This window comes from Tateyamaria pelophila (assembly GCF_019966495.1).
Lineage (GTDB): Bacteria > Pseudomonadota > Alphaproteobacteria > Rhodobacterales > Rhodobacteraceae > Tateyamaria > Tateyamaria pelophila.
Genome location: NZ_JAIMIA010000002.1, coordinates 57,106 through 112,821 on the forward strand (window position 1 = coordinate 57,106; position 55,716 = coordinate 112,821).

57 protein-coding genes and 1 pseudogene (1 of these 58 only partly in view) are annotated in these 55,716 nt (G+C 58.9%); 35 read left to right on the top strand and 23 right to left on the bottom strand.

From position 1 onward, the window contains the following. Positions 1-18 precede the first annotated feature (18 nt). A complete protein-coding gene (locus LC354_RS01235) occupies positions 19-810 on the top strand; it encodes an alpha/beta hydrolase (protein WP_223421010.1) in 792 nt (263 codons plus the stop codon). A 148-nt stretch (positions 811-958) separates the two neighbouring features. Then, a complete protein-coding gene (locus LC354_RS27965; protein WP_399202724.1) occupies positions 959-1,282 on the top strand; it encodes an aminopeptidase P family N-terminal domain-containing protein in 324 nt (107 codons plus the stop codon). Positions 1,283-1,284: 2 nt separating this feature from the next. On the opposite strand, the gene LC354_RS27970 is transcribed toward LC354_RS27965, so the two are convergent. Both LC354_RS27970 and LC354_RS01245 read right to left on the bottom strand, forming a co-directional pair. After that, positions 1,285-1,551, bottom strand: a complete 267-nt coding sequence (locus LC354_RS27970; protein WP_399202726.1) for a hypothetical protein — start codon at positions 1,549-1,551, stop codon at positions 1,285-1,287. Positions 1,552-1,976: 425 nt separating this feature from the next. Continuing rightward, positions 1,977-3,080, bottom strand: coding sequence for a Hint domain-containing protein (locus tag LC354_RS01245; protein ID WP_223421011.1), 1,104 nt, complete (start codon positions 3,078-3,080; stop codon positions 1,977-1,979). Between the two features lie 249 nt (positions 3,081-3,329). Between LC354_RS01245 and LC354_RS01250 the strand changes: the two genes are divergently transcribed. The 8 genes from LC354_RS01250 to LC354_RS01285 all read left to right on the top strand — a co-directional run bounded on the left by LC354_RS01250 (position 3,330) and on the right by LC354_RS01285 (position 10,763). Then, a complete protein-coding gene (locus LC354_RS01250; RefSeq protein ID WP_223421012.1) occupies positions 3,330-4,406 on the top strand; it encodes a coiled-coil domain-containing protein in 1,077 nt (358 codons plus the stop codon). A gap of 185 nt (positions 4,407-4,591) precedes the next feature. Beyond that, positions 4,592-4,741, top strand: a complete 150-nt coding sequence (locus tag LC354_RS01255; protein WP_223421013.1) for a hypothetical protein — start codon at positions 4,592-4,594, stop codon at positions 4,739-4,741. Beyond that, complete coding sequence (locus tag LC354_RS01260) at positions 4,742-5,860, top strand: hypothetical protein (RefSeq protein WP_223421014.1); 1,119 nt, start codon at positions 4,742-4,744, stop codon at positions 5,858-5,860. Positions 5,861-5,941: 81 nt separating this feature from the next. Then, entirely contained in the window at positions 5,942-7,876 is a 1,935-nt protein-coding gene (locus tag LC354_RS01265; protein ID WP_223421015.1) for an AAA family ATPase, read from the top strand. Continuing rightward, complete coding sequence (locus LC354_RS01270) at positions 7,876-8,508, top strand: hypothetical protein (RefSeq protein WP_223421016.1); 633 nt, start codon at positions 7,876-7,878, stop codon at positions 8,506-8,508. The genes LC354_RS01265 and LC354_RS01270 overlap by 1 nt, the downstream gene beginning before the upstream one ends. Continuing rightward, a complete protein-coding gene (locus LC354_RS01275) occupies positions 8,505-9,842 on the top strand; it encodes a DUF6638 family protein (RefSeq protein WP_223421017.1) in 1,338 nt (445 codons plus the stop codon). The genes LC354_RS01270 and LC354_RS01275 overlap by 4 nt, the downstream gene beginning before the upstream one ends. Before the next feature lie 10 nt (positions 9,843-9,852). After that, the gene (locus tag LC354_RS01280; protein WP_223421018.1) at positions 9,853-10,107 is read left to right on the top strand and encodes a hypothetical protein; all 255 of its coding nucleotides are present in this window, start codon (positions 9,853-9,855) and stop codon (positions 10,105-10,107) included. An 11-nt stretch (positions 10,108-10,118) separates the two neighbouring features. Next, on the top strand, positions 10,119-10,763 hold the full coding sequence (locus LC354_RS01285) for a DUF1523 family protein (protein WP_223421019.1): 645 nt from the start codon (positions 10,119-10,121) through the stop codon (positions 10,761-10,763). An 86-nt stretch (positions 10,764-10,849) separates the two neighbouring features. Here the strand turns inward: LC354_RS01285 and LC354_RS01290 are convergent, their stop codons facing one another. Further along, positions 10,850-11,668 (bottom strand): sulfotransferase family protein, encoded by an 819-nt coding sequence (locus LC354_RS01290; protein ID WP_223421020.1) that lies wholly within the window; start codon positions 11,666-11,668, stop codon positions 10,850-10,852. Between the two features lie 142 nt (positions 11,669-11,810). On the opposite strand from LC354_RS01290, the gene LC354_RS01295 reads away from it, so the two are divergent. The 5 genes from LC354_RS01295 to LC354_RS01315 all read left to right on the top strand — a co-directional run bounded on the left by LC354_RS01295 (position 11,811) and on the right by LC354_RS01315 (position 17,376). Continuing rightward, a complete protein-coding gene (locus LC354_RS01295) occupies positions 11,811-13,388 on the top strand; it encodes a DUF5928 domain-containing protein (protein ID WP_223421021.1) in 1,578 nt (525 codons plus the stop codon). Between the two features lie 32 nt (positions 13,389-13,420). Further along, positions 13,421-14,539, top strand: coding sequence for a THUMP domain-containing class I SAM-dependent RNA methyltransferase (locus tag LC354_RS01300; RefSeq protein ID WP_223421022.1), 1,119 nt, complete (start codon positions 13,421-13,423; stop codon positions 14,537-14,539). Between the two features lie 190 nt (positions 14,540-14,729). Next, positions 14,730-15,206: an SsrA-binding protein SmpB gene (smpB, locus tag LC354_RS01305; protein WP_223421081.1), complete on the top strand. Its 477-nt coding sequence runs from the start codon at positions 14,730-14,732 to the stop codon at positions 15,204-15,206. Between the two features lie 134 nt (positions 15,207-15,340). Continuing rightward, positions 15,341-16,195 carry a 3-mercaptopyruvate sulfurtransferase gene (gene sseA / locus LC354_RS01310; RefSeq protein WP_223421023.1) on the top strand — a complete coding sequence of 285 codons (855 nt, stop codon included), beginning with the start codon at positions 15,341-15,343 and terminating at the stop codon, positions 16,193-16,195. Then, positions 16,195-17,376 carry an amino acid aminotransferase gene (locus LC354_RS01315; RefSeq protein WP_223421024.1) on the top strand — a complete coding sequence of 394 codons (1,182 nt, stop codon included), beginning with the start codon at positions 16,195-16,197 and terminating at the stop codon, positions 17,374-17,376. The genes sseA and LC354_RS01315 overlap by 1 nt, the downstream gene beginning before the upstream one ends. A 434-nt stretch (positions 17,377-17,810) precedes the next feature. Here LC354_RS01315 and LC354_RS01320 read toward each other — a convergent pair whose 3' ends face one another. Both LC354_RS01320 and LC354_RS01325 read right to left on the bottom strand, forming a co-directional pair. After that, positions 17,811-19,124 carry an ammonium transporter gene (locus LC354_RS01320; protein WP_223421025.1) on the bottom strand — a complete coding sequence of 438 codons (1,314 nt, stop codon included), beginning with the start codon at positions 19,122-19,124 and terminating at the stop codon, positions 17,811-17,813. A gap of 27 nt (positions 19,125-19,151) precedes the next feature. Then, positions 19,152-19,490 (bottom strand): P-II family nitrogen regulator, encoded by a 339-nt coding sequence (locus LC354_RS01325; RefSeq protein ID WP_223421026.1) that lies wholly within the window; start codon positions 19,488-19,490, stop codon positions 19,152-19,154. Between the two features lie 251 nt (positions 19,491-19,741). Here LC354_RS01325 and LC354_RS01330 point away from each other — a divergent pair, with 251 nt between their 5' ends. Beyond that, on the top strand, positions 19,742-21,901 hold the full coding sequence (locus LC354_RS01330) for a transglycosylase domain-containing protein (protein WP_223421027.1): 2,160 nt from the start codon (positions 19,742-19,744) through the stop codon (positions 21,899-21,901). Between the two features lie 32 nt (positions 21,902-21,933). On the opposite strand, the gene LC354_RS01335 is transcribed toward LC354_RS01330, so the two are convergent. Together LC354_RS01335 and LC354_RS01340 are read right to left on the bottom strand one after the other, a co-directional pair. Then, entirely contained in the window at positions 21,934-22,521 is a 588-nt protein-coding gene (locus LC354_RS01335) for an MlaC/ttg2D family ABC transporter substrate-binding protein (RefSeq protein WP_223421028.1), read from the bottom strand. 2 nt (positions 22,522-22,523) lie between these two features. Then, entirely contained in the window at positions 22,524-23,198 is a 675-nt protein-coding gene (locus tag LC354_RS01340; RefSeq protein ID WP_223421029.1) for an MlaA family lipoprotein, read from the bottom strand. Between the two features lie 256 nt (positions 23,199-23,454). Between LC354_RS01340 and LC354_RS01345 the strand changes: the two are divergent. The 6 genes and pseudogenes from LC354_RS01345 (at position 23,455) to LC354_RS01370 (ending at position 29,320) form a co-directional block, all read left to right on the top strand. Continuing rightward, positions 23,455-25,193, top strand: a pseudogene (locus tag LC354_RS01345) (type I secretion system permease/ATPase). Continuing rightward, the gene (locus LC354_RS01350; RefSeq protein ID WP_223421030.1) at positions 25,190-26,491 is read left to right on the top strand and encodes an HlyD family type I secretion periplasmic adaptor subunit; all 1,302 of its coding nucleotides are present in this window, start codon (positions 25,190-25,192) and stop codon (positions 26,489-26,491) included. The pseudogene LC354_RS01345 and the gene LC354_RS01350 overlap by 4 nt, the downstream one beginning before the upstream one ends. A gap of 68 nt (positions 26,492-26,559) precedes the next feature. Beyond that, entirely contained in the window at positions 26,560-27,018 is a 459-nt protein-coding gene (locus LC354_RS01355; RefSeq protein WP_223421031.1) for a RidA family protein, read from the top strand. Continuing rightward, positions 27,015-27,785, top strand: a complete 771-nt coding sequence (locus LC354_RS01360; RefSeq protein WP_223421032.1) for a glycerophosphodiester phosphodiesterase family protein — start codon at positions 27,015-27,017, stop codon at positions 27,783-27,785. Before LC354_RS01355 ends, LC354_RS01360 begins: the two co-directional genes overlap by 4 nt. Before the next feature lie 51 nt (positions 27,786-27,836). Beyond that, positions 27,837-29,024 (top strand): GNAT family N-acetyltransferase, encoded by a 1,188-nt coding sequence (locus LC354_RS01365; protein ID WP_223421033.1) that lies wholly within the window; start codon positions 27,837-27,839, stop codon positions 29,022-29,024. Then, on the top strand, positions 29,021-29,320 hold the full coding sequence (locus LC354_RS01370) for a 4a-hydroxytetrahydrobiopterin dehydratase (RefSeq protein WP_223421034.1): 300 nt from the start codon (positions 29,021-29,023) through the stop codon (positions 29,318-29,320). Before LC354_RS01365 ends, LC354_RS01370 begins: the two co-directional genes overlap by 4 nt. Before the next feature lie 116 nt (positions 29,321-29,436). Here the strand turns inward: LC354_RS01370 and LC354_RS01375 are convergent, their stop codons facing one another. Further along, positions 29,437-29,925: a peroxiredoxin gene (locus LC354_RS01375; RefSeq protein WP_223421035.1), complete on the bottom strand. Its 489-nt coding sequence runs from the start codon at positions 29,923-29,925 to the stop codon at positions 29,437-29,439. A gap of 86 nt (positions 29,926-30,011) precedes the next feature. Here LC354_RS01375 and LC354_RS01380 point away from each other — a divergent pair, with 86 nt between their 5' ends. Further along, the gene (locus tag LC354_RS01380; protein WP_223421036.1) at positions 30,012-31,214 is read left to right on the top strand and encodes an NAD(P)/FAD-dependent oxidoreductase; all 1,203 of its coding nucleotides are present in this window, start codon (positions 30,012-30,014) and stop codon (positions 31,212-31,214) included. Further along, a complete protein-coding gene (gene rsmD / locus LC354_RS01385; protein ID WP_223421037.1) occupies positions 31,211-31,768 on the top strand; it encodes a 16S rRNA (guanine(966)-N(2))-methyltransferase RsmD in 558 nt (185 codons plus the stop codon). The genes LC354_RS01380 and rsmD overlap by 4 nt, the downstream gene beginning before the upstream one ends. Positions 31,769-31,845: 77 nt before the next feature. Here the strand turns inward: rsmD and map are convergent, their stop codons facing one another. Both map and sfsA read right to left on the bottom strand, forming a co-directional pair. Then, positions 31,846-32,688 carry a type I methionyl aminopeptidase gene (gene map / locus LC354_RS01390; protein WP_223421038.1) on the bottom strand — a complete coding sequence of 281 codons (843 nt, stop codon included), beginning with the start codon at positions 32,686-32,688 and terminating at the stop codon, positions 31,846-31,848. Between the two features lie 34 nt (positions 32,689-32,722). Further along, positions 32,723-33,427 (bottom strand): DNA/RNA nuclease SfsA, encoded by a 705-nt coding sequence (sfsA, locus tag LC354_RS01395; RefSeq protein ID WP_223421039.1) that lies wholly within the window; start codon positions 33,425-33,427, stop codon positions 32,723-32,725. 48 nt (positions 33,428-33,475) lie between these two features. Between sfsA and LC354_RS01400 the strand changes: the two genes are divergently transcribed. Genes LC354_RS01400 through LC354_RS01415 form a run of 4 tightly spaced genes read left to right on the top strand, consistent with a single transcriptional unit; the run spans position 33,476 to position 36,433 of the window. Continuing rightward, positions 33,476-34,198, top strand: coding sequence for a competence/damage-inducible protein A (locus LC354_RS01400; protein WP_223421040.1), 723 nt, complete (start codon positions 33,476-33,478; stop codon positions 34,196-34,198). Continuing rightward, complete coding sequence (locus LC354_RS01405; protein ID WP_223421041.1) at positions 34,195-34,917, top strand: GNAT family N-acetyltransferase; 723 nt, start codon at positions 34,195-34,197, stop codon at positions 34,915-34,917. The genes LC354_RS01400 and LC354_RS01405 overlap by 4 nt, the downstream gene beginning before the upstream one ends. Continuing rightward, positions 34,914-35,480: a peroxidase-related enzyme gene (locus LC354_RS01410; protein WP_223421042.1), complete on the top strand. Its 567-nt coding sequence runs from the start codon at positions 34,914-34,916 to the stop codon at positions 35,478-35,480. Before LC354_RS01405 ends, LC354_RS01410 begins: the two co-directional genes overlap by 4 nt. A 2-nt stretch (positions 35,481-35,482) precedes the next feature. Further along, positions 35,483-36,433: an OmpA family protein gene (locus tag LC354_RS01415; protein WP_223421043.1), complete on the top strand. Its 951-nt coding sequence runs from the start codon at positions 35,483-35,485 to the stop codon at positions 36,431-36,433. Between the two features lie 69 nt (positions 36,434-36,502). Here the strand turns inward: LC354_RS01415 and LC354_RS01420 are convergent, their stop codons facing one another. Continuing rightward, the gene (locus tag LC354_RS01420) at positions 36,503-37,408 is read right to left on the bottom strand and encodes a LysR family transcriptional regulator (protein ID WP_223421044.1); all 906 of its coding nucleotides are present in this window, start codon (positions 37,406-37,408) and stop codon (positions 36,503-36,505) included. A 441-nt stretch (positions 37,409-37,849) separates the two neighbouring features. After that, on the bottom strand, positions 37,850-39,877 hold the full coding sequence (locus tag LC354_RS01425; RefSeq protein ID WP_223421045.1) for an NADPH-dependent 2,4-dienoyl-CoA reductase: 2,028 nt from the start codon (positions 39,875-39,877) through the stop codon (positions 37,850-37,852). An 83-nt stretch (positions 39,878-39,960) separates the two neighbouring features. On the opposite strand from LC354_RS01425, the gene LC354_RS01430 reads away from it, so the two are divergent. From LC354_RS01430 to LC354_RS01440, 3 genes are read left to right on the top strand one after another with little or no spacing between them, the layout of a single operon-like run. Next, a complete protein-coding gene (locus tag LC354_RS01430) occupies positions 39,961-40,425 on the top strand; it encodes a GNAT family N-acetyltransferase (RefSeq protein WP_223421046.1) in 465 nt (154 codons plus the stop codon). Continuing rightward, positions 40,422-40,904 carry an RNA pyrophosphohydrolase gene (locus LC354_RS01435; protein ID WP_223421047.1) on the top strand — a complete coding sequence of 161 codons (483 nt, stop codon included), beginning with the start codon at positions 40,422-40,424 and terminating at the stop codon, positions 40,902-40,904. Before LC354_RS01430 ends, LC354_RS01435 begins: the two co-directional genes overlap by 4 nt. Next, complete coding sequence (locus LC354_RS01440) at positions 40,901-41,389, top strand: hypothetical protein (protein WP_223421048.1); 489 nt, start codon at positions 40,901-40,903, stop codon at positions 41,387-41,389. Before LC354_RS01435 ends, LC354_RS01440 begins: the two co-directional genes overlap by 4 nt. Here LC354_RS01440 and LC354_RS01445 read toward each other — a convergent pair. The 7 genes from LC354_RS01445 to LC354_RS01475 form a co-directional block, all read right to left on the bottom strand. After that, positions 41,386-41,982 carry a GNAT family N-acetyltransferase gene (locus LC354_RS01445; RefSeq protein ID WP_223421049.1) on the bottom strand — a complete coding sequence of 199 codons (597 nt, stop codon included), beginning with the start codon at positions 41,980-41,982 and terminating at the stop codon, positions 41,386-41,388. The two genes, LC354_RS01440 and LC354_RS01445, sit on opposite strands and share 4 nt — an antisense overlap. After that, positions 41,982-42,971: an adenosine kinase gene (locus tag LC354_RS01450; protein ID WP_223421050.1), complete on the bottom strand. Its 990-nt coding sequence runs from the start codon at positions 42,969-42,971 to the stop codon at positions 41,982-41,984. The genes LC354_RS01445 and LC354_RS01450 overlap by 1 nt, the downstream gene beginning before the upstream one ends. Continuing rightward, positions 42,968-43,612: an endonuclease III gene (gene nth, locus LC354_RS01455; RefSeq protein ID WP_223421051.1), complete on the bottom strand. Its 645-nt coding sequence runs from the start codon at positions 43,610-43,612 to the stop codon at positions 42,968-42,970. Before nth ends, LC354_RS01450 begins: the two co-directional genes overlap by 4 nt. A gap of 312 nt (positions 43,613-43,924) precedes the next feature. After that, the gene (locus tag LC354_RS01460; RefSeq protein WP_223421052.1) at positions 43,925-44,218 is read right to left on the bottom strand and encodes a hypothetical protein; all 294 of its coding nucleotides are present in this window, start codon (positions 44,216-44,218) and stop codon (positions 43,925-43,927) included. Between the two features lie 994 nt (positions 44,219-45,212). After that, positions 45,213-45,992 (bottom strand): C40 family peptidase, encoded by a 780-nt coding sequence (locus LC354_RS01465; protein WP_223421053.1) that lies wholly within the window; start codon positions 45,990-45,992, stop codon positions 45,213-45,215. Then, positions 45,989-47,371: a leucyl aminopeptidase family protein gene (locus LC354_RS01470; RefSeq protein ID WP_223421054.1), complete on the bottom strand. Its 1,383-nt coding sequence runs from the start codon at positions 47,369-47,371 to the stop codon at positions 45,989-45,991. Before LC354_RS01470 ends, LC354_RS01465 begins: the two co-directional genes overlap by 4 nt. A 74-nt stretch (positions 47,372-47,445) precedes the next feature. Next, complete coding sequence (locus tag LC354_RS01475) at positions 47,446-47,826, bottom strand: hypothetical protein (protein WP_223421082.1); 381 nt, start codon at positions 47,824-47,826, stop codon at positions 47,446-47,448. A gap of 168 nt (positions 47,827-47,994) precedes the next feature. Here LC354_RS01475 and LC354_RS01480 point away from each other — a divergent pair, with 168 nt between their 5' ends. From LC354_RS01480 to LC354_RS01490, 3 genes are all read left to right on the top strand, one after another. Next, complete coding sequence (locus tag LC354_RS01480; RefSeq protein WP_223421055.1) at positions 47,995-48,645, top strand: carbonic anhydrase; 651 nt, start codon at positions 47,995-47,997, stop codon at positions 48,643-48,645. A gap of 61 nt (positions 48,646-48,706) precedes the next feature. After that, on the top strand, positions 48,707-49,687 hold the full coding sequence (locus LC354_RS01485; protein WP_223421056.1) for a sodium-dependent bicarbonate transport family permease: 981 nt from the start codon (positions 48,707-48,709) through the stop codon (positions 49,685-49,687). 3 nt (positions 49,688-49,690) lie between these two features. Beyond that, a complete protein-coding gene (locus LC354_RS01490) occupies positions 49,691-50,002 on the top strand; it encodes a P-II family nitrogen regulator (protein WP_223421057.1) in 312 nt (103 codons plus the stop codon). Positions 50,003-50,658: 656 nt separating this feature from the next. Here the strand turns inward: LC354_RS01490 and LC354_RS01495 are convergent. Together LC354_RS01495 and LC354_RS01500 are read right to left on the bottom strand one after the other, a co-directional pair. Next, a complete protein-coding gene (locus tag LC354_RS01495; protein ID WP_223421083.1) occupies positions 50,659-51,681 on the bottom strand; it encodes an aspartate-semialdehyde dehydrogenase in 1,023 nt (340 codons plus the stop codon). A gap of 65 nt (positions 51,682-51,746) precedes the next feature. Further along, positions 51,747-52,919 carry an MFS transporter gene (locus LC354_RS01500; RefSeq protein WP_223421058.1) on the bottom strand — a complete coding sequence of 391 codons (1,173 nt, stop codon included), beginning with the start codon at positions 52,917-52,919 and terminating at the stop codon, positions 51,747-51,749. A 106-nt stretch (positions 52,920-53,025) separates the two neighbouring features. Between LC354_RS01500 and LC354_RS01505 the strand changes: the two genes are divergently transcribed. Next, the gene (locus LC354_RS01505; protein WP_223421059.1) at positions 53,026-54,153 is read left to right on the top strand and encodes a DUF3095 domain-containing protein; all 1,128 of its coding nucleotides are present in this window, start codon (positions 53,026-53,028) and stop codon (positions 54,151-54,153) included. Between the two features lie 8 nt (positions 54,154-54,161). On the opposite strand, the gene LC354_RS01510 is transcribed toward LC354_RS01505, so the two are convergent. Then, positions 54,162-54,938: an HpcH/HpaI aldolase family protein gene (locus LC354_RS01510; RefSeq protein ID WP_223421060.1), complete on the bottom strand. Its 777-nt coding sequence runs from the start codon at positions 54,936-54,938 to the stop codon at positions 54,162-54,164. A gap of 169 nt (positions 54,939-55,107) precedes the next feature. Beyond that, positions 55,108-55,716 carry the 3' portion of a hypothetical protein gene (locus tag LC354_RS01515; RefSeq protein ID WP_223421061.1) on the bottom strand. 96 nt of this gene lie beyond the right edge of the window, so the window shows 609 of its 705 coding nt (coding positions 97-705); its start codon lies off the right edge, out of view — the gene reads right to left on this strand; its stop codon occupies positions 55,108-55,110.

Consider the following 55,716-nt stretch of genomic DNA (forward strand, 5'->3'; position numbering starts at 1 on the left):
AAACCGGAGAATGCTGCGATGCCAGACATGGATGATGCCTATGCCAATGGGGCCTATATCGCGGATGCTGCGGCGTATCCACCACGCTGGGCAGCCCAGGCGGCGGCCTTTCGCAACAGCCTTGGCGACCGTATACAAAACGGTGTTTCCTATGGCCCCTCGCCGCGTATGGCGTTTGACCTTATGCAGTCCGAAGGCGTGTCCAAAGGCACGGTGATCTTCGTGCATGGCGGCTATTGGCTCAAGTTTGATCGTACGTATTGGTCGCATTTTGCTGCGGGGGCGCTGGCACGGGGCTGGACCGTTGCAATGCCGTCCTATGATCTGTGTCCCGATCTGCGGATTGCCGGGATTACCCAGCAGATCGCACAGGCCGTTATGACGGTGGCGGACATGACCACCGGTCCGATCAGTCTGGCCGGGCATTCGGCGGGTGGGCATCTGGTGGCGCGGATGCTCGCGCCGGGCATGTTGCCTGAGGCGGTGCGGGTGCGGCTGTGCCATGTGATGCCAATCTCGCCCGTGGTAGATCTCGAGCCGCTTTTGAGCACCGTGATGAACGCTGATTTCAGGATGGATACAGCCATGGCACGCGCCGAAAGCCCGGTGCATCAACCTGCACCGACTGTACCGGTAACAGTCTGGGTTGGGGCCGACGAACGTCCGGTTTTCCTCGATCAAGCACGCTGGCTGGCCGAGGCTTGGGGCTGCGATCATGTGATCACCCAAGGCGAACATCATTTCAACGTGATTGACGCATTGGCTGACCCGACCTCTGACATGATCCGTCGCTTGACGATGGCCCCCTAGGTCGGCAACGGGGAATATAGGCTGCGGGCGATGACGTCGTCTGCGTGGCGCGGCACCGTTGTCCTGAACGCCGGGGCCTTTCTGAAAAGGAGGGTCAACGATGCCCGTCCGCCCCGACTTCTATCGGTTTCACAATGGCTAACAAGCCGTGCTGCCCTTTGTAGATGCCGAGTATGCCGCGCGCCTTGAGCAGTTGCGTGAACGGATGGATGCGAGAGGTATCGCTGCGGCCATGTTCACGTCGATGTATAACATCGCCTCGCATTCCGGGTTTCTCTACCGCCCCATTGGCCGAATTTATCGCCTTGTGTTGACCGAGCCTGCTTGCGTCACGGTTTATGCGTGCCCACGCTGCCGCGCGGCATTACGGCGACACAATCACCTGTACCGACTGGCAGCGCGACACCTTCCGGCGCGCCGTGCGGGGGGACGGGCGAGTGGGTTGTGGTTGGGGTGGAACGTGATCATTTGACCCTACCGCAACAATTCAAGGTTCAAGTTGTCCTCCAACCCTTTTTTACGGTGGATTTCTATGAGACGACGATGCGCCAACGGAATGGGAAATCCAAGATCAAGATTGCCCTGATCGGCCACGGCGGGCAGGTCGCCGAGGTGGTCGACTTTACCATCCGCGATGCGTTCCGCGCAGGTGTGCACGAGTTTGACGGGCCATGGCAGGGCGCGACGCGGTGGAGAATGAGATCGCCAGGCGTTCTCCGAGTGCCGAATACCGTGAACCATGGGTCAGGTTCCGGTCTGGAAACAACACGGACTTTGTGCAGAATCCGGTGATGGCCCTTGTCGCGTCGCGTGGTGATATCCTGTCACTGACCGATGATTTCGGTCTATTGCGCGGCGCTGGAGCGGACCTCGTTTGTCAAAAACGGTCGATGCGACCTGTCTCAGGCTGTGGGACGCAAATGTGGGCGCCCATGAACTAGGTATGTCCTTGCTGAAACCGGGGGCAAGCTGCCCCACGTGACCCACGCGGCGAACGTAGTTTTCAAGACCGGGACCTGCTACATTATTGCCGCTGTTGACCATCCCGGATGGCCAGCCGGGTGCTGGCAGAGACCGCGAGCATGACGCCCTGATTATCACCGAAGATTGTGCCGACATGTCACCGTATTGCCCTAAGGCCCGGATCACGATGTGATTGCATAGGCTCAGGATGCGCGGGCCAGCGGTGCCGGTTCCAGCGCTGCGCGCTTGTTCTTGATCATACGATAAACCAGTTGTTTTTGAGCGTGTCCCTTTGGGGTCAGGCGCGCAAGTGTTTGAGGTCTGCTGAGCACATCCGGAAACAGGGTCCGGATTTCGTCCATCGCTTCGTCCGGTAGGCCAAGGCGCGTCATCGCCCCCATATATAACGTCTCGGACGGAGCTCCGTTGGCAAAAATGACCTCGTGCCGGTCGCACAGGATATGCCAATAGGTGACGAAAGCGGCCTCTTCTTCCAAGGTTACACCGGGCAGGTCCGACAGTTTGTGCGCACTCACGAACACTTCCGCTGCGCCGAACATGCGCAGTGCAATCCGGGACGTGACCAGCATGCGATGCTGGCGCGACAAGACCAGCGTGTGGTGCGGCAGGCCCCGACCCAGGGCATGTGCCTGAATGCGGATGGGCTGCAGCGGCCCGCGGCACCGGACCGTGCGGCCGCCGATCCAGCGGATCGTTTGGGGGCCGTGATCTTTGGTCAGGACCTGATCTCCGACCTGCAAGTGATTGATTGGCCGCTCCCCTTGCGGTGTCGCGATCAAAGTGCCCGACGCATAGCACGTCATGAACTCGGTATCTTCCCGGCTGGTCGTCATGCCTGAATAATAATTGCCCGCAACACTATCGAGCGACAAGGACTGGATCGGTTTCGCCCCGAGCGCATCCTGATCCGCGTTTTGCGAAAACTCCGGCGCAAGGTACGTGTTGCCATCGGTGTCCTGAAAAACGACGGCGGTAAAGCTGGCCGTGGTTCCATCGGTATAGGTCAGTGTCGCATTGAAGACTGCGGTGGCGTCAAACGTTTGCGCAGGTGCGCCGTTGATGCTGAATTTGTCGTTGCTGAGATGGTTGTTCATGTCATAAGCCGTTGACGTACCGCGCCCGGCGCTGACCTCGGACAGGGTCTGGACGTTCTGGTGCAACGGGGTGCCCGCGTCCCCAAAGCTTTCGCCCACCAGGTCCGACGCGTTTTCGGCTATGTAGTTGCCCTCGGTGGTGTCCATTTTCGCTTGTCGGCCAAGCGAGATTACTTTGAAAGTTGTGGCCATTGCGCTCGCTTCGATGATGACTGTTTTGGCCAACCCTCGTCTGGATGGATAAAGATGGATTGAATCCCGTCGTGCGATTTGCGCGCGTTTTTAGGAAAATCCCCACCATATTTCCGCGCCATATTTCTGGACGGCTTCCTTATGGGGCGAGGATTTGCAACACTTCGTCAAAATTACTGCGGCGCGGGATGTAAATGTGCGTAACATTCCCTATCTGCTTCTCAACGCATTGTTCCGAGGGAGAATTTAATGGCCGATTTCGCAAGTCAGGTGGAAGAATCTCAGACACAGGTGGCCGAGGCGCAATCCCGGATCGCCGAGTTGACCAGCCGGATCGAAGCGGCGGGAGCCAAGATGAAGTCGGGTGACGACATTTCGATGGACATCGAGAACGCCTCCCTTGAGGACGTGCACGCCCATACTGATGTCATGAATGCCAACATCGCCGAGTTGATCATGGGGCTTGACGATGTGACGGCCGCATTTTCCAAGGACTTTGACGAGATGCGCAACAAGACCGGCTGGGAAAGCTTTGTCGGGGTTTTTGCGAGGGCCAAAGCGGAGTCCATGCGTCAGGAACGGGTACGGTCTGCCTCGATCGATGACAAGTTGCAGGATCTTATTTCCAAGTCCGACGTGATTGTGCAGTTGTTGCAGGGTCAATTGACGATGTTGGAAGACCAGAAGACCAAGGTCGAAACCAACCTGACCGAGACGCTGGATGAACGCGAGTTTACCGTACAGGATCTGGCGGCGTTGAAGGTTGACATCCAAGGCATGGATCCGAAAATCATCACGCTTGAAAACCGGATCGCCTCCGAAACCGATGCAGCGAAACGCACGGCACTGGAAACGGAACTGGCCGGGCTGAACAGCCAGTACAATCAGATGGTGCAGGACGAGCAGGTGAAACTCGCCAAGTCACAAACGCTGGAACGCTATATCGAAAAAGGCAAGACCTGGATCGACAGCCTGCAAAACCAGGCGGCCACCCAGATGGTGCTGATCAACAAGCTACAGACGGATACCAAACAGCGGGTCGTACTCTATGACGCGCTGACGAAATCGCTCAAGACGGCGCAACAACAGGATGTGGCGCACCGGATCAACGAGATCGGCGTCAAAACCGACCAGGAGGCGCAGACTGCCATGGCCGGGATCGGGGCGGCGACGAACAAACGGATGGCCGATATGCTGGAACAGCACGAAGACCACATGGTCTTTGCCCGCGAGGTACTGGAGCAGAAGGCCAAGGCGGATGAGCGATTTGCCCGCCGTTTCGCGAAGATCGTGGAGAAACATGACAGCAATGCCTATGGCGGGTAAGCAACACATGCTGCGCCCGAGATTGCAATGTGAGCCTGACGGTCAGGGTGTACCACGACAAGGACCGGCTCGCTCAGGCGACACTTGATGAGACATATGTCTATGCCGCTGTCGGCAGGGAAATACCCGCACCGAAATATAAGAACCAACTGACAACACAGACAATCAAAGACAGGAACGACAGAATGAAACTCGGACTTGCCGCCATCGCGGTCTCTATCCTCAGCCTCATCGCCTCAATGGCATTTGGCGCGCCCGCTTGGGTCAACGGTGTCGGATTTTTCTGCGGGATCGCAGGGCTCTACTTGCTGACCAAGGCGCGCAAGGGCGGGTGAGTGACCACCAGGACCGAAACAATCGGCCTCACTGACCTCTTCGCCTCGCGCCGGTATTTCCAGAAGTTCGAGACGATCACGTCCAACCTTGGGCGCGTCGCGGGCGTGATGGAGGCCGAAGGCGATCTGAGCCGGGATGAGGTCAAGATCCTCACACGCTATCTGACCCAGCTTGCCTTTACCTTTCGCGCCCTTGGTCAAAAATACCTCTTGGTCGGACGCGATACCGGACGTTTTTTTGGGTCGCTCGCGATCGATGCCCGCGAAAGCGGGTTTCCCGCCGCCGAAGAGATCATCACCATGGCGAGCGACGCGCAGCAAGCCGCCCGCCATCTGGAGGGCACGCAATCGGCGGATGAGCTCAAAAAGCAGATGGTCGAAATGATCATCGGTGACCGCGCGGTGCCAACCAAGCTGCAATTCGCCTTGTCGCAGCGGCTTTATTACGAAGACCTGCAACGCGGGACCCTGTTTTGGCCGCGCAATGATCCTCAGATCGTGTGGACCGGCAACATTGATGACACCCGTCGGATGTTCCGCATTCACTGGGCCGTCTATGACAGCCAGGTCAATTTGCCGATCATATACATGATGGAGGTCGAGGACTCGGGCCGGACGGCGTTGCCGAAAGACCAGCGCCGCTGGCCCGAAGCACAAGCCCATCTGATGGCGCAAGCGCTGGGCGGTCTGAAACTGGTCACGATCGCATCGGGCTTTGACGAGGATTTCGACGATCTGCATCCCAAGCGTCTGCGCAGGTTTCACGTGGGTCCGATGTATTCTTCTGCCTTCACCCGGCAATCGGGGCCGATCACGACCGTATTGGAAGCGGCCCGCGCGCCTGAGGGGCAGGACTGGGCCTTGGTCTGGACGGACGAGGACTTGCAATCCGAACGGGTGGTCGAGGAACGGACGGGCTGGTTTTCCTCGGTTGAGCGCGAGATTTTTGCGCTGGATCCCTTTGCCGGGCGCGGAGCGGAAACGGGTACGACCCGTATGGAGCGCAGCATCGTGCTGCCGCAACGCCCCTATCAGGCGCTGCAAGAGATGAATCCACCGGGCTTTGGCTCTGTGCGCAAGTACGTGGTGAGCCCGGCAGGCCGGGTGCTGAGATATTGACTGCGACGGCCAAGATTTTTCGTACGAAAAATCTCACCTCCGGTGGGAGTTTACTTGGCAAGATGAAGCAGGGGATTTGAAATGAGCCAGACGTCCGATCAAATGGAACTGCGCGAAACGGAGATTGTTGCCCATTATCCGATGGCGCTGGCGATGTTGCAGGGCTTTGATCATGCGCCTCGCATTGGGGCTGCGCGCGCCGCTCCTGCGGTCGAGCGGTCTTCCGGTATTGGGACCCGACGCCGATTTCGCAGTACGACGCCGGGGCTGGCGACCCGTCGTTCTGTGCCAACCGGGGCTGTCCAGTTGATGGCGACCATAAAAGGTGCGGACGAGGGGGATGCGCTGATCTCTGTGGTGCAGGCCACTGTGCTCAATGCGCTGCGCCGGGCTGTGTCCATTGCTTTGGCGGTGGCCGGGAATTACGCATCGAACTCGGGTCTGGGAGATATGAAGCGCGCCAATCTGGAAGGGGCTTTGCCCACGGCGCGCAAGGTCGAATTTGCAGAGTTGCTGGCGGCAGAGGCGTTGATCACCCTCTATGTCTTTGCCAACGCAACTGCCTATCTGTTGTCGTCTCACCAGACAGAGGTGACCGCCGAGGTGGGTGAGGTCAAAGAGGTCCTGATCGACAATGGTCAAACTGCCTTGCATGGTGCGCTGTGGGAATTGGATCAGAACATCGCGGCACTTGCACCAGATGACGTCCATCTCGTGGCGGCTATAACCTCCTATGCCGAGGCGTTGATGGAGACAGTGGCGCTGCGGGCGCAAAACGCGCCGCGTCTGGCCGCATTTACTGGGGCCTCCTGGCACGTCGAGGCCGATGACTTCACCGTGCAGGGCTTCACCCCCGCCACCAAGGCCAAATCCACCACCCTCACCATGACCTTCAAGAAACCGCATGAGGTCGTGGGCAACCATATTGCCAAGTACCAGGCCATGAAGCTGGCCAAGATGCTCGTGGCCTATGACTTTGACCGCCGCCTCAACCCCTTTGCCGAACTGGGCGGGTTCATCTTTACCTTCATGGGCGACGGCAAGCCGGGCACCGGGAAAACCACGCTGATCCAGATGATGGCCGGGCTGCTCAACGATTACTGTCAGGCGGCGGGCTACCCGTTCCGCTACCAGAACCTCTCGACCGACAATATCGACAGCTATCAGGGCAAATCGGGGCAAAACGCCAAGGCGTTCATCAACACTGTGCTCGACCCGTCGGTCATCGGCTTTGGCACCATCGACGACATCGACCAGCTTGCGGGCAAGCGCGGCGACCGGCAATCCTCGGCCGGGCAGCTTGAAATCACTGCCGTGCTGATGGAGAGCTTTGCGGGTGCCAATACGGTCGTGCGCGGCAATTGCACGTTTGGCATGTTCTCCAACTACCCCGAGAATGTGGACGACGCGCTGCGCCAACGGGCAGGCGCGCGGTTCCTCGTGGACGGACCGCAAACGCGCGACGACTATATCGACATCCTCTACCTGCTCATGGGCAAGAACCACGACATCCCGCTGGGCGCGCATGAGGTGTTTTCCGCGCAAGAGATCAAGAAGGCCGTCGCCGCCAGCTTTGAGGGCCACGCCCGCCCGCATGAGCCGGGGCTGATGGAGGTCTTTGATCGCGTGCAGGGACAGATCGGCGACCTCGACACCATCGCGAAACTGGGGACGTACCTGAAAGCGATACAGGAGGCCGACCCGCGCTTTACCGGCCGCGCGATCAAGAACATCACCGACGCGGTCAAGGTGCGGGCCATGGACTTTGAGCTGCCCGACGCATGGATGGAGAGCCCCGATCTTTTCCTCTTCAAGGACTACGAGACCAAGACCGCGATGATCGCGGACCTGCGCGTGCCGATCACGACGGATATGGTGGTGCAGGAAATCAACCGCTATGCGGACAGCGAATTCCGCTACGCGGACAAGTCGGATGAGGTTGCGATCGAGGCGCTGGTGCGCGACTTTGGGCGGCAGGAAGAGGCGAAGAAACGGTGGTTGGAAGGGAAGGGCTGATGGAGACGGGCACAATATCGGCTGCAATAACTGCGTTAGCCACATTGCTGCTAGCAGGCGCAGCAGTTGGTGCAACTGTTGCTGCGTTCGCTGGCCTAAACACATGGAAAAAGCAATCTCTTTGGGACTTGGATCATGAGTTTGCTAGGCGAGCACTTCTGACATTGTATCGGTACAGAGACACACTTTTTGCAGTAAGGCATCCGGCGATGCTGAATTCAGAGATGAGACTAAACGAAGAAGAACGATCTGGGGTTAGAGCGAATAGTGAACAAAGCGCGGGAGTAATCAAAGCCTACGCCCGCCGATGGGAAAAGCACTCCAGTTCTGAGCGTGAACTGGAAGCGGTTCTGTTGGAAGCGGATGCCGTTTGGGGCCTCGAGCTGAGAGTGCTGTGCAAACCGCTTTTTGATCTTCAGAGAGAATTGCGCACCTACATTCGATTACACATTGATGCTAATTTGCGGGGCAATACTGAACTCGCAACTGAATATCGAAAGATACTGCGCACTTACCGGGACATCTTGTATGATTCAATGAACGAGAGCGATGATTTTAGGCGAGAGTATTCGGCTTATCTGGCGGAAGTTGAAAGTTTTCTTCGTCCCAAGCTAGGGCGGCAAAGCAAATGATCCGCCTCATCCAATCCGGCCTCATGTATGGCAACCTCTTCCACGTCGCCTCCCCCGCGCTAGTCGAGCGTTACAACCGGGCGCTCGAACACCTCACCGCCAAGCGGACCCGCCTCACCGATTTCTATATCGACATCTCCGGCTTCTCGCCCGAGGTGGGGGACGACCTGAACGATCCGCTCTACCTCAACCACAACGGGGTGAACCGGCAGTTCATCCTGCTCTCCACCGAACAGCGCAAATGCCCGCTGCTCGATGCCAAATTCTCCACCTCGCGGCCCATCCTGCAACGGTTCATCGCAGAGAATGAGGCGGCCCTTTTTGCGCTCACGGCCCGCGACGCGGTGGCGGGGGAGTTGGTGAACTCGGTCTATGACGTCTCAAGCCCCGCGCGCCTGTTCGATCTGCGCGCCATCACGGTCGAGGCGGACACCACGCAAGGCACCGTGCGCAATGCGCAGGCGCTGGCCGACAAGGTCGACACCTTTCTGGGGGCAGAGGACGCGTGGTTTGACGATGTGCTCATCGCCGAGATGATCGAACTGGCAGGGCAAACAGGCGACGTGACGCGCAATCCGGTCACGCTCAAACCGCTCACGGTCACCAACGGCAATTTCTGGACGGCGCATTTTGGCGGGCTTTATATCTTTCAGACGCTTGACCATCCGGCGGTGATCGGCAGCACAGCCGCCCCGCAGGACGTGCCGATGCCGCAAAGCCTTGATCTGAGCCACCGGAACCGGATTGCGAAGTTTCTGAACGACAACGCGCTGGTTGAACCCATCGTCAAGGCGCGGGGCATCGATGTGGCGGCGATCCTGCGGCAAAAGATGGATTTTGTGCTGGTCTCGGTCGCGACAGAGGCGGGCATTGATCTGGCAGGCAGCACGCGGCGCGATATGCGTTTGCTGGCGCGCAATCATTCGAAGCTTTTGCCCGAGACCTTCCATGCGCTGGGCAAATTGCTGGCCTGGGTCGAACACGGGGGCACGTGGCCGCGCATTGCCTCGGATCATCCGGCCTATTTCTATACTTTGCGGGCGGCGGACACGCCCGATGCGGAGTTGGTCAACATGTTGCTGGCCGAGCTTGGCCCGCTGGATGTGCGCCAGCTTTTCATCTGCCACAAGCAGGCGTTTTATGCGGCCTATGCGGGCTGGCCGGAGGCAAAACAGGAATATGTCGCGCGCTATCTCGAAGCAGAGTATCAAGCCGACAAGGTGGGCGCGCGGACAGCCCTGTTCGGCCACGACGCCCCAATGGAGCCGCCCGAGCCCCCCCGCCAACGCGATCTGATCGCCCGCGTGGGACCCTGGGGCGCTGAGAGAAGATAGGAAACCTGCGATGCATATGCTTTTGATACTTTTTGTGGTGCTGACCGTGGTTTATGTCAGCCTGTCGTTCTATTCGCGTGCCATACGCCGCGACAAGCTCGAGGCGGAATGGGATGCGGGCGGCATTTCGACGCCGCGTGAGCAGTTTGTGAAGGACGGGCTGAAGGCATATGATGGGTCATTGCGTCGCAAACTGATCCTGGGTGTCTATATCATTCCGGTGTGCCTTGTGGCGCTGACCATCTACCTCGTTAATTTCGCCTGAAAGGGTTCCTTATGCGTTACATCGGTTGGACTTTGATGATTGTCTTCTGGGTCAGTGTGGGTGGCTTTCTGCACTACACTCTGCCGGACAGGGACATTGTGCGGGTCGTCAACACATACGAGGAACGGCAGGATCTGAACGACTGGACCCGGATTTTCTGGTCTCGTCCGGATGGTCAGTCCGATCAGCTCGCCGCCCGCGATGTGCAGTTCATCCAGACCGTCCGTTCCGATGGCGATCTGATGGTCTACCGCAACGAGGACACCGGCTGGAGCTGGCCGCCCTACTTCAAGTTCGACACCGCCAACCTCTATACCGAGGCCAATGACGCCGTGTCGGACCGGGCCGCACCCGAATGGTTCGTGATCCGGCACTATGGCTGGCGCAGCGAATTGCTGTCGTCCTTTCCCAACGCCATTTCGATCAAGCCCATCGCGGGCCCCGATACGCCTATGGGGCTGCCTTGGCTGAACATTATCATCCTGACCCTGATTGCCGCGTTCTTTTATACGATCTGGGTCCGCTGGCGACGCTTTCGCCAGGCGCGGATCGACCCGGCGCTTGAGGAAATTCAGGACAATTGGGAATCAGCCGGAGACGCCGTGCAGGAGCGCCGCGGCCGGTTTCGGCGGTGGCTTGCCACGTGGCGTAGCTAAGGCGGAAGACGATTCCGCCTTACGGGGATCTCCCTGCGCGTCATGATCGATGGCAAAGGGGCGCGCCGGTGCAGACACGAAGTGTCTTAATCCCCGAGCTTTTTGTGCACTTCGTCCAGATCAATCTCGCCGATGGGCATCTTGTTGCCCGGATTTTCGAAATCGTATTTGAACAGGTTGAAGTCCCGTTTGTAGATTTCATACATCAGGTGCATCGACAGGTCGTCGAAATAGTCCTCCACCGGATGCGCGCGTTTGGGACCATGCCCTTCACTTTCGTTGAAGCGCGGTATTTGCGCAAGATCGACCGGGTATGGGGCCTCTATGGCCTGCATCACGTCGGCCATGCCTGCGTTGAAGCTTTCGGTCCATATGATCTTGTCGTAGCGCCCGCCGTTCACAATGAAGGTCGAGACGTGACCGGACATGGCGGACCAATGAATGTCGGGGTCCATCGGGCGGCGCCACCGGATTGTGTCACGGACAAAGAGCAGAAACCGGCGGAAGGACTTGACCTGGTCAAAGTCCTGCTTGCCGTCATCCCCACCCACTTCGATCCCGTATTTCTGGATCAACAAGGGCACGAGGTTACCGCGATACCGTTTTCCGTTGCGCTGAATGCCGCAGATCTTGTCGAAAAATGAGCTGAGCACGCGGGTGTAGGGGTTGCGCACGCATGTGAAGGCATAGCTGTCATGGGAGCGCACATTTGCCGTGATCAGGTGTTGGCTGTCCTCCAGCGCCCACTTGTGCAAGCCGCCCTGGGCATCATGGATATCCCCGTCGAAAAAGGTCCCATGGTCGGAGTAATACATGATCTGACCGATCGTCGAACAGGCGCATTTGGGCACCACCCGGTACACCATGCTCTGGCTCTCAGTCATCCATGTTCCCGGAAAGCCCATATTTTCTGCCCCTGATGTGTCGCCGCAATGTCGCGCCGTTTTGATTGAACGACAAAAAAGCAAAGAAATCCTGTTTATTCAATCTCTCCTTAGCTTTATCTGATTAAAGAATTCCGCGTATTGGGGCAGTCTGGTTTCTGAAATGGCAAGAATCGCCTACATTCTGTTGTGCCACAAGGACCCCGTTGCGATCATCAGGCAGGCGGAGCGGTTGACGGCTGTGGGCGATTACATGTCGATCCATTTCGACGCACGCGCCAACCCGGTGCATTTTCACCAGATCCATGACGCCCTCAAGGACAACCCGAATGTCACATTCGCACGCCGTCGCATCCGCTGTGGATGGGGCGAGTGGAGTCTGGTGCGCGCCACTCTATATGCCGTCGAATCCGCTGTGGCGGCTTTCCCACGCGCGACACATTTCTACATGCTTTCGGGCGACTGCATGGCGATCAAGTCGGCTCAATACGTCCACCGTTTTCTGGACGATAACGACGCGGACTTCATTGAAAGCGTCGATTATTTTGAAAACGACTGGATCAAGACCGGCATGAAGGAAGAGCGGTTGATCTACCGCCACTATTTCAACGAACGCACCCAGAAACGCCGTTTCTACGCCAGTTTCAACCTGCAGCGACGCTTTGGTCTGACGCGCGATATCCCGGCGGACATACAGGTGCAGATCGGTAGCCAGTGGTGGTGTCTGCGCCGCGAAACCATCGAGGCGGTGCTTGATTTCACACAGCAGCGGCGCGACGTGATGCGGTTTTTCCGAACCACATGGATCCCGGATGAGACTTTTTTTCAAACGATTGTGCGTCATCTCGTGCCCGAAGCCGAGATACGGAACAGAACGCTGACCTTTTTGATGTTCACAGATTACGGCATGCCCGTGAATTTCTACGATGATCACTACGACCTGCTGCTCAGTCAGGATTATCTGTTCGCCCGCAAGATCAGCCCCGAGGCCAATGACCTCAAACGCCGCCTCGGGCAGCTTTATGCGGCAGAGCAAATGGACTTCCAGATCTCGAATGAGGGCCGCAAACTGTTCCAGTTCCTGACCGGGCGTGGCCGGATCGGGCGCCGCTTTGCAACGCGGTTTTGGGAAACCGAGAGCACCTTGGGCCGGAACCGTGCACTGATGATCATCATTTGCAAGAAATGGCATGTGGCCAAGCGGTTGCTGGAGCGGATCAGGCAGGTGACCAATGTTCCGGCGATGGAATACCTCTTCAATGAAGAACACACGGCTCTGCCGAATTTGGGCGGCATCCAGTCGACGCTTGAAAAACGGACACGCCACCGGCGCTCTTTGACGCGTATGTTGTTCGACTATTACGAAACGGACCAGTTGATCGTGTGCATGGATCCGGGCGCGATCGATCTGTTGCAGGATTTTGAAGGGGACCGATCCATCACCCGCATGCTGGAAGTTCAGTGCGAATTCTCCGACGCGTATCTGATCGGTCATGCCATGCGGGTGGGCCTTGCGGGTGAACACACATCTGCCGAAACGCTTGAACGCTTGTTGCCGACCATCCGCAATGACATAACCTTCGAATCCGACCGCATTCAGGATGCAGAGTTTGAACATCTCGATTGCATGCTGGAGAAGGCGGAGCTGGAGGAAAATGTAAAGGCCCTGGCCCGTTTTCTAAGCATTCCAGAGGACAAGGCTCGGCAGATTGCCGAGGCGGATTACCTATTTGCCGATTGATCCTTGCGACTGTGGGCAGGTAAGCACACAGGATGGACAACAGCCCCCAAAATGACATTTTCGCCATTACCCTCCCGGGCATGGAAAACACGCTGGCCGCCGAGGCCCGCGAGATGGGCTTTGACGTGGCCAGCACCGAGCCCGGAGGGGTCACATTGCGCGGCGGTTGGCCCGAGGTCTGGCGGGCCAATCTGGAACTGCGGGGCGCCACGCGGGTTCTGGTGCGTCTGGGTTCATTCATGGCCTTTCACCTGGCACAGCTCGACAAACGCGCCCGAAAATTTCCATGGGCCGATACGTTGCTCCCGGACGTGCCAGTCCGGGTTGAGGTCGCGACGTCGCGCAAATCCAAGATTTATCATGCCGGGGCCGCCACCGAGCGGATTGCCAAGGCGCTGACCGAAAGTGCCGGCATGACCGTGGCCGCGGATGCGCCCGTCACACTCAAGATCCGTATCGACGACAACCGGGTGACGATCAGCGTCGACACCTCCGGCGAACCTTTGCACAAACGCGGTCACAAGGAAGCGGTTGGCAAGGCGCCGATGCGTGAAACGCTGGCGGCCCTGTTCATGCGCCAATGCGGTTTTGACGGCAGCCAGACCGTCTATGATCCCATGTGCGGCTCCGGCACATTCGTGATCGAAGCCGCCGAGATCGCGGTGGGCTTGCAGGCGGGACGCGCCCGGCCCTTCGCTTTTGAGCAGATGGTGTCCCATGATGCCGCAGCCGTGGCAGGCTTGCGCCGGATGGACCGGTCCGGCGTGACGTCGGTTCGGTTTCATGGCTCGGACCGTGACGCGGGCGCGATCCGCATGGCACAGGCCAATGCCGCGCGCGCAGGCATTGCGGATCTGACGGATTTTCAAGTCGCTCAGGCGCATGCGATCCTCCCGCCCGACGGGCCACCGGGATTGGTGATTGTAAATCCGCCCTATGGTGCCCGGATTGGCGACAAAAAGGCACTTTACCCGGTCTACGGTCAGTTGGGAAAAGTGCTGAAAGACCGGTTTTCGGGATGGCAGGTCGGGGTCATCACCAGCGAAGGCGCGCTGGCCAAAACAATGGGTCTGCCGTTCTTGCCGGATGGTCCTTCCATTGCGCATGGGGGATTGCGGGTCAGACTGTACAGGACGTCTACACTACCCTGAGTACAGAGGCGGACTAAACTCCGCCTTACTGGCAGAGATTGCGCCCTTGCCGATCATGGCGAGGACTTAAGTGCATCTGATTGACCGCGGAACCCGTAAGGCGGAGTTTGGTCCGCCATCTCGGTTTGTAGTCGGCGTGCCACGCGCACCCTCTTGCACGACAGGTGGCATGCGCCTACATCCGTGTCCCATGGCCCAAGGTAAATCAGACCCCAACTACAAGATCGCCGCCGAGAACCGGCGCGCGCGTTTTGACTATGCGATCGAGGATGACATCGAATGCGGCGTCGTTCTGGAAGGGTCGGAAGTCAAAGCCCTGCGCGCAGGCGGAGCCAACATCGCCGAAAGCTATGCGGCTGTTGAAAACGGTGAGCTGTGGTTGGTGAACTCCTATATCGCCCCCTACACACAGGCCAAATCGTTCAAGCATGACGAACGCCGCCGTCGTAAATTGCTGGTCACCCGCAAACAGTTGGGCAACCTTTGGAATGCGACCCAGCGCAAGGGTATGACGCTCGTCCCGTTGGTGCTCTATTTCAACCACAAGGGCATGGCGAAGATAAAAATCGGCATCGCCAAGGGCAAGAAACTGCACGACAAGCGCGACACATCGGCCAAACGCGATTGGGGCCGCCAGAAGCAGCGCCTCCTCAAGCAGGGCGGCTGATCCCGCGCCAGTGCGCGCAAACAGCCTCTCAAGCCGGGTAATACCCGCCCGATGCGCCCGCCTGCTCTTGCCACATCTGCGCCACGACGCTACTCAAAGGCGGTCTTGCACCTTCACGAAAAAGGATGAGCCCCATGCCAGATGATTCCAACACGCTGGTGTCGACCGATTGGTTGGCCGCCCACCTGAAGGACCCGGATCTGCGTGTGCTCGACGCCTCTTGGTATCTGCCCGATGCGCAGCGCGATCCGAAAGCGGAATACCAGGCGGCCCACATTCCCGGCGCGCGGTTCTTCGACATCGACGACATCAGCGACGCCCGCTCGGACCTGCCGCACATGGCGCCCCCGGTCGAGAAATTCATGAGCCGGATGCGCGCCATGGGCGTCGGTGACGGTCATCAGGTCGTGATCTATGACGGCGCAGGATTGCTGTCCGCGCCGCGCGTCTGGTGGCTTTTTCGGCTGATGGGTCACCGCGACGTGGCCGTGCTCGACGGGGGGTTTCCAAAATGGCAGGCCGAGGGCCGTCCGACCGAAGATATGCCGCCCATGGTCAAGGACCGGCACATGACGGTCCGCTTTCAGAATCAGCTGGTACGGGACGTGACGCAGGTCAGCCAGGCGTCAAAACTGAGCTCGACACAGATCGTGGATGCCCGATCCGCGCCGCGATTCCGGGGCGATGCGCCCGAGCCGCGCGAAGGATTGCGGGCCGGTCATATCCCCGGCTCCCGAAACGTGCCGTTCGATACGCTGCTGAATTCCGACAGGACCATGAAACCTTCCGATGAGGTCCGCAGTATTTTCGAAGCGGCCGGGGTGGATGTGTCGAAGCCGATCATCACGACTTGCGGCTCGGGGATCACCGCCGCCATTCTTGGTTTGGCGCTGACGCGCGCGGGCCACGACAATTGGTCACTTTATGACGGAAGCTGGACGGAATGGGGAATGTTCCCCACCGTGCCCGTCGCCACAGGAGACGCCTGATGTTCGAGACCCTCAAACCGCAAAAGCCGGATGCCATTCTGACACTTGTCCAGATGTTCAAGGATGATCCGCGCACCGACAAGATCGATCTGGGCGTTGGCGTTTACAAGGACGCGACGGGCAATACCCCGGTGATGCGGGCGATCAAGGCGGCCGAACAAAAACTGTGGGAGGCCGAGACCACCAAAAGCTATGTGGCTCTGGCCGGTGATCCGGGCTTTTCGGATGCGATGATCGCTCTGGTTCTGGGCGACGCCGTGCCACGGGCCTCCGTTTCCGCGGCGGCGACCCCCGGCGGCACAGGCGCCGTGCGCCAGGCGTTCGAGCTGATCAAAATGGCACGCCCCGATGCGCGGGTCTTTGTGTCGAACCCGACATGGCCCAACCACCTGAGCATTCTCGATTATCTTGGGATGGAAAAGGTACTTTACCGCTATTTCGATGATGAAACGCGGGGCGTGGATTTCGACGGCCTGATCGCCGATCTCAAAACAGCGCGCAAGGGCGACGTGGTACTGCTGCATGGCTGCTGCCATAACCCGACGGGCGCCAACATGACCCTGCCGCAATGGCAGGAGGTGATCGCGGTGCTGCAGGAGACTGGCGCAGTGCCCATGATCGACATCGCCTATCAGGGGTTTGGCGACGGGTTGGAGGCGGATGCCGCCGCGACCCGTGCCGTGGCCGCCGCCGTGCCCGAATGCCTGATCGCGGCAAGCTGTTCCAAGAATTTCGGCATCTACCGCGAACGCACCGGCATCCTGATGATGATTGCCGGGGACACCGACGGTAAGGTGGCGCAAGGTGCACTGGCCTTCCTCAATCGTCAGAACTTTTCCTTCCCGCCGGATCATGGCGCGCGTCTGGTGACAATGATCCTGAACGACGACGCGCTGCGTGCCGATTGGATGGCCGAGCTTGAAGCCGTCCGCCTCTCGATGCTGGGTCTGCGCGAACAGCTTGCGCAGGAGCTGCAACAGCGCGCGGGCTCTGACCGCTTTGGCTTTCTGGCGCAGCACCGGGGCATGTTCTCGCGTCTGGGGACGACACCGGAACTGGTGCAAAAGCTGCGGGACGATCATGGGATCTACATGGTCGGTGACAGCCGTATGAACATCGCGGGCCTGAACGCGAAAACCGTGCCGATTCTGGCAGAGGCCATCATCAAAGCGGGCGTCTGATGCGAGATCGGATTAGTACCAGATAAAAATACAGGACAGTTCCCGGCCCTCGCTGGGGCAAAGCCCCTTCCCGTGTGGGAGGGTCGGGAGCAGTCCGGCGGTGCCAGATGGGTCTTGGGATGCGTTTGAAATCGCCCTGATGGCTAACCTTACGTTGTGTGCTTCAGATCCCCAATTCATCCGATGATCCCGGCATGTCCCTTAGCTCTTCCTGAGCCGCGCCCAAATTTCAGGCGCTGTTGTTCGGGGTGACAATGTGCCAAAGGCGCTTTCTCAAAACGTACATTTTCAGGGGCAAGCAACGCATTTTTTCCCGGTGAGGGCACGCACGGCAGGGGCCATCCGTCGGTTGATCCGCAGCGCGCAAGGACCATAAAAAAAGACCGGGCGCAAACGCCCGGTCAGGTCTTTCAAAAGTCTGATCGGAAGGAGGATCAGCCTTTTGCAAATTCGGGGTATGCTTCCATCCCCAGTTCCGACACGTCGAGGCCTGTGATCTCGTCTTCTTCCGAGACCCGAATGCCCATGGTCACCTTCAGGATGAACCACAGCACGAGGCTCACAACAAAAGTGAAGACACCGTAGGCAGCGATACCAGTCAGCTGTGTCATCAGAGCTGCGTCGCTGTTGTAGAACACAACTGCGATGGTGCCCCAGATACCCGCAAAGAGGTGGACTGGGATGGCGCCGACAACGTCGTCGATCTTGAATTTGTCGAGCATCGGAATGGCCAGAACAACGATGATCCCACCCACGGCACCAATCCAGAGCGCGCCAAAGAGTGTCGGTGCCAGAGGCTCGGCTGTGATCGACACGAGGCCTGCCAGCGCGCCGTTCAGCACCATGGTCAGATCAGGCTTTTTGTAGAGGACCTGCGTCATGATCAGCGCTGTCAAAGCACCGGCTGCGGCGGCCATGTTGGTGTTGGCAAAGATACGGCTTACGTCCGACACGTCGCCCACAGTGCCCATGGCAAGCTGCGAACCGCCGTTAAAGCCGAACCAACCCAGCCAAAGGATGAATGTCCCCAATGTGGCAAGGGCAAGGTTCGAGCCCGGCATTGGATTGACACGACCGTCCTTGAACTTGCCCAGACGTGGACCCAGCACGATCACACCAGCCAGGGCGGCCCAGCCACCCACAGAGTGCACGACCGTCGAGCCGGCAAAATCTTGGAAACCGGCAGCATCAAGCCATCCGCCGCCCCACTTCCAGGACCCGGAGATGGGGTACATGAAGCCTGTCAGGACAACGACAAAGATCAAGAAAGGCCACAGCTTGATACGCTCAGCGACGGCTCCCGAAACGATGGACGCGGTTGCAGCGACAAAGACCAGCTGGAAGAAGAAATCCGAGCCGATGGAGGCATAGTCCAGAGCTGCATCCGCAGCCGATATGCCAACGGCATCCAGCACCGTTTGTCCGCCGAGCGCGAAATAACCGTTGAAATCGCCGGGGTACATCGTGTTGAAGCCCACCAGCCAGTACATGATGGCAGCGATCGAGAAGAGCGCGATGTTCTTGGTCATCTGCATCGTGACGTTCTTGGAGCGGACAAGTCCGCCTTCGAGCATCGCAAAGCCTGCGGCCATGAAGAACACCAGGAAACCGGCCATGCAGAACAGCAGGGTCGTCATGATGTAAGGCCCGATTTCGTCAAAGCCCGGCGCGGCAGCATCCTGTGCCAGCGCCAGCGTCGGCAAAGCGGTCAGAGCCGTGCCAACGAGGAGAGATTTGGTAAGTTTCATTGTCCGTATTTTCCCATGTTGGGTTGCTCAAAGGGCGTCTTCGTTGGTTTCGCCCGTGCGCACGCGCACGGCTTGCTCGACGTCGAGGACAAAGATCTTGCCGTCTCCGATTTTGCCTGTTTGCGCTGTCTTGGTGATGGTTTCGACGATCTGATCCACCATGGTCGCGGCCACGACGATCTCGATCTTGACCTTGGGCACGAAGTTCACGGCGTATTCTGCGCCGCGGTAAATCTCAGTGTGCCCCGATTGAGACCCGAAGCCTTTGATTTCTGTGACCATCATGCCGCGCACGCCAGCTTCGGTCAGCGCTTCACGCACTTCCTCCAGCTTGAACGGTTTGATCGTTGCGATAATGAGTTTCAACTCGTGTCCCCTTCGATTGGCAGTTGCTTCTGCGATGTGCATGGAAAAGAATGCATCGCGGCAGCAACGCAAAGGTTGCGCCGGGTAAATGCACGGTCTGGCTGTAGGCGCGTGCATAAAAAATGCGCATTTTCAGCCAAACGCTTAAAAAGTAGTCATTCCAGAATCATGATCTTGACCATTAGGGGGTGTCGCAAACCCGCTCAAAGGCGATATGATACCTAAAACAAAAGGCCGGGCAGGGGTCGTTCATGAGTGATTCAAAAAGAGGCAAACGGCCTCTCGTGGCTGATCGCCGCTACCCAAAGCGTAAAACTACGGCGACGGCGAAAAAACCGGTGAAAAAGCCCGCGCCCAAGCGGCGCAAAACGGTTCGTAGGCCAAGAAAGAAGGACAATATACTTGTCCGTCTGATGAAATGGCTCATGCGCGGCATCTGGGCTATTTTCTGGCGTGCCGGTTTGGTTGCGGTGCTCTTGCTCGGGTTGGCGGTTGGGTACTATTGGACCACTTTGCCGGACGTGAACGCACTGTTGGATGGGCGCGCGCGCGGCTCTGTCACCCTGAAAGATCGTGATGGCGCCACCTTTGCCTGGCGCGGGGATCAATTTGGCGGTGTTGTGACCGCCGAAACCGTATCCCCCGCGTTGCGGGACGCGGTTGTCGCGACGGAGGACCGCCGTTTTTTCCGGCATTTTGGCCTGAGCCCCCGCGGCATCGCATCGGCGGTTCGTATCAACCTGAGCGAAGGGCGCGGGCCACTGGACGGCCACGGCGGTTCGACGATCACGCAACAAACGGCGAAACTCTTGTGTCTGGGGGTCGAGTTTGATCCGACGCAATGGAAGACCGAAGCGGATTATGTGGCAGATTGCCGTCGTGGATCGCTCCAACGCAAGGCCAAAGAGGCGATTTATGCCCTTGCGATGGAGGTGAAATATTCCAAGAACGAAATTCTGTCGATCTACCTCAACCGGGCCTACATGGGGGGCGGTGCCTACGGAGCTGAAGCCGCTGCACAGCGTTTCTTCGGCAAGCCTGCCGCCCTGACCACACCAGCAGAGGCGGCGATGCTGGCAGGCCTGTTGACGGCGCCGTCAACGTTGTCGCCAACCGCCGATCTGGAACGCTCGCAAAATCGCGCGGCAACTGTCCTGCGCCTGATGGGCGAACAAGGATATCTGTCCGAGACGGAAGTGGCCCGTTGGCAGAATGAGCCTGCGGATCTGTCACCCGCTGCGCGCCGCAAGGCAGGTGGATATTTTGCGGATTGGGTGATGGTGTCGGGCCCCGAATTCTTTACCCGCAACACCACCGAAGACGTCATCATCAACACCACGCTGGATCAGCGCATTCAGCGCGCTGCCGAAGATGCGCTGACCTATATCTTTGAAAACAAGGTGCGCGAAGGATCCAAGGCGCAAGCGGCGATCGTGGTCATGAGCGCAGATGGCGCTGTGCGTGCGATGGTCGGTGGCCGCGAGAACCGCGTTGCAGGTGTTTTCAACCGGGCCATTCAAGCCAAGCGGCAGACAGGGTCTGCTTTCAAGCCGTTCGTTTATGCCGCGGCGCTTGATCTCGGCTATTCGCCGCTCGATATGGTCGTGGATGAACCCTATTGTCTGACTATTCCCGGATCCGGTGAATGGTGTCCTCGCAACTATACAAACACCTATTCCGGACAGGTCACGTTGACCGAGGCCTTGAAACAGTCGTTGAATATCCCGGCCGTCAAGGTGTCGGAGGCCGTCGGGCGTGATCTGGTCAGGGAAGTGGCGGCCCAGTTTGGCATCCGAGACGATCTGGCCGACGGTCCGGCCCTGGCGCTTGGGGCTTCCGAAAGCACTTTGCTTGATATGACGGGGGCATATGCCGGTATCTTGAATGGCGGCTCGTCAGTGACGCCATATGGACTGGTTGATCTGCGGTTGCAGGGAGACAGCGAAGCCTTGATGGGCACCGCGGGCGGAATCGGAGAGCGTGTCATTCAGGATGACGCCGCGGCCCAGTTGATCTGGATGATGGAAAAGGTCGTCTCCGAAGGCACAGGTCAGCGTGCCCAGTTTGAAGGCCGCCAAATTGCCGGCAAGACCGGAACGACCCAAGCCGCGCGGGATGCATGGTTTGTCGGCTTTACGGCGGATTACGTTGCCGGTGTCTGGATGGGCTATGACGACAACACGCCGCTGTCCGGCGTGACCGGCGGCGGCCTGCCTGCTGAAATATTCCGCGAAACGATGGTGCGTGTCCACGAAGGTGTTCCGATCAAACCGCTGCCGATGTTGGCGCCCAAAAGCGCACCGGTACCGCAGCAAACAGGTCCTGCGCCGGGTGAAATGCCCCGCACGACGGAAGGATTGATCGAAAAGCTGCTGCGCGACATTCTGGGCGGCGGGTCGGCAAGAAACTGAACCGCCAGTCCGGCCACGGTCGCTGACCTTTGTCAGCCTGCTTTTTTCAGGTCCGCGATCATGCCATCGATGCTGCCGCCATTGCGATCTATGAGCGCGCCGATTTCGGAACGTTCGGTCAGCAACAGATTGACGCCTTCGATGTACATGTTGAAAAACAGGTCCTTACCCGCCCGGTCAGAGACCTGAAACGTCACGTCAAACGGCGCCTCGTTGCGCAGGTAGGCTGTTGTTGAAACCTCGTACCAGTTCTTGACTTTCTTGACGCTGCGAACCTCAAGCCGACCGCCGATGAACTCGCGGAACCGGCTGCCGTATTTGCGGCCGATATAGCTCTGAAATGCACTGGAGAAGGCGCGCTTTTGCGACGCGGTCGCGCGACGGCCATCGACGCCCATCGCATAGGCAGCGATATACGACGTGTCGCTGTAGCGTTTGAAAATGCGCTCGAAATCGCGGAACATCGCGCTTTCACTCTTACCGGCGGCGATCACCTTGTTGATGTCGTTGACCAGCGAATCCACGAGCTTTTTGGCGCCCGCTTCCGTAATGGCGAAGGCGGGCAAGGCTGGCAAAACCAGCGCGGCGCTCAGCCCGGAAATAAAAAACCGTCGGTTCATCGTTAAAAACCCTCCGTATCCAACGCAAAGGGATCAATCTCTGCGCTTGCATCCTCTTGACCCAGTTCGAACCGGCGATTTTGCGTCGCGATGAGGCGCGCCTGGCTATAACTGTCTGCACTTCCATATAGGACGCCATCCACAGAATCCACGTAACGACCGCGCGAACTCATGCCACGGGCGACGCCAGCCCCGAGACTGACGTAACTGGCCGGGCCGTCCAGCCCAACATAACTCAGCGGATTGGTAAAGAAATCGACCAGCAAACCAGTTGTGTCCCGTTGATTCGATGGCCCGAGCAGTGGCAGTTCGATATAGGCCCCTTCGCCGACGCCCCAGACATGAAGCGTTTCGCCAAAGTCGGTTTCATGTTGCGGGATACCGAAATCCGTGGCGGCATCAAACAGACCCGCGAGGCCGAGAACCGAGTTGACCGCGAACCGAACGACGCCGAGGCCGGCACCGGGCACATCACCTTGCAACAGGCTGTTCACGACGATCGAAGGTGATTGCAGATTGCGCGAAAAATTGACGATGCGATCTTCAATGTCGTCCGGAATAACGCTTGAATAGCCAACGGCGGTGGGCCGCAAAAGAGCTTGATCAACGTTGCGATTGAATTCATGCACCCTGCGATTCTGTGTTTCGAATGGATCGTAGATTCCGTCTGCCGTCATACCATCACCGTCGACGGTACTGCAGGCCGCAACCGCGAATATCAGCAATAATGCCGAAATGCGGCGGCTTGCGGCAAAAAAACGAGCCAATGGAAATCTCCGGTTAATATTCGTATGGAGTAACTATTACGTCCACAATAAAAGCTGTTACACAAGTAGTGAGCATTTGACAGATTTGTGGCACTTGCGCGACAGGAAACTCAGGCCGAAAGTGCGTCGGCTCATACCGATACGGCCAGCGAGCGAAAAGGTGCTTATGCAAGATAGATCGACACAACTGGGGCTGGCGGAATTGCGCGCGGCTCGGGCTGAAAGCCGCAGTCTGTACTGGGCTGTTGGTCTGTTCAGCTTGTTCGCCAATTTGCTGATGCTGACCGGGCCCATGTACATGTTGCAGGTCTACGACCGCGTTTTGGGCAGCCGGAGCGAAGAGACACTGATCGCCTTGTCCATACTCGTGCTGTTTTTATACGGTGTCATGGGCATTCTCGATTACACCCGCGGCCGAATCATGGCCCGCGTTGGCGCACGGTTTCAAGCCCGGCTGGATCGCAGGGTCTTTGACGCGGTCGTGCGCAAATCCGCGGTTGCTCCGGATCTGCGCACGCAATCGGGACTTGCCGATCTGGAAAGCATTCAGCGGTTCATGACTTCTCCGCTCTTGCTTGCCTTCTTCGATTTTGCCTTGGACGCCAATTTTCATCACCGGGATTTTCCTCTTCCATCCTCTTCTTGGGGCGCTGGCCCTGGGCGGTGGGCTTTTGTTGATTCTCATCGCTTTGGCGAACCAGTTCTTGTCGAAACGGCCGCAAATTGAATCTGGGCAGGCCGGGCAAAAAGCGAATGCGATGTCGGACCAGCTGCGGATCGAAACGGAGATGGTGCAGTCGATGGGGATGCGCGAGGCCGCTTTCGACAGGTGGCAAACAGCGCGCGGTAAAGCGCTGGAATCGCAGATCAAGGCGACCGATATCGGCGGTGGGTTTACCTCACTGACCAAGACGTTGCGCCTGTTCTTGCAGAGCGCCATGCTGGGCTTGGGGGCTTATCTGGTACTGCAGAACCAAATGACGCCGGGGGCGATGATTGCGGGGTCGATCCTGTTGGGCCGTGCACTTGCTCCGATCGAGACGATGCTGACCCAATGGCCTGTGGCCCAAAGTGCGAGCAGGGGATGGGGGTCGCTGTCCGAATTGTTGGGTGCCGTTCGGCCGGAAAAAGAACGCACTGCTTTGCCAACACCCAAGGCGCGGTTGGTTGCCAAATCGCTGACAGTTATTGCCCCGGGGGAGAAGACGGCGGCGCTGCGTGGTTTGAATTTTGAATTGCCGCCTTGGGTCCGCCATGGGTGTGATTGGCCCATCGGGTGCGGGAAAATCGACGCTGGCGCGCTGTGTGACGGGTGTTTGGGCACCTGCCGGTGGATCCATTCGACTGGATTCCGCCGCGCTCGACCAGTACGAGCCGAGCGCGCTGGGGCGCCACATCGGCTATTTGCCGCAGCGAGTGCAGCTGTTTGACGGCACGATTGCAGAAAACATCGCGCGTTTGTCATCAGAACCTGATGCGGCGAAAGTGGTTGCAGCCGCTCAAAAAGCCGACGCGCACAAGATGATCCTTGAGTTGCCGGATGGTTATGACACCCGGATCAATGCGACGCAGCAGCGCCTGTCTGGCGGACAGATTCAGCGTATTGGGCTGGCACGCGCACTTTACGACAAACCGGTTCTGCTGGTCTTGGACGAGCCGAACTCGAACCTCGACAACGAAGGCACGGCTGCGTTGAACGCCGCGATCCGATCCTTGAAAGCGGACGGGCACGCCGTGATCATCATGGCTCATCGTCCTGCCGCCATTCAGGAGTGTGATCTGCTGCTGGCGATTGACAATGGCATACGCACGGCCTTTGGACCCAAGGACGAAGTCTTGAAGTCGACGGTCAAAAACCATGAGCAAATCAAACGCGCGCCAGCGAATGCGGGAGGCGTGACATGAGTGACAAGAAATGGTCTGCGCGCAACGCCGTGCTCTTTGGCTTCTTTGGTTTGCTCGGTCTTTTGGGCGGATTTGTCGTCTGGGCCACCCAGACCCAGATTGCTGGCGCTATTGTCGCCTCCGGGCGGATCGAAGTGGAGCAGAACCGGCAGATCGTTCAACATCCCACCGGCGGCGTTGTCGCTGCGATCGAAGTGGAAGAGGGCGACACCGTAGAGGCTGGCGAATTGCTTGTGTTGCTGGACGCCAATCAGATGAAGTCGACCCTTGCCATCATCGAAGCGCAATTGTTCGAATTGATGGCGCGGCGCGGGCGTCTGTCTGCCGAGCGGGATGAAAGCGATGAGATCACCTATGATCCTCAACTGCTGGCATTCATGGAAGAACGGCCTGAAGTGCGCGAATTGGTCAACGGCCAGACAAATATCTTCCGTGCACGGCTCGAGACGGTCGCGCGCCAGACAGAACAGTTGGGCAAGCGTGCCGACCAGACCCGAAATCAGATCGTCGGCATCGAAGCACAGGAACGGTCCCTTGGGCGGCAATTGAAACTGATTGAGGAAGAACTGTCAGCACAACAGAGCTTGTTCGACCGTGGGCTGTCACCTGCGGCGCGTGTTCTGGCGCTGCAGCGCGAAAGTGCGTCCCTGGATGGCCGCCTTGGCGAACTGGCGGCCTCCAAAGCCCAGGCCGAACAGCGCATTACCGAGGTCGAACTTGAGGTTCTGCGCCTGAGTACTCAGAGACGAGAAGACGCCATTACGGATCTGCGCGATATTCGCTCGCGCGAGACAGAGTTGACAGAGCAGCGGCTTGCCCTGATTTCCGAGATCGACCAGATGGAAATCCGTTCCCCGGTCTCCGGCATTGTGTATGGCATGCGCGTCCAGACAATTCGATCCGTGATACGTAACGCCGAACCAATTCTGTATGTAATCCCGCAAGATCGGCCTTTGATTATTGCCGCGCAGGTTTCTCCGATCCACATCGACGAGATCGTTGTCGGGCAAGCTGTGAACCTGCGCTTCTCTGCTTTGGATCAACGTACGACACCGGAACTGGTCGGTGAAGTGGTTTTGGTCTCTGCAGATGCGTTTGAGGATGAAACCTTGGGCACCAGCTATTATCGGGCCGAGATTGTTTTGAACCCGGGGGAGCTGGAAAAGCTTGCAGAAGGTCAAATTCTGATCCCCGGCATGCCGGTGGAGGCGTATATCAGAACGACAGATCGCTCGCCGCTGGCCTATCTGATCAAGCCGATGGCCGACTATTTCAACCGGGCTTTCCGCGAATCCTGATCTAGGGTCTTTTCACGCATGCGAGTGCAGGCTAGCGTCCGCGAAAGAACAGCCAAAAGGATGCTGCCATGAGTATCGAATCCCGCCTCGCCGACCTTGGCGTCACATTGCCGGACGCCCCGGCTCCTGCGGCCAATTACGTGCCTTTTGTTCAGGTCGGTGACATTGTCTATGTCTCTGGCCAGATATCCAGCGGGCCTGATGGTTTCATCACGGGGAAATTGGGGGACAAAATGGATGCTGCTGCGGGTGCCGCGGCTGCCAAGACCTGCGCGATCAGTTTGCTGGCACAAGTCAAAGCAGCTTGTGGCGGGGACATCGAGAGGTTGGTTCGCGTGATAAAGCTGACTGGTTTCGTAAACTCCACTGCCGATTTCACGGATCAGCCCAAGGTGATCAATGGCGCGTCCGACTTCTTGGTCGAAGCGCTTGGAGACGCTGGCAGACACAGCCGGTCCGCCGTCTCTGCAGCATCTTTGCCATTGGGCGTTGCAGTTGAGATCGAAGGCATTTTTCAGATCAAATGAGTCCTCGGTTGAATGACGGGTTTCTGCGCGCGCCGTTTGCCCATCGTGGCTTGCATGATCTGAAGGATGGCCGCCCGGAAAACAGCCGTGCGGCGTTTACAGCTGCGATTGAAAGCGGTTATGGCATTGAGTTGGACCTGCAGCTCAGTGCAGACAACCAGGCGATGGTGTTTCATGATGATACGCTGGACCGGCTCGCCATGGCCAAAGGCCCTGTGCGCGCGATGTCGGCGCGTGCACTGTCGCAAACTCGGTTGAAGGGGGGCGACGAAGGTATTCCGACTTTGTCTGAAGTCCTGAAACTTGTGGCAGGCAGGGTGGCTTTGCTGATCGAGATCAAGGATCAGGACGGGGCCATGGGGCCAAACATCGGCCAGCTTGAAGCCGCGACCGCCGCCGCCCTTGAAGGGTACTCCGGTCTTGTTGGGTTGATGTCCTTCAACCCGCATTCAGTGGCTCAGATGGCCGAGCTGTGTCCGGATATCCCGCGCGGTCTGGTGACCGGTTCATATCGCTACGATGCGAACTGGCCCTTGCCGAAGGCGACGTGTGACCGCCTGCGCGACATCCCGGACTATGACCGCGTGGGGGCCACGTTCATCAGTCACGAGGTGGCTGATCTGGCGTGCCCGCGTGTTGCCGCGTTGAAAAGTGCCGGTGCAAGTATTTTTTGCTGGACAGTCCGGTCGCCTGAAGTTGAGGCAGAGGCGCGCAAAGTTGCAGATAATGTGACATTTGAAGGCTACCCCGCCAAGATCCTTGGTTGAACCAGCGCCGGGGCGCCACACATTAAGCGTTCCACCATGAGGGAAGGCCGCGTGTCCGAACAAGAAATCGAAATCCGTGTCCTGCCCAGTCTGAGCGAGATTGACGCGGCCACATGGGATGCCTGCGCTTGTCCCGAGGCGGTGGACGGCGCGCGGCCCAAGGATCCTTTTACGACGCACAGGTTCCTCAAGGCGCTTGAGGACAGCAACTCGGTCGGCGCCGGAACGGGATGGCAGCCCCAATATTTGCAAGCCACCCTGGCCGGGCAAACGATCGGGGTCGCCCCGATGTACGCCAAAGGGCACAGCCAGGGCGAATATATCTTTGATCACAACTGGGCGCATGCCTTGGAACGGGCCGGGGGGCGGTACTATCCGAAACTGCAGATCGCGGTGCCGCACACGCCTGCCACGGGCCGTCGGTTCCTGACCCATCCCGACTTTTCCGAGACCGGGCTGTCCGCCCTGGTGCAGGGTGCGGTTCAGTTGGGGAAAAACAACAATCTCAGCTCGCTGCATGTGACGTTTTGCACTCAAGACGAGCGGGAGATAGGTGCAACGCTGGGTTTGATGCCCCGCACCACACAGCAGTTTCACTGGCTGAACGAAGGCTATGACACATTCGATGATTTTCTGGCGACGCTGAGCAGCCGCAAACGCAAGAATATCCGCAAGGAACGGCGGCAGGCGCAGGACTTTGGCGGAACGATCCAGACCTTGACCGGGGATGATCTGCGCCCTGAACATTGGGATGCGTTTTGGGAGTTTTATCAGGATACCGGGGCCCGCAAATGGGGCACACCTTACCTGACGCGCCGCTTTTTCCGGATCGCACAGGAGACGTTGCGCGATGATATGGCGCTGGTTCTGGCCGAACGCGATGGGCGGTATGTGGCAGGTGCGTTGAACTTTCTCGGCGCAGATGCACTTTATGGGCGATATTGGGGGTGCAGTGAACATCATCCCTGTCTGCACTTTGAATTGTGTTATTATCAGGCGATCGACATTGCGATTGCGCGGGGTCTGGCCCGGGTCGAGGCGGGGGCGCAAGGCGAGCACAAGCTGGCACGGGGCTATTTGCCGACCCAAACGCACAGCCTGCATTGGGTCGGCGATCCTGGTTTCGCGGATGCAATCGCCCGTTATCTGGAGGCCGAACGTGAAGCGATCGAAGAGGAAATAGAAATTCTAACAGAGTATGGACCGTTCAAGCGGGTCCGGATCGAGGAGCAGGAATGACAGAAGTTTTGAGCGAAGAGACACGCGACACATTGCTCGCGCCATTGCTGAACAGTGGGTGGGCTATCGTCGAAGACCGTGATGCGATTCACAAGACGTTCGTGTTTGATGATTTTGTGCATGCGTTTGGCTGGATGACCCAAGCCGCGATCTGGGCCGAGAAATGGGGTCACCACCCGGAATGGTCCAACGTTTACAAAACCGTCGAGGTCACGTTGACGACCCACGATGTCGGCGGATTGAGCCCGCTGGACGTAAAGCTCGCGCGAAAGATGGATGGGCTGGCGGACAGCTGACCTGATGCGCCGGTCTTGCTTGACCTGCGGTCTAATCATTTCGGATCCGTTTGACGGATCCAAATGAAAAAGGCCCCCGAGTTTCGGGGGCCTTTTGCGTCATTCTGATTTGGTGCCTACATCGACGCCAGCAAAGCTTCGCCGCCAGAGACTTCGCACACACCGGGGCTCTCTTCTTCTTGCAGCAATGTCACGACACCGTCGTCGACCAGCATTGCGTAGCGTTTCGAGCGTGCCAACAGCCCGGCAGGCGGGGCCGAGAAGTCCATACCGATGGCAGTAGTGAACGCGCTTTCCGCGTCGCCCAGCATGGTGATGCCCGCATCTGCGGCACCGGTGGCTTCGCCCCATGCCTTCATCACGAAGGGGTCATTGACCGAGACGCAGATAATCTCGTCCACGCCCTTGGCATCAAACTGATCCTTGGTGCGGACAAAGCTGGGCACATGGGCGGAATGGCATGTGGGCGTAAACGCCCCCGGCACGGCAAAAATCACGACTTTGCGCCCTTTGGTTTTGTCCGACAGTTGCACGGGTGCTGGACCTTCCGCGCCCAGTTCGACCAGAGTTGCGTCGGGAAGTGTATCGCCTTGGGTAATCGCCATGAGATGGGCCTTTCTTGCAATTGCGTCAGTTGATCACTGCGATATAGGCTGCCCGTTGCCATAGGGCGAGAGAAAAGGGCAAAAACATGGATCATGTCGTCGTTATTGGCGCGGGGCAGGCGGGATCGTCTTGTGTGGCAAAGCTGCGCAATGCCGGGTTTGAGGGGCGTGTAACCCTGATCGGCTCCGAACCCGTGCCACCCTATCAGCGCCCCCCTTTGTCCAAAGCCTATCTGATGGGTGACATGACATTGGAGAGATTGTTTCTGCGACCTGAGGCATTTTATGCTGAGAATGCGATTGATCTGCGTCTGTCCACAACGGTGACCGGTATCGATACTGCCGCGCGAACCGTGGCCATTGGCGATGAAACCCTTGCTTATGATGAGCTTGTGTTTGCAACAGGATCGGTGCCGCACCGCTTGCCTGCCGCCATTGGCGGGGATCTGGACGCCGTCTTTGTGGTGCGCGATCTGGCGGATGTGAATGCGATGGCGCCCCGCTTTGACGCGGGCGCGCGCCTCTTGATCGTCGGGGGCGGTTATATCGGGCTTGAGGCTGCGTCGGTTGCGGCCAAACTGGGCCTCGACGTCACGTTGGTCGAAATGGCGGAGCGCATCTTGCAGCGGGTCGCGGCCCCCGAAACGAGCAACTTTTTCCGGGCTTTGCATGCCAGCCACGGGGTCGATATCCGCGAGGGTGTCGGGCTTCAGCGCCTCACCGGTGACGGGACCGTCTCTGCAGCGGAGTTGTCAGACGGCAGCACGCTGGCGGTCGATTTCGTGATCGTCGGCGTTGGTATTGCGCCTGGCGTGGCCTTGGCCGAAGCGGCGGGCATTGAGATCGAAAATGGGATCAAGACCGATGCGATGGGCCGCACCTCTGCGCTGCATGTCTGGGCCGCGGGGGATTGCGCTTCTTTTCCCTACCGCGATGGTCGCATCCGTTTGGAAAGCGTGCCCAATGCGATCGAGCAGGCGGAATGCGTAGCGGACAATATCATGGGCGCAGGCAGGCACTATGTGGCCAAGCCGTGGTTCTGGTCTGACCAATATGACGTAAAATTGCAGATTGCCGGGCTGAACACGGGCTATGACCGCGTCGTGACCCGCGACGGCGGTGACGCCAAATCATTCTGGTACTATCGCGGCGAGGCACTGCTGGCGGTCGATGCAGCCAATGATCCGCGCGCCTATATGGTGGGCAAACGGTTGATCGAGGCCGGGAAAACGGCTGATCCGGAGCGTGTCGCCGATCCCGAAACCGACCTGAAAGTGTTGCTGAAGTGAGGATCATTGCCGGACGCTGGCGTGGCACCCGGCTGGCCACGGTAGGCAAGGGTGATCCGGGCGCGCATCTGCGCCCGACCCCTGACAGGGTGCGCGAAAGCCTGTTTTCAATGCTGACCCATATGGGTGTTCTGGAGGGTGCGCGGGTGCTGGATCTGTTTGCAGGCACCGGTGCGCTCGGGCTGGAGGCGCTGTCGCGCGGGGCCGCATCAGCGGTTTTTGTCGAAAACGGACGGGTGGCGCAGCGTCTGATTTCCGAAAATATCCAAAGGCTCAAGGCGGCGGATCAAACCCGCGTGATCCGGGCGGATGCGACGCGATTGGGGGAGTGGGAGCAAGCCCCTTTTGATCTGGTGTTTCTGGACCCGCCATATGGCAAATCCATGGGCCAGTCAGCGGTTGAGGCCGTGCGCGCATGGATGGCCCCCGGCGCAATCGTTGTTTGGGAAGAAAGCAGCTTTATGCTGCCACCAGCGGGTTTTACGCCTCTTGACCAGCGGCGTTTTGGCGAAGCGCATGTGACGCTTTTGGAACGGGATGACATGACGGCTTAACGCTTCGAAGCTCATGTCAAATAACGTGTAATGCGCGCGCTGGCGATCCCACAAGACGGGCGTGTCGCCCGCCTGCATCAGCCGTATGTGGGGTGGAACTTTCCAGCCGGGGACAGCGTGAATATCTCGACGCCGGTTTCGGTGACGCCGACCGAATGTTCGAACTGTGCCGACAGGGACTTGTCTCGCGTCACGGCTGTCCAGTCATCCGCAAGCGTTTTTGTTTCGGGGCGGCCAAGGTTCACCATCGGTTCAATGGTAAAAAACATGCCGGGTTGAAGTACTGCACCCGTTCCGGGACGTCCATAGTGCAACACGTTCGGCGGTGCATGGAACACGCGGCCCAATCCATGCCCGCAAAAATCGCGCACCACAGACATGCGATGGCTCTCGACAAAACCCTGAATGGCGTGGCCTATATCACCAAAGGTGTTGCCCGGCTTCACGGCCTCAATCCCCAGCATCAACGCGTCATGTGTAATTTCGATCAGGCGTTCTGCCTTGCGGGGCAGTTTGCCTGCCACATACATCCGGCTGGTATCGCCGAACCATCCATCAACAATCACGGTGACGTCGATGTTCAGGATGTCGCCATCCTTGAGCGTCTTGTCACCGGGGATCCCATGGCAAACAACGTGGTTCACGCTGATGCAACTGGCATGTTTATAGCCCTTGTAGCCGATCGTGGCCGATGTGGCGCCGACTTCATCGACCATTTTGGTAATGATGCGATCAATCTCGCCCGTGGTCTGGCCGACAAATACTTGTTCTGCCATCGCATCCAGAATCTCGGCGGCCAGCCGCCCAGCCGCATGCATTCCGGCAAAGTCTGTGTTTTCGTACAGGCGTATGCCGTCCTTGGTCAGACGGCCGCGGGTCTCATGGTTCAAAGCCTGCTCCATCGGCAATTTGTGCGCCATTTTACTGCACTGCGGCGAAAAGGGCCAGAGGGTGTCATATGGCAATGGTCATGGGGGCATTCAAGTCAACCCCGTCTGGCGTGATACGCGCATTATAGCACATCGTTTCTACTCCTGCACGAAACGCCTGCGCATAGGCGGCGGCGTATTTCGGATCGATATCCGAGGCCAGCGTGAATTGGGTGCAATCGGTGCGTTGCACCATATAAAGCATGATGGCCCGATGTCCGCTTTGGGCGACGCGTGCCAGCTCATCGAGATGTTTGGCACCGCGTGCTGTGACGCTGTCTGGAAATTCGGCCAGTCCAGGGCGGCGTGAAAGCGTCACGGATTTCACCTCGATATAGGCATCTGGCAGGCCATCGCCGCGCAGCAAAAAGTCGATTCGGCTGTTTTCGCCATATTTCTGCTCGGGGCGCACGTCCGTGTAGGCCGCAAGCGGGGCAATCTGGCGCGCCTCAAAGGCTTCGCGCAGTGCCTTGTTTGGCACGCCCGTGTCGACCCCGGTAAAGTTTCCGTCCGCGTGCTCGATCAACCGCCAGCCGAATTTCAGCTTCTTTTTGGGGTCATCATTGGGTTCCAGCCAGACCCTCAGGCCCGGCTCTGCCAAACCCATCATCGATCCGGGGTTGGCACAATGGGCGGTCACCTCGCGGCCGTCCTCGAGGCGGCAGTCGGCCAGAAAACGTTTGTAGCGTCGGATGAGGGTCGCGGGGACAAGTTCGGTTTGAAAGCGCATGGACCCCGGCCTATACCCAGAGGCGGTACTGCTCAAGGAGGTCCGAGAATGCCAAATCCCACCGCCGCAATGCTGGTCATCGGAGACGAGATCCTGTCGGGCCGCACACGCGACGCCAATATGCACTATCTTGCCGGGCAGTTGACTGAACAAGGCATCGACCTGCGCGAAGTGCGTGTGGTCAGCGACGATCCGGACGCCATCGTGGCCGCCGTCAAAGCGCTGTCGGGCGCCTATGATACGGTGTTCACCTCTGGGGGCATCGGGCCCACTCATGACGACATTACCGCCGACTGCATAGCCGCCGCATTCGAGGTGCGGATCGACGTGCGCGCCGATGCGCGCGCCTTGCTGGCGGAGCATTACGCCAATACCGGGCGCGAGCTGAATGAAGCCCGTTTGCGGATGGCGCGCATTCCCGACGGCGCCACGTTGATTGAAAACCCGGTCTCGATTGCGCCCGGCTTTACGCTGGGCAATGTCCATGTGATGGCGGGGGTGCCGTCGGTCTTCAAGGCGATGGTCGCCACGGTGCTGCCCACACTGACCGGTGGCGCGCCCTTGGTGTCGCGCACCTTGCGTATTGATCGGGGAGAGGGCGATATCGCCGGACCCTTGGGCACTCTGGCGGCTTCGTATGCCAATCTGAGCTTTGGGTCCTATCCGTTTCAGCAAGATGGTCGATATGGGGCCAACGTGGTGATCCGAGGCACCGATGTCGCAGAGGTCGACACCGCTTTTGCGGCCCTCGAGGCACAGTTTCCCGCATGATTACGCCCGCAGCCCTGTATGCTGCGATTGATGGCACATGGCCTGCGGCGGGGGTCCGTTCCGTCGGCCCGTGGCTGCTGCGCGATGGGCAGGGGGGCGGTAAGCGGGTCAGCGCTGCCACGGCCATTTCCGAAACGCGCGCAGAGGATATCCCCGCAGCCGAGCAAGCGATGCGTCAGCTGGGGCAGCGGCCCTTGTTCCTGATCCGTGATCAGGATGCCGCGTTGGACGCGGACCTGGCTGCGCGGGGCTACCAGACCGTTGATCCGGTCAACGGGTATATCCTCCCCGTCGAGGATCTGACGGATGTGCCGATCCCGCGCGTGACGGCATTCACCATCTGGGAGCCGTTGGCGATCATGGCCGAGATTTGGGCCAAGGGCGGTGTTGGGCCTGAGCGGCTGAAGGTCATGGAACGGGCCAAGGTCAAGACGGGCATTCTGGCGCGCTGGAATGAAAAACCCGCCGGGACTGCCTTTGCCGCGATCCATGACGGTATCGCGATGGTCCACGCTGTTGAAGTGCTCCCGCATCAGCGCAGGCAGGGCGTGGCAAGCTGGATCATGCGCCGCGCCGCCTTTTGGGCACAAGAAAATGGCGCCGAAACGCTGGCCGTCTTGTGCACGCAGCAAAACACCGCCGCCAATCTGCTCTATCAGCGGTTGGGCTTTCGCAAGCTCTGCGGCTATCATTATCGCCAACATCCGGAGGACACATGACAGACCAACCCACAGCCCTCGACCTGCCCATGGCAGATCCGCTGCCCGCCCAGACCCAAAAGTACTTTGATATCTGCCAGGACAAGCTTGGCATGGTCCCGAACGTTCTGCGGGCCCACGCGTTCGACATCGCCAAGCTGGACGCGTTCACCGGCCTCTATAATGATCTGATGCTGGCTGATAGCGGCCTGACCAAACTTGAACGGGAAATGATCGCGGTGGTCGTGAGCGCCACGAACCGATGTTTTTATTGTCTCACGGCCCATGGTGCCGCTGTGCGGCAACTGTCGGGCGATCCGGCATTGGGAGAGCAGCTGATCATGAATTGGCGAATTGCGGACGTCACCGCGCGGCAACGGGCGATGCTGGTCTTTGCGGAAAAGGTGACACTGGCATCGGCCACGATCGAAGAGGCGGATCGGCAGGCGCTGCGCGATCACGGGTTAAGCGACCGCGATATCTGGGATGTGATCAACGTGGCGGCCTTTTTCAATATGTCGAACCGGGTCGCAAGCGCCACGGCGATGAAGCCAAATCCAGAATATCACGGTCAGGCGCGCTGAGCATGGCTTATGGCGGGTCACGTTGGATGGGTGTGGCACTGTGCCTGCTGGCATGGCCCGTGCACGCCTTCCAACTGGAGCTGCCTCGCACCGCGCGCCAGACTGCGGCGCGCGACAGTGCGCTGGATCAGGTGCTTGTCCCGGTGGGTCCATTTGTTGACGGTGCCCTGGAAACCCTGAAAATTGAGGGGAGGGTGACGCGCCGGGCCTATCGGCTCAATTCGCCGGGGCTGACACCTTTGCAGATATTGGCGCCTTTGCGGCAACAGATCGAAGACGCCGGATTTGACCTGGTCCTCGATTGCAACCAGATCACCTGCGGAGGCTACGATTTTCGCTTTGCGACCGAGGTGCTGCCGGCGCCGAATATGTATGTCAACATTCGCGCCTTTCACTTTCTGACCGGGATAAACACTGAAAACGACGCGGCGATTACGCTGATGGCCAGTTCTTCGGGCGGCGCAGCGTACCTGCAGATCATCCAGACGGGCGCGGTTTCACAAGAGGTGACCGAAACCCGATCGCCCGTTGCTTCCGTCGAACCTGATCCCGCGCAACCGGAGTTGCCCATCGAAACGCTGGCCGCGCGCTTGCTGGAAAAGGGATCTTTCGTTCTGCGAGACATCGATTTCACTGTCGGCAGCACGACGCTGGATGATCAGCAATCGGTTGAGCTCGCAGCGTTGGCATCGTTGCTTGCCGACCGTCCGACGTTACGCATCGCCATCGTCGGGCATACGGATACGGCTGGCGGTCTTGAAGTCAACATTGCGGTGTCGCGGGCGCGCGCGCAATCCGTGCGGACGCGTTTGATTGATACTTATGGCGTGGATCCCGAACGCATCGAAGCGGAAGGCATGGGCTATCTTGCACCCATTGCCTCCAATCTGACGGCGGAAGGTCGGGAAGCAAACCGCCGCGTCGAAGTGATCCTGATCTCAGAAGACGAATAGACCGGATGGCGAACAACCCCGATGCATTTGCACCGGGGCTGACATCGGTTGGTACGCCGATTGTGGATTTTACCAGTCAGACGGGCCTTTGTCTGCAAAGGCGTGCACCAGGAAATCGATGAAGGCACGAATTTTTGGCTGCGTGAACCGACCGGGCGGATAGACCGCATAGATACCTTGGGTTTCCTTGGGCAGGTCCGGAATCGCGTCCAGCACCAGCCCCTTATCCATGGCATCGGCATAGAGGTAAGACGGCAGATAAGCGATGCCCAGACCCGAGATGGCAGCGTTCATAAGCGATTGGCCATCATTCACGCTCAGCCCCCCGGAGGTGCGCACCTGGCGCTTTTCGCCCGACGGCGCCGTCACTTTCCACACATTTCCTGACGACTGGTTCGAATAATGCAGCAGCTTGTGCGCGTTCAGATCGTCGATCTTTTGTGGCCGCCCGTATTTCTCGAAATAGGCAGGACTCGCGATCATCCGTTTGGTGGTTTCGGTCAGCTTGCGCGCCCGCAACGTGCTGTCTTCCAATTCACCGATGCGGATTGCCATATCGAACCCTTCGGAGATCAGTTCGACGTAGCGGTTGTTCAAAACCATGTTCACCGTAATGTCCGGGAAATCTTCGAGGAACTCGGACAGGCGCGGCGACAGGTGGTTGACACCAAAGTCGGTGGCGACTGAAATTCGCAACAATCCGCAGGGGGCCGATTGCATGGATGTGACCAGCGAATCCGCTTCGCCCGCGTCATTCAGGACCCGACGGGCGCGATCGTAATAGGCCAGCCCGATTTCGGTTGGAGAAACGCGTCGCGTGGTCCGGTTCAGCAATCGCGCGCCCAGACGGGCTTCGAGCGAGGACACATGTTTTGAGACGGCGGATTTTGAAATCCCCATCTTTCTGGCGGCGTCAGTAAACCCTCCCTGATCCACGACCGTTGCAAAAGCTTCCATTTCCGTGAGGCGGTCCATGCCCGTCCCTTTCATCTTGGGTTTCAAGGAGCAGGTATCTGCCCCAATCGCGGCGAGATCAGGGCAAGGGTGGGATAATATAAGGGTCATTGCAGGGATTGTTCGTGGCATGGAAACGAAAGAAACGGTGATTGGGTTTCCTCCGTTTCTGACGTGAGCACGTCGCCTCGGGTCATATGGTCCAAAGAAGTTCGGTGCCGATATCCGCCTGCTGCATATGGTCCGGAATGGCGCAACCGGCCTCGATCACCCTTGGTGAAATCCAACGACACAGGTCGCGCTCTGTTCCGGTCCGATCTCGGAAACGGAAACAATGAAAGGGTATGTTTACCACATTTCAGACACATTCTCGGCCCGAGCAATCGCGTGCATCGTTAATGCGACACAATGGCTAAAGCGGTCATTGGCGCGAGAATGCAGCCCGCGACCGCCAAGATCGGATTAAAGCGTCGCGGCCAGCCGGGTCCCTTGGTCAATGGCGCGTTTGGCATCCAGTTCCGCTGCGACGTCCGCGCCGCCGATGATATGATGCGCGATCCCCTTTTCGGCCAACGCATCGGCCAGTGTTCTGTCCGGCACTTGGCCCGCACACAGGATGATGTCATCCGCCGCGATCAGCGTCGGGTTCTCCCGCGCGTCGCCAAAAGACACGTGCAGCCCATCGGCGTCGATCCGTTCGTAGTTCACACCGCCGACGAATGCGACGTCCTTCATCTTGAGCGCGGCACGGTGAATCCACCCTGTCGTCTTGCCCAGACGTTTGCCGTGCTTTTCGGCCTTGCGCTGCAACAGGGTTACGGCGCGGGCGGGGCCTTCCGGCTTGGGCCCTTCGGGGGCCAGACCGCCGCGATGCGTTGCCGGGTCCGCGACCCCCCACTCCACCAACCACTCCGGCAGGTTCTCCGTCGGGCTGTCGCCTGCGTGCACGAGGAACTCGGACACGTCAAAACCGATCCCGCCGGCGCCCACGACAGCCACCCGTTGGCCCGGTGCGACCTTGCGTTTGAGCACATCGATATAGGAATGCACGTTGGCGGCGTCCTGACCGGGAATGGCCGGGTCACGGGGCAACACGCCGGTGGCGATGATGACGTCATCGAAGCCCGTGAGCATGTCGGCGGTGACTTCGGTGTTCAGGCGCAATTCAATCTGCATCTGTGTGACCATGGTGCGGTACCACTCGACCAGCCCCCGGAATTCCTCTTTGCCGGGCACTTGCTTGGCCATGTTGAGCTGGCCGCCAATCTCGTCCGCGCGGTCGAACAACGTCACGGTGTGGCCGCGTTCGCGCGCTGTCATGGCGGCCGAAAGGCCCGCTGGGCCAGCACCAACAACGGCGATGGATTTGACCGTTTTGGTTGGCGCGACCGTCAATTCGGTTTCATGGCAGGCGCGCGGATTCACCAGACAGGAGCTGATCTTGCCACCAAAAGTGTGGTCGAGGCAGGCCTGGTTACACGCGATACAAGGCGCGATCTGCGCCGCTTTGCCCGCCATCGCCTTGCGAACGAAATGTGCGTCGGCCAGCATGGGCCGCGCCATCGACACCATGTCGGCGCAACCGGTACGCAGCACCTCTTCGGCGACTTCCGGCGTGTTGATGCGGTTTGAGGTGATGACCGGAATACTGACCTGACCCATCAGTTTTTTCGTGACCCATGCAAAAGCCGCGCGCGGAACGGATGTGGCGATGGTCGGAATACGGGCTTCGTGCCAGCCGATGCCGGTGTTGATGATCGTGGCACCTGCCTTTTCGATCTCCTTGGCCAGTTGTACGACCTCGTCAAAGGTCGATCCATTGGGCACCAGATCGATCATCGACAGTCGGTAGATGATGATGAAATCGGTGCCGACCGCCTCGCGGGCGCGGCGTACCACCTCGATCGGCAGGCGCATCCGGTTTTCATAGGACCCACCCCAGCGGTCGGTCCGCTTGTTCGTGTGCGTGACGAGGAACTGGTTCAGGAAATACCCTTCGGAGCCCATGATCTCGACCCCGTCATATCCGGCCTGCCGGGCGCGCACGGCAGTGGCAACAATATCGCTGATCTGCTTTTCGATGCCGTCCTCGTCCAACTCGGCCGGGGGAAAGGGCGAGATCGGGGATTTGACGGGCGACGGCGCCACGCATTTCGGCCCGTAGGCATAGCGGCCCGCATGCAGGATCTGCATCGCGATCTTGCCGCCCGCGTCGTGCACGCGGGACGTCACGATGGAATGGTTGTCGATATCGTCCTGGCTCACCATCATGGCCGCACCGGGCAGCACCGACCCTTCGAGGTTCGGGCCAATCCCGCCTGTCACCATCAGGCCGACCTCACCGCGCGCACGCTCGGCGTAAAACTCGGCAACGCGGTTCCAGTCCTTGGTTTCTTCCAGACCGGTATGCATCGACCCCATCAGCACGCGGTTCTTGAGGGTGGTGAACCCCAGATCAAGCGGCGCAAGCATATGTGGATAATCGGTCATCGTGTTCTCCCCGGCAATAATCCTCTTGGTTTCAGGTATATAACGCGCGATGTCACGCGCAACGCGGCGTCAGGAGGTGAAACATGTTGGTTGTGCGAAAATCAGTGGCGGCAGATGCCGATGCTTTGGGATTGGTCATGTATGATGCGATCCGATCCGGGCCAAGCCGCTATACCGAAGCGCAACGCATCGCCTGGCTTGATCGACCTCCCGCCGGTGGAAATTGGGCGGTGCGGTTGAGCACACAACAGGTTTGGATGGCTGAAGCGCAAGGTGAACCGCTTGGTTTTCTGACCCTCGACGAAACGGGGTATATCGATCTGGCTTTCGTGACCGCAGCCGCACAGGGCAAAGGCGTTTTTTCGGCCCTGTATGATGCGCTTGAAGCTGCGGCTATGGAGGACGGCCTGACCCGCCTTTGGACCCATGCGAGCCTGATGGCGCAACCCGTCTTTGAGGCCCGTGGCTTTCGTGTTATTCGCCACGAAACAATAGACCGGAAGGGCGAGACCCTCGCCCGCGCCGAAATGGAGAAAAGCCTGACATGACACCCGAAGAAATTGCCAAACTGCCCTACCGACGCAATGTCGGGATCATGGTGATCAATGCAGACGGCCATGTCTGGGTCGGGCAGCGCAAGGACCGCTATCAGGATGCCTGGCAGATGCCGCAAGGCGGCGTGGACAAAGGCGAAGACGCACGGGCGGCGGCCTTGCGTGAGTTAGAAGAAGAAACCGGGATCACGGCTGATCTGGTCGAGGTCGTCGCCGAAACGGACGGTTGGTTGCCCTATGAACTGCCCCATGACCTCATCCCGAAGTTGTGGAAGGGCCAGTATCGCGGACAAGAGCAGAAGTGGTTTTTGCTGCGGTTCGCAGGCCCCGACACATATGTGAATATTGAGACCGAAGATCCTGAGTTTGCGGCCTGGAAGTGGATGACACCGAGCGAATTGCCCGATGCGATCGTGCCGTTCAAACGGGACGTCTATGAACGCGTACTGGCGGCCTTTGAAGGACATTTATGATGCGCTGGGCGGCAGGTCTGCTGTCGATTTTGCCCATGCCAGCGTTGGCTTTGTCTTGTGTGCCCTACGGCGTCACCGACGCCTATCTTGAGGCGGAGGCTTCTGCCGATGCATATGTCCCAGTTCTGGGAACGCTGGAGTTTGATGCATCCGCTGTGCCGCAGGTGGATTGGGACAAGCAAGGCGATGTCCCTGCACTCACCGAGATACCGGCTGTGCTCAAAGGCGATGCTTTGACGCCGCGTGGCACTACGCGTCCGCTCGAAACATCCGTCACGTTTGAGGTCAAATGTTCGGGCCCTTGGTGCCCCAGCCCCAAGCCCGGCCGGGTCCTGGCGTTCTTGCGCGAGACCGGCGAGGCAGGCTTTGGTGTCAGCATCGGTGCTTGTGGCGGGTTTTTGTTTGGCAATCCGAAGCCGGAACAGGTCAACGCGGTTAAGGATTGCCTGACAGGGCGTGCGTGCCCCCCTTCGGCACGTCGCTAAAGGTCAAAGATCGGCACATGCGCGCCAAGTGCCCGGTCATACCCCTGCGTGATGCGCGGATCATCTGCAATTTCGATCTTTTGTGACACGGGGATAAAACCGGACCGGCGATAGAACGGCATCGCCTGCGGGCTGTCCATCGTGCAGGTATGGACATGAAAGCGGGTGATGTCCGCTTCCCATGCTTTGTTGATGGCTGCGTTCATCAGGTAACGGCCCGCACCCGACCCGATCAGGTCAGAGGTCAGCCCGAAATAGGCCAATTCGCATGCACCATGCGTCCGGAAGTCCAACTCAAGCAGGCCACCATCCACATCACCGCGCCGTAAAGTGTACAGATGCACATCGGGGTCTTGCAGAATGGCGTCAAGCGCGGCGTCACTCATCACCATGCGCCCGAACCAAAGCCAGTTTTCTCCGACCTTGCGAAACAGGGCCCGATACCAATCCCGATGCGGCTGGGCGATCCGCGTCAGTGTCCAGCCCTGCGGCGCGGCAACGGGCCGCGTTTCGGCCCGCTCCGTCATCTCCAACTGCGTGACGACGGCAGCAACTTTTCCCCGCGGGATATCGTGATAGCCGTCAGCCAGCATTATTCGAGGCCTGCCTTCACAAATTCCGCGCGCATATCGATGACCGGACGGGGGCCGATATGGCTGATCACCTCGGCGGCGCACAGGTTGCCCATGCGCCCGCAGGTCTCCAGGTCACGGCCCGTCACAAGGCCATAGATGAAGCCGGCGGCAAACTGATCGCCCGCCCCCGTCGCGTCAACGGGGGTCACCTTGTGCACCGGGATATCGTGACGTTCGCCTTTGGACATGATGGTCACACCGTCACCTGAACGCGTGCAGATCATCAGCTCGATCATGTCGGCCGTTCTGGCCATAGCCGCCTCAAGATCGTCGGTTTCATAGAGCGATCTGATTTCGTGCTCGTTGCCAATGACATAATCAAGCTCGTTGCCGATCATGTCGAGGAAATCGTCGCGGTGCCGATCCACGCAGAATGGATCCGAGATTGCGATGCCGGCCTTGCCGCCTGCGGCACGGGTCAGGCGCGAGGCTTGGCGAAACGCTTCTTTGCCGTGATCCTTGTCGAACAGATAGCCTTCCAGAAAGATCATTTCGGAGGCCGACGCGACAGCTTCGGGCACGTCCTCGGGGCCCAGTTCGGTCGAGATGCCGAGATAGGTGTTCATCGACCGCTCGCCGTCGGGTGACACAAAGATCATCGAACGCGACGTGGGCAACGTACCGCCCGGCACCGGGGGGTTCACGAAATCCGTGCCGCTGTCCTGCATGGATTGCGCATAGAAGCGCCCCAGCGCGTCATCATGCACCCTGCCGATAAACGCAGTTGGCAACCCAAGCGCGCCAACGCCGGCAATCGTATTTGCAACGGCGCCGCCCGGTGTCTGTAGCCGGTCGGACATGGCGGCATAAAGCACCTCGCCGCGATCCTGTTCAATCAGTTGCATGATGCCCTTTTCGATGCCCATCAAATCAAGAAAGGAATCGTCGGCGTGTGAAATCACGTCGACAACGGCATTGCCGATGCCCGACAGCTTGTATTTGGTCATTCAGTTTTATCCTCAAAGGGGCAAAGATCGCGGATGATGCAGGTGGGGCACTGTGGCTTGCGCGCCTTGCAGTGATAGCGCCCATGCAAGATCATCCAGTGGTGTGCATGCAGCTGAAAATCAGCGGGAATGTTGTCTTCGATGGCGCGTTCGACGGCTTCCACGGTCTTGCCCGGCGCAATGCCGGTGCGGTTGCCGAGGCGAAAGATATGGGTGTCCACGGCTTGCGCGGGATAGCTCCACCACATGTTCAGCACGACATTCGCCGTCTTGCGACCCACACCGGGAAGCGACTGCAACGCGGCACGGCTGTTGGGCACAACGCCGCCGTAGTCATCGACCAGGATCTGGCTCAACTTCATCACATTCTTGGCCTTTTGCCGAAAAAGGCCAATGGTTTTGATATGTTCCGTCAGCCCTTCGAGGCCCAGATCCAGCATCTTTTGCGGTGTGTCGGCAATCTGGAACAATTTGCGTGTGGCTTTGTTTACACCTGCATCGGTCGCCTGCGCCGAGAGGGCGACCGCGACGACAAGGGTATAAACGTTCACATGCTCCAACTCGCCCTTGGGGGCGGGATCCGCCTGAGAGAAGCGGGTAAAGATCGCGCGGATCGTGTGATAATCGAGCTGTTTTGCCATGACGGACGGTATGGGCAAATTTTCCGGCGCGGGCAAGGACCGGGCTGAAAGGGATCTGTCGCGGTGCGATAAAATGATGCGGACGCCGGAGCGCGACCCATATCAAAGCACTGGACAGGGCGGCCATCGGCATCGTTCCCGCAGCGGTGGATCGGATTTCCGACCTTCGCCCGTGCAATCGAGCGTGCTTGGCCCGCCAACCGGCGAGCCACGCAGCAACACAGCCATGGCAAAAGTCCCCCGTAGCCGTGTTGTAGTATTTCTGTCGTCGAACCGAACACGGCATCGCACAAAGCCGAGTTCGAATGACCTTCACTTTGCCTTCTTCACATCCACGGCGAATATGGTGTTCCAATCAGTCTTCATGCTGATCACTGTCCAACCGCTCGCGTTCGCCGTATCCATCAATGCCTGACCGAACGCGCCGACGGATGTGTCTGGCAACCCGTTCGCCGGGCCATAGGCGAATTCGCGCTCTGCGTCATGCGGTATGGCGATGATCTCCATCCAGTCCTTCTGGGTGAACGTCGACATCGCTGGGTGATTGCCGCTCAGCACCGATTTGAACGGCTTGGTGCCCTTCCATTCCGGATGCTGTGGCGCCATTTTAGCCAACTGGACCAGGGCAAAGAGCCCCTGACCATAGAGCGGATGTTCGATCCAGGTCGTGCCGTCCTGGTCGAAGGTGGCGATGCGGTCTTGCGCAGCGATAAAGTTGGGGCCGCCGTCGGTGGTCGTTCCCGCGACAAAATCAAGGATCGCCTGCTTTGCAGCCCCTTCATTCCAAGATGACTATGGATCGTCCTGCGCGTGCAATGACAATGGCGCTGCAAGGAAAACGAGGGCTGTGATGGCAAAGCCGGTCAGGTTGCCGCGGTGGATCGAGCAACGTTGTTTCATCATACACGTTTGCTTCGTTCACTTTCTTTCAGTTGGCGTCTCTTCAATCCGTATATTTTGATCCCGTCGACACAGAAACGGGAGGTGCAAACATGCTCGAACATGCGCCTAAACTGCGAAACACACATAAAAGCCGCGATCCCCGGCCGTTGGTGGGCGGTATGAACATTCCAAACGACTTATCTTGGGTCCTTTCGCCGCCCTCTTTGAATAGGTCCTCCTTTGTCGGACAGTTTTGTGGCTTGGTTAAGTTGTAGTCCAGCTGGTTTATGCCGCTTGCTGAGGTAGTGACTTTGTCGAAGACTGTGTCGCCCGAAATTCAGCAGTTTGCACTGTTTCGTCAGGCTCAGATCCGTGCAACCCCGAAGGGTCACCGATTTGCGTTCGCTCGGGCTCCTCGCCCCTCGGAGCATTACTGCGCAATACCCTGCCGTTTCAATGTCGTCACCTCTCAGTGTTTGCATGCAAACACTGAGAGGTAGTAGCTAAACCTTGTGCTGCGCTGCAATCTCTTGCGCCGTCTTGTCCTCACGCAGCGCCTCAGGCGTCACCGTCAAATGGTCCACAACTGTGCCGTTTTGCGGCCTCTGCGCGCAAGCAGTGGGACAATGGGATTATCCCCACGAAGCCGACCGGCGCTCAGCATATAGTCTTTGATCAGGGTGTGGATGGGGGCCAGGGCGATATCGTGCGTGGCCATTCAGAGCCGTTTGTGCGCCGTGACCGGGCCGCCGCCAGTTTCAGATATCCGATTGATGGCCGCCAAAATTGGTTCTTCGACGACGCACATGTGGTAGGCATTGGCGTGGATCATATGCGTCGCTGACGTCACCAGCGCCTCATGACCTTTCCAGAAAATCACATCGCCGGGTCGGTAGCTGTTGTCTGAAACCGGGTGACCCAATTGCATTTCCTGTTGGTCGCTGTCGCCGGGGCAGGGCACACCCGCTGCCAGCAAGGCCGCTTGAACCAGCCCGGAGCAGTCTATCCCTGCCCGCGTGTTGCCGCCCCAGAGGTAGGGGGTGCCGAAAAAAAGCCGTGCGGTTTCGATCGGATTCAAAGGTGGGGCGGGCAGTTCGGTCAGGGCTTGTTTGGGGATGTGCCCGAGGTTGGTTTCGACGAAATCCCTTGTGGCACCGATCGCCCTGATCTTTGCCCCGAAGCTGAGATTTGCGAGGTCCGCCGATTTGATCGAAGGCCCGGTGTAGGCATGGGTTGCTGCGGCGGTGACCAGATGAGTATGCACAACCGGTGCGCCGATGCTGGAACTGCTGACATACCCGATATAGCCGTCTTTTTCAGCGCGCACATAGCTGTGCTGTCGGCTTTTGCCCAGAACGGTGACGGCTTCGCCGAGCAAGAGTTGCCTGTCGCGCGCGCCCTTCGGACTGGCGCACAAGTCCACATGTGCGACGATGACCTGGCCCGGCGTTTCAGAGCGGGCAACAGTTGGGTCCGGATCGACCCTGCGATCCGTCATATTCCGAGAGCTTTTGGCAGCGCCGTCAGGAGCGCGCGGGTGCCTTGGCCGACGCCCCCTTTGGACCGCGCCGGTGCATCGCTGGGTTGCCAGCCGTAAATGTCGAAATGCATGTAGCGGGGCGTTCGCGTGACAAAGCGGCGCAAGAAAAGCGCAGCGGTGATCGTGCCTGCGAACCCGCCTTTGGGCGCATTGTCGAGGTCTGCGATGCCGGGTTCGATCATCGCCTCATAGGGGGTGTGGAAGGGTAACCGCCAGACGGGGTCCGCGCATGCAAGTGCGGCTTGATCCAAGATTGAACTAAGGCCCGCGTCGTCGGTAAAGTAGGGTGCGATGTCAGGCCCGACGGCGACGCGTGCAGCTCCTGTCAGGGTTGCCATAGAGATTATGAGATCTGCATCGCCTTCGTCCGCGAGGGCAAGTGCATCAGCCAACACAAGCCGTCCTTCGGCGTCCGTATTGTTGATCTCGACCGTCAGACCCTTGCGCGACGTCAGGATATCCTGAGGGCGGAATGCGTTGCCCGAAACGCTGTTTTCGACGGCGGGAATCAGGACGCGCAATTGCAGGGGCGTGCCTGTCGCCATGATCATATGCGCGAGCCCCAGAACCGCCGCAGCGCCCCCCATGTCCTTTTTCATCAGCCCCATGGAAGCGCCCGGTTTCAGGTTCAGTCCGCCTGTGTCAAAGCAAACCCCCTTGCCCACGAGGGTGAGCTTTGGGCCCGTGCTGCCCCAGTTCATGTCGATCAGCCGCGGTGCGCGATCGGCGGCCCGGCCAACGGTGTGGATCATGGGAAAGTTTTGTTCAAGCAGGGCGTCGCCTGTGATGACTGTGACATTTGCACCGAATGAACTGGCCAGATCACGCGCGGCCTGTTCCAGATCCGGCGGCCCCATGTCTGACGCGGGTGTGTTGATCAGCGTACGGGTGAGGGCTTCGCCGTTTGCGATCGCCTCGATCACCGTTGCATCGATCTCGTCCGGCGCAACCAATTGGGCCTGCATCGGAGCCTGCGATTTATAGCGATCAAAGCGATACATGGCGAGGAGCCAGCCGAGCGCTTCGATTGCAAGCGTCTCCGGATCGAGCGTGTGATGCAGGGCATAGGCGCCTTCGGGCAGGCGGATTGCACCTGCGGCGAGGTGAAAGCGACCCCGGGCGCGGGACGTGGCATTGCCGTAACCGATGACGGCCATTGCAATGCCATCCGGCCCGGGGCAAATCAGCGTTTGCCCCAGAGCCCCGGAAAACCCGTTTGCGCTGGCCCAGTTTTGTGTGGCGCCATCCTGACGGGACATCCAGTCGTCGACAGCACCTTCATCCAGAACATGCAATGGGATCGCGTTGTCCGCGTCTGCGGCGAAGGAAAGCGGCATGGGGCACCTTTGTTTGAACTGCTTTTGCAGACCCTAGCCAGTTTCCCCCCGGTCGCAAGCTTTGCCGACAGCGCTTAGATCGTGATGTCCTGCAAATCCCATATGGCGGTCAGCGATCCTTCGCCTGCTCGCATGAGACGACCCAGTGTTGCCGCCAAGGCGACGCTGTCGCCGATATCGATGCAATCCATCACGTCACGGGCCACCCTCGCCAACAAATCCATGCCGATCTGTTCGGCGATGGCGATCAGGGAACGCGCGGATTTGCGCAGTTCATCATATTCGGCGCTGCGCATCAGCCGGTCGCAATGCGCCATGCGCAGCGCCAGTTCTTCCATGGCGCGACAGACAACATCTTCGGCACCGGCGTGGCCCATTTCAGAATACAAGGCGCCAAGACGGTCGTGATCGACACTGACCGGTTCGGCGAGCCGGATTTGTGTTACGGAATTCAATTTACTCACCTCATTCTCATCCAGTGTGGTGTGCCCCCACGGCACGGGAGTGATGCCATGAACACCCTTCCCAAATGGTTATGTGCAACCAGCCTTTTCTCTCGAATTTTGTGAGAATTACCGCTAATCACCATTGAGAAAGACCAATGGGACGGGTGAATAAGGGACATGCACAGGATCAAGCCGCTGCCGACATATTTGTTGCATCGTTATCAGGGTTGGAAAGCGACAACGTATTCAGAGAACAAAGCCTGGTACAAGCGACTGGCGACCGAAGGACAACGGCCGCGCACGATGGTGATTTCGTGCTGTGACAGTCGCGTGCACGTCACATCGATTTTTGGCGCGGATGAAGGCGAAATCTTTATTCACCGCAACATTGCCAATCTGGTGCCGCCTTTTGAACCGGACGGTGACCATCACGGGACGTCGGCCGCAGTTGAATATGCGGTGACCGTGTTGAAAGTCGCCAATATCGTCGTGCTGGGCCATTCCGACTGTGGTGGTGTGCAGGGGTGTCTCGACATGTGCGACGGCCATGCGCCGGAGCTTGAGGAAAAGACAAGCTTTGTCGGGCGTTGGCTGGATATTTTGCGTCCGAAATTCGCGGAAGTCGCAGACATCTCGGACAAGAGTGCTCAAGTGCGGCGGATGGAGCAACTGGCCGTCGTCATATCGCTGGAGAACCTGATGACATTTCCCTTTGTCGAAGACAGGGTCAACGATGGCTCGCTCAGCGTGCATGGGTTGTGGACCGACATCGGCCAGGGGGACATGATCCAATACATGGGCCAAATACAGGATTTTGTACCGGTTTGAGGTTTACTTTCGCGGTACACTGCTGACAGGAACATGTGTTCAATTTTCAAAGGTTAACCCTATGGACCAGATCCTGAGCCTGGCAGCGACAAACTTGCTGTCGCCCATTATCCTGAGTTTTGCGCTGGGCGTGGCGGCCGCTTTGGCCCGATCTGATCTGAACATTCCAGAGGCGGTGGCCAAGGGGATGTCGATTTACCTGCTGTTTGCCATCGGGTTCAAAGGCGGGGTGAGCGTCGCCGATCATGGCATCGACGCCAAGTTGGCGTCGTCCTTGCTGGCCGGGATTTTCCTGTCTGCGGTTTTGCCGCTGATCGCATTCGCGCTGTTGCAGGTGATGAGCAACCTCAGCCGTCTGGACGCCGCAGCCGTCGCGGCGCATTACGGATCAATCTCCATCGTGACGTTCGTTGCTGCGACATCCGTTCTGGAAAGTGGCGGAATCGTTGCCGAAGGGTACATGGTCGCCGTTGCCGCCGCGATGGAAGCGCCTGCGATCCTGTCTGCCTTGTGGCTGATTTCTCGGGGTGGTGCGGATGCCCGGCACATGGATCCCGACCTCATGCGAGAGATCATGCTGAACGGCTCGATTGTCCTGTTGGTGGGCAGCTTTGCTATCGGCTGGATCACGGGCGCAGAGGGTCTGGCGCGGATCGAATCCTTTATCGTGTCACCGTTTCAGGGTGTGTTGTGCCTGTTCCTGCTGGATATGGGGTTGGTTGCGGGGCGCGGACTGCGCGGTGGTTCCGCTGTGCTGAAACCTGGCGTTTTGGCCTTTGGCGTTGTGATGCCTTTGGTCGGGGCGAGCCTTGGGTTGGTCACGGGCATGCTGCTGGGCTTGAGTGTGGGCGGCGTGGCGCTCTTTATGGTGCTGTCGGCGTCGGCCAGTTACATTGCCGTGCCCGCAGCAATGCGGGTCGCACTGCCCGAGGCGAACCCGTCGATCTATCTGACCCTGTCGCTGGGGGTGACTTTCCCATTCAATCTGACGTTGGGCATTCCGATTTACGTATCGGTTGCCAGCGCGCTGGCCGGAGGCTGAACGATGCAGACCCATCAAGCAAAACGCGTGGCCATCATTATCGAACAGGTCATGCAAAAACGATTGACGGATGTGATGACCGAAGCGGGCGTGACCGGATGGACCGTGTTGCCTGTTCTGGGCGGCTCTGGCCGGTCGGGAGCGTGGAGCAGGGAAGGGCAAGTCAGTCGCGCAGGCAGCATGGTGCAGGTGGTTTGCGTCATTCGCCCGGAGCGGTTGGACACGTTGCTGGACGCCGCATTTCGCGTAGTGGATCGGCACATTGGCATTGTCTCGATCAGTGATTGTGAAGTCTTGCGGGCCGAGCGGTTCTAAGGCGGGTTCGGACAGGTTGCGCTTCAAGAAGATAGAGCGGCACACCGAAAGACCGGCATGCCGCTCGTACTGCTCGTTATCGTTCAGGTTGCGCATTGTGATGCGACCTGTACGTCATTAAGTGCCTGCAGCACTGATCCAAAGACAGTTCAGCGCAATGCCACGACAGATCATGAACGACCGACAAGTTCTCGAATTTGGCCGGTTCTCAAGCGTATAGCCTGTTCCTGCCTTCATCTGTAGAGCTGATCCTGGCGTCCTGCCATGAATCGCGGGGTCTTTGGCCCCAGCGTTTTCGTGCGCTTATGCAGCACTTTCCGGGCAAGATCGTCAGCAAAGATTGCTGCAAGTTCCTGCCGTGTGACACGATCATGCCTTGCGGCGTTGTCAGTCGTGTCATTACCTTCTTCCACACGCAATAACGCGCGCGCCCAATGTAACATCCCACTCACCTCATCGGCTTGTCCGGCCCCCCGGCCGGTATCTGTTCTGCCTGGTAAGGCAGATGTCCGTCGACCCCCCGGTCTAAGACCAGAGTGGTATGACAGGGATTGATTACCAATGTGTTTCCACGACGCAGATTTCGTGATCGCAAGGTGCCGAGCATGAAAAAAGGGGCCAAGCGGCCCCTTTGAATTCTGATCCGTTCGGCTGGGTCAGCCCTTTTGCAGCATCCGGTTGCCCAGAAGCTCTGCGATTTGCACGGCATTCAGGGCCGCACCCTTGCGCAGGTTGTCACTGACGCACCAGAAATTCAGGCCATTGTCGATGGTGCTGTCCTGACGGATGCGGCTGACGAAGGTCGCGTAATCGCCCACACATTCAACCGGTGAAACATAGCCGCCATCTTCACGCTTATCGATGACCATCACGCCGGGGGCTTCGCGCAGGATATCGCGCGCCTCGTCCTCATCGAGAAAATCTTCGAACTCGACGTTGATCGCTTCGGAGTGACCCACGAATACCGGCACCCGCACGCAGGTCGCGGTGACCTTGATCGACGGGTCGATGATCTTTTTCGTTTCGACCATCATCTTCCATTCTTCCTTGGTCGTGCCGTCTTCCATGAAGACGTCGATCTGTGGAATCACGTTGAATGCGATCTGTTTCTGAAATTTTTTCGGCGGTACTTCGGATGTGGGGTTGTAGATGGATTTCGTCTGATCCCACAACTCATCTGCGCCTTCCTTGCCCGCACCCGACACCGACTGGTAGGTCGACACGACAACGCGCTTGATGGTGGCGCGATCGTGCAAAGGCTTGAGCGCCACGACCATCTGCGCGGTCGAGCAGTTGGGGTTGGCGATGATGTTTTTCTTGGCATAGCCTTCGATCGCGTCGGGGTTGACCTCTGGCACGATCAGCGGGACGTCAGCATCATATCGGTAGAGCGACGAATTATCGATCACAACGCAGCCAGATTTGGCGGCGATGGGGGCATATTTCTTGGTCGCGTCCGAGCCAACGGCAAACAGCGCGATATCCCAACCCGTGAAATCGAACGTATCAAGGTCCTTCGTCTTGAGCGTCTTGTCGCCAAATGACACCTCTGTGCCCAGCGAACGGCGGCTGGCCAGAACGGTCAGTTCATCCACTGGAAACTGGCGCTCGGCCAGGATGTTCAACATTTCGCGACCCACGTTGCCGGTGGCGCCTGCGACGACGACACGATAACCCATCATCTTCTCCTTTTTGGGTAGGTGGTGCGCCTTTATACCCAATGTGCGACGGGGGAAAGAGGCGGCTAATCCTTCGTGTCCTGACTGAAGACATAGACAGAGAGCCCCAGCAAAATTGACACAGCCAGAAAGCCGAAAATCGCAGTATAAGGCGCGCTCGTGCCATCTTCGACAAAGGCGGTGTGCAATCTGCCCGATGCAAATTGCATCAACGCAACGCCGCCGATTCCAAAAAGGTTCATCAGCGTCACACCCCGGCCGGTGAGATGAGGCGGGAAAAAGCCGCGCGCATGGGCGACCACGACCGGGAAGGATGCGCCGAAAAGGCCCAGCGCACATATCAGCGCGATGGCCATCGTGAGATTGATGGCCGGAAACGCAAACAGCGCAAAACTGGCCAGCATCGCAAGGACGTTGCCACCGAAGACAACCCATTTCCGACTGCCGAAAATGCGATCGAGCGGGCCGTACAGCACGACCCCGAGGATCATGGCACAGCTCATGGCAAGCGCGGCCTGACCAATCTCGGCCTGGTCGAGGCCGTAGACATCGCGCAGAAACGGGCTGATCCAAAGCCCGCGTATCGCCGCTGCAGGGGCGTAGCTGACAAACATGATCGGAATGATCAGCCACAGGGCAGGCATGCGCAGCAAGTCCAAAACCGATCCGCCCGCGTTGCCCTCGATTTTGGCCGGGTCGCGGATCGCCAGAAACAAGCCCGATGCGATGGCGACACAGAGGGTCGCCAGCACCCAGAGGGCCGCGCGCCAGCCAATCAGGTCAACCGCCCAATTCAGCGGAACAGAAGCAGATACGTTGCCCAAAGTTCCGACGCCGATCATCACAGCGGCCAAGGTCGCAAACTGTATGGGCGGGTATTCGCGCGCAAATATATAGAATGAAGCCATCAGAACCGGCGAACACCCGATGCCGATCAGCACCATGGCCGCGTTGATGTGAAACGCAGAGGTGGCGACGGCAAACAACGCCGAGCCGCCGCCCGCGCCGATCAGGAACAGGCTGGCCGCCGTGCGCCGTGGTCCGATTGTATCCAGCGCCCAGCCCACCGGGATTTGCATCGCGGCAAATGTCAGAAACCACAGGCCCGATGCGGTCGCCAGGATGTCGGGCCCGAGGCCGAGATCTGTTTCCAGCGGAACGACAAGGACAGCGAGGAAAGCGCGGAAGAACTGGCTGAGCACATAGCTCAGCGTGAGCAGGACGATGCCGGGGTTCATAATGGCTCCGATATTTTCTGATGAGGTGGCATGCGTACCCAACGCACGCAAGTGTGATTGTGCCACGCGGGTCCTGTGCTAGGCTTGGGCATTCGGGAGTCGCGCCATGTTTTATGACAGCTTGCAGCGCTTTGATGCGTTTTCGGCCCTTTCGGACCCGGCACTTTATACGCCTTTGCCAGAGGACTGGATCGTCGGCACATCCGACATCGTGGGCTCGACCAAGGCGATTTCTGCGGGCCAGTACAAAACCGTCAACATGATCGGAGCGGCGGTAATCTCCGCCCAGATCAACGCGGCAGGGGGGCGGGCGTTTCCATACGTCTTTGGCGGCGATGGTGCTGCCTTTGCGCATCCCGGAAAATTCGCGGAGGAAACGGCGGCGGCGCTGGCCGCGGTTCAGGTCTGGGCGCGTGAGGCGTTCGACATGGAATTGCGTATCGGGATGTTCAGTATGGCGGATATCCGCGCGGCTGGCAAAGATGTGACCGTTGCCCGGTACAAAGTGTCGGACGGCGTGGATTACGCAATGTTTGCGGGTGGCGGACTGAGTTGGGCCGAAGCGCAGATGAAGGCGGGTGTCGGAACGGTTCCGCCCGCTGAACCGGGTACGCAGCCCGACCTGACTGGCCTGAGCTGTCGGTGGAGCCACATGAAATCTACGAATGGCACCATCCTTTCTGTCCTGATCCAACCGACCGAAGGCGTAAGCAGTGCAGCCTTTGCAAAAGTGGCCGAGGATGTCTTGACCATTGCCCGTAAGCTGGCGCGGGGCGGGCATCCTGCACCGCCCGGAGGGCTGGGCACGGATTGGCCACCCGCCGGAGCGACCCTTGAGGCGCATGCCAGCCGCGGGTCCATGAGCCTTGAAAAACGGCGGCGGCAAATCCTGTTTGAGACGCTGATCGCCTGGATCTTGCTCAAGACCAAGATCAAGATCGGCGGATTTGATCCGGCGCACTACCAGCGCATGGTTGCGGGCAATGCCGATTTCCGGAAGTTTGATGATGGGCTTAAAATGACGATCGATTGCGATCCGGAGACCGTATCTGCGTTGGAAGCGGTTTTGGCCGAGGCATGCCGCAACGGGATCGTCCGGTACGGGCTTCACCGCCAAAACGAGGCGATGATGACCTGCATTGTACCGTCCATGATGGACGACACCCATGTCCATTTCATCGATGGAGCGGCCGGCGGCTATACGCAAGCCGCCCTTGGGATCAAAAACCCGTAAGGCGGGTTTTAACCCGCCCCGCCTTTCCACTGCTTGGCCAGTGCGCGCAAAGCGCCTGCCAGAAGATGCAGGTCAACGCCAGTGGCGACAAAGCGTGCGCCGGCGTCGATCATATCCTGCGTCATGTCTGACGTCGTTGACAAAACGCCCGGAGCTTTGCCTGCAGCCTCGATCCGTTGAAATGCGCCTTTGATGGTCGCTTGGACCTCGGAGTGTTTGAGTTGCCCCATATAGCCCATATCGGCAGAAAGATCCGCAGGTCCGATAAAGACCCCATCGATGCCGTCGACCGCAAGAATGTCATCGAGTGCCGCGATTCCGGCGCGATTTTCAACCTGTATCAGCAAACATATCTGATCGTCGGCCGTGGTGCCATAATCGGTGATTTCGCCAAAGTGGCTGCAGCGTGCACCGGAATAGCCGACCCCACGTCCACCTGTCGGCGGGTAGCGCACGTCATGTACCAGCTGCCGGGCCTGTTCCGCGGTTTCGACCATGGGGACCAGAACTGTCTGTGCGCCTGCGTCCAGCACCTGCTTTAGGATCCAGGTTTCGGAAATGGGCACGCGCACGGCCGCATGACTGCCTGAGGCTGCAAGCGCCATAAGCTGCATACGGATGCGCGAAATGTCGTAGGGCGCGTGTTCGCCATCGATCAGCAACCAGTCGAAGCCTGCTGTTCCAGCGATTTCGGTGGCGAGTGGATCGCCCAAGGAGAGCCAGCAGCCAATGACGGTTTCGCCGCTTTTCAACGCAGCCTTGAACGGATTGTGGGGGGCAGGCATGTGACGTCTCCTTTGGTTTTGGAAATCCTAGCCTTGGGGGCCGTTCAATGACCAGCCCTTGTCGGCATCGTTGTGATGAGGCGCTCACGCGCCACGCGATGATTGCACCCGCCTCCGGCCGGTGCGTTTTTGCCTCCGGCGGGAGTTTATCTGGCAAGATGAAGGTGGATCAGAGGACTTTGATGACGTCTTTTTCAACGGATAACATATAGCCACGTCTGGCGATGTTCTTGACCAGCAGCTCGCTGACGATCTGGTTGCCCAGCGTGTCGCGCAGCCGTTTGATCCGCGTGGCACCTGCGGCCTCGTCGCAGTCGGCGGACGCTCGGCCAGAGATCACCCCTTCGATTTCCGACCCGGAGAGGATATCGTCGTCCATCCGTGCTTCGGCCAGGACCGACATCGTTTCCATTGCGGCGTCGGTAAGTTTAAAGCCGAGGCAATTGAGATAGACGGTGTTTTCCTCGCGGCTGATCAGCAGGGAATTGACCTGAATACCGACACGTTCGATTTGTGCAAAACGCCGGTTCAGGCCCACGATCAGGAAAAGAAAGACCAAGGCCGCGCTCATCATCGCCGTAGCGAAGACCAAGAGCACGAAAATCACCATGCGGTAACTGGCCAGCGTGTCGGAAAAGGCGTTTCCGGACTGCGCGAGGATCTCGAGCAGTTTGATTTCAGCCTGGCTGTTGAGGTTGGCGTTTTCGATGAACATCCGTTCAACGCGGGCATCAAAAGCGCCGGAATCGGGCAGAGTCAGAAACAGCAGGAGCGCCGC

Excerpts from the sequence above, each read along its gene's own strand:
- LC354_RS01235 (WP_223421010.1), top strand. The coding sequence starts at position 19 with ATGCCAGACATGGATGATGCCTATGCCAATGGGGCCTATATCGCGGAT.
- LC354_RS27970 (WP_399202726.1), bottom strand. The coding sequence starts at position 1,551 with ATGGTTCACGGTATTCGGCACTCGGAGAACGCCTGGCGATCTCATTCT.
- LC354_RS01245 (WP_223421011.1), bottom strand. The coding sequence starts at position 3,080 with ATGGCCACAACTTTCAAAGTAATCTCGCTTGGCCGACAAGCGAAAATG.
- LC354_RS01250 (WP_223421012.1), top strand. The coding sequence starts at position 3,330 with ATGGCCGATTTCGCAAGTCAGGTGGAAGAATCTCAGACACAGGTGGCC.
- LC354_RS01255 (WP_223421013.1), top strand. The coding sequence starts at position 4,592 with ATGAAACTCGGACTTGCCGCCATCGCGGTCTCTATCCTCAGCCTCATC.
- LC354_RS01265 (WP_223421015.1), top strand. The coding sequence starts at position 5,942 with ATGAGCCAGACGTCCGATCAAATGGAACTGCGCGAAACGGAGATTGTT.
- LC354_RS01270 (WP_223421016.1), top strand. The coding sequence starts at position 7,876 with ATGGAGACGGGCACAATATCGGCTGCAATAACTGCGTTAGCCACATTG.
- LC354_RS01275 (WP_223421017.1), top strand. The coding sequence starts at position 8,505 with ATGATCCGCCTCATCCAATCCGGCCTCATGTATGGCAACCTCTTCCAC.
- LC354_RS01280 (WP_223421018.1), top strand. The coding sequence starts at position 9,853 with ATGCATATGCTTTTGATACTTTTTGTGGTGCTGACCGTGGTTTATGTC.
- LC354_RS01285 (WP_223421019.1), top strand. The coding sequence starts at position 10,119 with ATGCGTTACATCGGTTGGACTTTGATGATTGTCTTCTGGGTCAGTGTG.
- LC354_RS01290 (WP_223421020.1), bottom strand. The coding sequence starts at position 11,668 with ATGGGCTTTCCGGGAACATGGATGACTGAGAGCCAGAGCATGGTGTAC.
- LC354_RS01295 (WP_223421021.1), top strand. The coding sequence starts at position 11,811 with ATGGCAAGAATCGCCTACATTCTGTTGTGCCACAAGGACCCCGTTGCG.
- LC354_RS01300 (WP_223421022.1), top strand. The coding sequence starts at position 13,421 with ATGGACAACAGCCCCCAAAATGACATTTTCGCCATTACCCTCCCGGGC.
- smpB (WP_223421081.1), top strand. The coding sequence starts at position 14,730 with ATGGCCCAAGGTAAATCAGACCCCAACTACAAGATCGCCGCCGAGAAC.
- sseA (WP_223421023.1), top strand. The coding sequence starts at position 15,341 with ATGCCAGATGATTCCAACACGCTGGTGTCGACCGATTGGTTGGCCGCC.
- LC354_RS01315 (WP_223421024.1), top strand. The coding sequence starts at position 16,195 with ATGTTCGAGACCCTCAAACCGCAAAAGCCGGATGCCATTCTGACACTT.
- LC354_RS01320 (WP_223421025.1), bottom strand. The coding sequence starts at position 19,124 with ATGAAACTTACCAAATCTCTCCTCGTTGGCACGGCTCTGACCGCTTTG.
- LC354_RS01330 (WP_223421027.1), top strand. The coding sequence starts at position 19,742 with ATGAGTGATTCAAAAAGAGGCAAACGGCCTCTCGTGGCTGATCGCCGC.
- LC354_RS01335 (WP_223421028.1), bottom strand. The coding sequence starts at position 22,521 with ATGAACCGACGGTTTTTTATTTCCGGGCTGAGCGCCGCGCTGGTTTTG.
- LC354_RS01340 (WP_223421029.1), bottom strand. The coding sequence starts at position 23,198 with ATGACGGCAGACGGAATCTACGATCCATTCGAAACACAGAATCGCAGG.
- LC354_RS01350 (WP_223421030.1), top strand. The coding sequence starts at position 25,190 with ATGAGTGACAAGAAATGGTCTGCGCGCAACGCCGTGCTCTTTGGCTTC.
- LC354_RS01355 (WP_223421031.1), top strand. The coding sequence starts at position 26,560 with ATGAGTATCGAATCCCGCCTCGCCGACCTTGGCGTCACATTGCCGGAC.
- LC354_RS01360 (WP_223421032.1), top strand. The coding sequence starts at position 27,015 with ATGAGTCCTCGGTTGAATGACGGGTTTCTGCGCGCGCCGTTTGCCCAT.
- LC354_RS01370 (WP_223421034.1), top strand. The coding sequence starts at position 29,021 with ATGACAGAAGTTTTGAGCGAAGAGACACGCGACACATTGCTCGCGCCA.
- LC354_RS01375 (WP_223421035.1), bottom strand. The coding sequence starts at position 29,925 with ATGGCGATTACCCAAGGCGATACACTTCCCGACGCAACTCTGGTCGAA.
- LC354_RS01380 (WP_223421036.1), top strand. The coding sequence starts at position 30,012 with ATGGATCATGTCGTCGTTATTGGCGCGGGGCAGGCGGGATCGTCTTGT.
- map (WP_223421038.1), bottom strand. The coding sequence starts at position 32,688 with ATGGCGCACAAATTGCCGATGGAGCAGGCTTTGAACCATGAGACCCGC.
- sfsA (WP_223421039.1), bottom strand. The coding sequence starts at position 33,427 with ATGCGCTTTCAAACCGAACTTGTCCCCGCGACCCTCATCCGACGCTAC.
- LC354_RS01400 (WP_223421040.1), top strand. The coding sequence starts at position 33,476 with ATGCCAAATCCCACCGCCGCAATGCTGGTCATCGGAGACGAGATCCTG.
- LC354_RS01405 (WP_223421041.1), top strand. The coding sequence starts at position 34,195 with ATGATTACGCCCGCAGCCCTGTATGCTGCGATTGATGGCACATGGCCT.
- LC354_RS01410 (WP_223421042.1), top strand. The coding sequence starts at position 34,914 with ATGACAGACCAACCCACAGCCCTCGACCTGCCCATGGCAGATCCGCTG.
- LC354_RS01415 (WP_223421043.1), top strand. The coding sequence starts at position 35,483 with ATGGCTTATGGCGGGTCACGTTGGATGGGTGTGGCACTGTGCCTGCTG.
- LC354_RS01420 (WP_223421044.1), bottom strand. The coding sequence starts at position 37,408 with ATGGACCGCCTCACGGAAATGGAAGCTTTTGCAACGGTCGTGGATCAG.
- LC354_RS01425 (WP_223421045.1), bottom strand. The coding sequence starts at position 39,877 with ATGACCGATTATCCACATATGCTTGCGCCGCTTGATCTGGGGTTCACC.
- LC354_RS01430 (WP_223421046.1), top strand. The coding sequence starts at position 39,961 with ATGTTGGTTGTGCGAAAATCAGTGGCGGCAGATGCCGATGCTTTGGGA.
- LC354_RS01435 (WP_223421047.1), top strand. The coding sequence starts at position 40,422 with ATGACACCCGAAGAAATTGCCAAACTGCCCTACCGACGCAATGTCGGG.
- LC354_RS01440 (WP_223421048.1), top strand. The coding sequence starts at position 40,901 with ATGATGCGCTGGGCGGCAGGTCTGCTGTCGATTTTGCCCATGCCAGCG.
- LC354_RS01445 (WP_223421049.1), bottom strand. The coding sequence starts at position 41,982 with ATGCTGGCTGACGGCTATCACGATATCCCGCGGGGAAAAGTTGCTGCC.
- LC354_RS01450 (WP_223421050.1), bottom strand. The coding sequence starts at position 42,971 with ATGACCAAATACAAGCTGTCGGGCATCGGCAATGCCGTTGTCGACGTG.
- nth (WP_223421051.1), bottom strand. The coding sequence starts at position 43,612 with ATGGCAAAACAGCTCGATTATCACACGATCCGCGCGATCTTTACCCGC.
- LC354_RS01460 (WP_223421052.1), bottom strand. The coding sequence starts at position 44,218 with ATGGCGCCACAGCATCCGGAATGGAAGGGCACCAAGCCGTTCAAATCG.
- LC354_RS01465 (WP_223421053.1), bottom strand. The coding sequence starts at position 45,992 with ATGACGGATCGCAGGGTCGATCCGGACCCAACTGTTGCCCGCTCTGAA.
- LC354_RS01470 (WP_223421054.1), bottom strand. The coding sequence starts at position 47,371 with ATGCCGCTTTCCTTCGCCGCAGACGCGGACAACGCGATCCCATTGCAT.
- LC354_RS01480 (WP_223421055.1), top strand. The coding sequence starts at position 47,995 with ATGCACAGGATCAAGCCGCTGCCGACATATTTGTTGCATCGTTATCAG.
- LC354_RS01485 (WP_223421056.1), top strand. The coding sequence starts at position 48,707 with ATGGACCAGATCCTGAGCCTGGCAGCGACAAACTTGCTGTCGCCCATT.
- LC354_RS01490 (WP_223421057.1), top strand. The coding sequence starts at position 49,691 with ATGCAGACCCATCAAGCAAAACGCGTGGCCATCATTATCGAACAGGTC.
- LC354_RS01495 (WP_223421083.1), bottom strand. The coding sequence starts at position 51,681 with ATGGGTTATCGTGTCGTCGTCGCAGGCGCCACCGGCAACGTGGGTCGC.
- LC354_RS01500 (WP_223421058.1), bottom strand. The coding sequence starts at position 52,919 with ATGAACCCCGGCATCGTCCTGCTCACGCTGAGCTATGTGCTCAGCCAG.
- LC354_RS01505 (WP_223421059.1), top strand. The coding sequence starts at position 53,026 with ATGTTTTATGACAGCTTGCAGCGCTTTGATGCGTTTTCGGCCCTTTCG.
- LC354_RS01510 (WP_223421060.1), bottom strand. The coding sequence starts at position 54,938 with ATGCCTGCCCCCCACAATCCGTTCAAGGCTGCGTTGAAAAGCGGCGAA.